Below are 54,549 nucleotides of genomic sequence, written 5' to 3' on the forward strand. Positions count from 1 at the left end.
GTCCGATCAGCTTGAAAAAGGCGACGGTGGCGTCAGGATCGGTGACGCGGATCATGGTGTGGAGATATTTGGCCATGCCGCCGTTCTACGCGCGAAGGCTGCGTCCTTCAAACATTTCGAACAAGTTTGCGAATTCATCGGGCACCGGCGTCGGCGCGCCCTGCGATTCGGCGACATGCACGCTGACTTCCAGCCCGGTTGCGCGCAGATCGTCTTTCCCCGCGCCGTGCAGTTCGAACAGAAAGGTCATCGAGCTTCGCCCCACCCGCGAGCAGCGCACGCAAATATCGACTTCCTCGTCGAGCAGGATCGGCACCTTGTAATCGACCTCGGCGCGCGCGACGTGGAATTCGGGGCTCGTATGGCCTGGCCAGCGGTCATAGACCCCCGCGGCGCGCCAATATTCGGTGATGCCAATGTCGAAATATTCGAGGTACCGGCTGTTGAATACCACGGCCTGGGCGTCGATTTCGGCGTAGCGGACGCGTTTGATGACGTGGAAACGAAAATCGCTGCGGGCCATGATGATCCTTCAGTTTGACGTTGCGAGCCGCGCGACGGTGTCGATCAGCAGCGCGATGTCGGTGTCGCGCGACAGGCGGTGGTCGCCGCCCTTGACCAGCGTGACCTGGACATCGTCGCTGGCGAGCGCGGCCGACAGTCGCAGGCTGATTTCGGGCGGGACGTCGCCATCCTCCTGCCCATGGAGCAGGCGGACGGGGCAGGCGAGGGGGATTTCGGCATCGAGCAGTCGGTTGGCCTCGCCCGACTGGAAAAAGCCGCGCGTCGTTACATAGGGCTGATCACTGTAGGACGTGTCCTCGCGCAGCTCGCCCTCGGCCAGGATGATCGCCTTTTCGGCGTCGCTGAAACCCCAGTCGGTGAAATCGGGCGCTGCGGCGATGCCGACCAGCCCCGTGACCCGGCCCGGCCCGTGGCGCTCGGCGAGTGCCAGTGCGGTGAGCAACATCAGCCAGCCGCCCATCGAAGACCCGACAATGATGACCGGCCCCGCGGCGCGCGCGTCGATCAGGTCGAGGACATCGCCGCGCCAGTCGAGCAAAGTCTGCTCGGCGAAAAGCCCCTCCGACAGTCCGCAACCGGCATAGTCGAGCAGCAGGCAGGCATGGCCCTCGGCGGCTGCCCAGTCGAACAGCGCCGTCGCCTTGCCGCCCGCCATGTCGGACATATAGCCGGGCAGGAAAACGATCGTCGGCCCCGCTCCTGCCACATGGCGATAGGCGAGGCGCGGCCGACCGCAGCGGTCGAGATAGTCGGGGGTGGTGACTTGCATCACCAATTCGCCCCCAAACCCGTTCGTGTCGAGCGAAGTCGAGACACCCATCGGTACGGCCCCACGCTGACGGGCATCTCGGCTTCGCTCGCAGCGAACGGGGAACCGGATGTGCGTGTCGGTTGCACGCGGATCAGATGACCCAGTCGATTGTGCTCATCTGCATCACGGCCTGACCCTTGGCGCGCCGCTTTTCGACCATGATATGGTTGAGCCGCTGGATCGTGTCGCTGCCGGTGGTGATGCACCAGCCGGGGACGACGGCATGGACCAGCGCGCACAGCCCGCCCCAGATCATCGTGACCCCGAATTTCGATGCGACCCCGAAATGTTCGATGTAATTTTCATCGACGGCTTTGGGATGGTCGACGAACAGGCGCTTGAACATGAAATGGCTCCCTTCCGGCTGCCGCTGCCCTAGCGAGCCAGCGTCTGGCTCGCAAGGGCAGGGCGCGGTGGAGCGCTCAATCGGCGAGGAACGCGTCGACCGCTTTGGCAAAGGCTTCCGGCTGGTCGAGCATGATGAAGTGGCGGCTGCCGGTCACCATTTGCGCGGTGAATTTTGCGACGCCGGCATATTGCGGCTCGAACGCCGCCTTTGCGCGCTCGGCGGGCATCAGGCTGTCGTCCTGCGCATAGAGCAGCGTCACCGGGGCGGTCACCGCGGAGAGTTCGGCGCGCATGTCGGTGGTCATCACATCGTGAAAGACCTGCGCCGTCACCCGCGCGTCGGCGGCGCGCATCCAGCCGGCGATCGCGGTGCGCCCCGCTGGCCGGTTCGACATGCTGCCCGCCATGCTGAGCGGACCAGGATCGCTGAGAGGCGCCGTCGGGGCAGGCTGGCCATGCTGCGCGCGCAGCATCGCCGCCATCTGCTCAGCTTGTGGGCGCACGCTGTCCACCGTCGCCGCGGGGTTGAACAGCGTCCCGATGAAGGGCAGCGCATCGACGATCATCAGTTTGCCAACCTCTTGCGGGACGCGCGCCGCGATCATCAATCCGGTGAGCCCGCCCATCGAATGCCCGATGATCGCGGGCGCGGTGCGCCCCTGATCAGTGATGCAATCGTCAATATAGTCGGCAACTTCGCGCATCATCGGCTCGAGCACTGGCCCCTCGGCGTTGACCCCGGCTTCGTCGCCAAAGCCGCGAATCTGGACGCGGTGCAGCCGATATTTGCCTTTAAGCCGGTCGGCCGTCGCATCCCAGACGACGCGCGGGCTCGACAGGCCGGGGATCAGGACGATATCGGGACCGTCGCCTTCGACCAGCACGGTGAAGCGCTTGCCCTCGGCAAACCCGGTGGGACAGGGCTCGGCGGCATCGGCGCGGCCCGCGATCAGGCCGACCGCAAGAATGAAGATCGCGGCAGCAGACGTACGTCGTTTCATAGCGTTCAATCTTTCAGGAAAATGTCTTCGATCGGCAGGCCGAACAGGTCGGCGATGCGAAAGGCGAGGGGAAGCGACGGATCATATTTGCCCGTCTCGATGGCGTTGACCGACTGGCGCGATACGTCCAGCCGCTCGGCCAGGTCGCCTTGGCTCCAGTCACGCTCGGCGCGCAGGACTTTCAGGCGGTTCCTCACGCACAGTTGCCGATCGTGCCCATGGTGATCTTGTTATAGATTGCACCGATTCCGAGGCCGATAAACCAGAAGAAGGCGGCACCGAAGCCACCGTTTCCTGGTGGCAACAGATCGAAATTCTGCAAAAACTCCCAGATCGTCATCACGGTCAGGCAGAAACCCGTCGCCACCAGACATTGACGGACGAGCAGCATGCGGATGAATTCGTCGGGCTCCTCGATCAGAAACCGCATCACCGCCCAGAACACGCCGATGATCGGCAGCGCAGGGGCGATTGCCAGCGCATAGGCAGGGACGCCGGCAATGTCGGTGTGGCGAAAAATCCGCACCGCGGCGAACAAGGCGATCAGATATACGGTCATCAGCACCGCCATGCGGATCATATAGCGACGGGTCGCCGGACTCTTATACATCGCCATGTCAAGGAACCTCCATAAATTGACAAGGATGCTTTACTACTAGGATGTAGGGATGTCAAGGACGCTTTCCATAATGACAACGTCGCTGTTCAGTTCGTTTTTCAAATGCGCCAGCGCCAACGCAAGCGCGCCGATGGACGTCGGCAAACGGTCGGCACTCGCGCGGTCGGCAATCGCGATCGATCCTTCATGGACCCCCTAGGCCGCCGCCGGCAGGCCAAGCCTTGACAATGCGGACGTGGCCGGCGTGATCCAAATGGCGGGGAAGTTTTCGCCGAAGGAGCCGATGGTGCGCGACAGTGATACATTGTATCATTGCAAGTCCGATTGTGAATCCGCCCCTTGCCGCTCCCACCGCATGCTGGCAAAGGAACCCGGCAATTTTGCCCAGAAAGGCTATAGTTTCGATGTCCCAGATGATCCGCGTCACCCTTCCCGATGGCTCTGTCCGGGATGTCGTGCGCGGGACCACCCCGGCACAGATTGCCGCCGACATCGGACCCGGTCTGGCCAAGGCCGCGCTGGCCGCGAAGATCGACGGCGAACTGCGCGACATCATGCGCCCGCTGGAAGAAGACACCAACCTGGCGCTGGTGACGAGCCGCGACGAGGCCGATGCGCTCGAACTGGTGCGCCATGACTATGCGCATGTCTTGGCCGAGGCGGTGCAGAATCTGTTTCCCGGCACGCAGATCACCTTCGGCCCATCGACCGGCGATGGCTTCTATTATGATTTCGCCCCGACCGCCGAGCATGGTCCGTTCCGCGACGATGAGCTGCCGCAGATCGAAGAAGAAATGCGCCGGCTGATCGCCGCCGACTTGCCGCTGACGCGTGAGGTGTGGGCGCGCGACGAGCTGATCGCCAAATGGCAGGCCGATGGCGAGACCTTCAAGGCCGAATGGGCCGCCGAGCTGCCGCCAGGCGAAGAACTCACGGTTTACCGCTCGGGCGACGGGTGGATGGACATGTGCCGTGGCCCGCACCTTGCCTCGACCGGCAAGCTCGACCCCGCGGCGTTCAAGCTGACGCGCGTGTCGGGCGCCTATTGGCGCGGCGACCAGAAGAACGCCCAGCTCAGCCGCATCTACGGCACCGGCTGGCTCAACAAGAAGCAGCTTGCCGAACATCTCGTCCGCCTGGAGGAAGCGGCCAAGCGCGACCACCGCAAGCTGGGGCAGGAGATGGATCTGTTCCACCTCCAGGCCGAAGCCCATGGCTCGGTGTTCTGGCACCCCAAGGGCTATATGATCTGGCGCGAGCTCGAAGCTTATATGCGCCGCGCGATTGACGGCGCGGGCTACCGCGAGGTCAAGACGCCGCAGGTCATGGACGCGCGCCAGTGGGAGCAGTCGGGCCATTGGGGCAAATATCGCGAGAATATGTTCGTCATCCCCGACGAGGTGCCAAACACCGAGGACGAAGGCCCGATCGTTTCGGACGACGCCGAGTGGATGGCTTTGAAGCCGATGAACTGCCCGGCGCATGTGCTGATTTTCCGGCAAGGAATGAAGTCTTACCGCGACCTGCCACTGCGTCTCTATGAAAATGGCTGCTGCCACCGCAACGAGCCGCATGGCGCACTCCACGGGCTGATGCGCGTGCGCCAGTTCACGCAGGACGATGCGCATATCTTCTGCCGCGAGGACCAGATCGTCGGCGAAGTGCAGGCCTTCTGCGCGCTCGCCGACCGCATCTACAAGGATCTGGGGTTCGAGGGCTATGCGATCAAGCTCGCGCTGCGCCCCGACAAACGGTTCGGTACCGAAGCGATGTGGGACATGGCTGAGACCGAGCTGCGCGCCGCGGTCGTCGCTGCCGGCCTCAACACCCCCGAATATGGCTGGGAAGAATTACCGGGCGAGGGCGCCTTCTACGCGCCGAAGCTCGAATGGCATCTGACCGACGCGATCGGCCGGACCTGGCAGGTCGGGACGATCCAGTCCGATCGCGTGCTCCCCGATCGCCTCGACGCATCGTACATCGCCGAGGATGGCGAGCGCCATCGCCCGGTGATGCTGCACCGCGCGATCTTTGGCAGCTACGAGCGCTTCATCGGCATTTTGATCGAGCATTTCGCGGGCAAGCTGCCGGTGTGGCTGGCGCCGGTGCAAGCGGTCGTCGCGACGATCGTCTCCGACGCCGACGATTATGCCAGGGATGCGTTGGCACAGCTGTCGGCCGCCGGCATCCGGGTCGAATCCGATCTGCGTAACGAAAAGATCAACTACAAGGTTCGCGAACACAGCTTGGCCAAGGTCCCGCACCTGCTCGTTGTCGGCAAGCGCGAGGCCGAGGAAGGCACGGTTGCGATCCGCACCCTAGGTCAGGAAGGCCAGCGTATCATGCCGCTCGCCGAAGCGATCGCGATGCTGAAAGGTGAGGCGACTCCGCCCGACTTGCGCCGTTGATCGCGACGAAGAAGCGTCGCCCGCGCCGATGGCGGCGCGGGCTGTTGCTGCTGACGCTGCTCGGCGTTGCTTTGCTCGCCAAGGGTTATTGGAACGCGGCGCGCGATCCGGTGATCCGCGCGGCGACGGTCACGGTCACCGACTGGCCGGCGGGGCAGCCACCTTTAAAACTGTTGCTGTTGTCGGACATCCATGTCGCGGGCCCCGACATGACGCCCGAGCGGCTGGCGAAAATCGTCGCGCAGCTCAATCGGCTGCGCCCCGACCTGGTGCTGATCGCGGGCGATCTGGTCAGCGAAAAGCGCAGCGCCACCCATATCTACACCGCCGCCGAGGTCATCGCGCCGCTCGGCAAGCTGCGCGCGCCGTGGGGGGTGGTGGTGGCGCCGGGCAATCACGATCATTGGTTCAAACCCGATGCGATGCGCGGCGAATTGGAAAAGCGGGGGTTGCGCGTGTTGCAGAATGAAGCGGTGAAACTCGGCCCGCTGATCGTCGGCGGCGTCGATGACGATTATTCGGGGCACGACGATGTTCCCGCGACGCTCGCTGCGATGGATCGTCTCGGCCCCGGCGTCCCGCTGCTCCTGACGCACAGCCCCGACGTCATTCCCGACGTGCAGCGCCCGGTTGCCGCGATCTTCGCCGGCCACACCCATTGCGGCCAGATCCGCTTCCCCTTCATCGGCGCGCTCACCTATGTGTCACGCTACGGTGACCGCTTCGCGTGCGGCGACATGACCGACAACGGTCAGCGCGTGTTCGTCGGGGCCGGGCTGGGGACCAGCCTGCTCCCGCTGCGCTACCTGACGCCGCCCGATGCTTGGTTGGTGACGCTGGGTCCAAGGGCGCGCGGCAAGTGACCGACCCGCAAACCCTTGTCGGCGTCGCGCCGCTGACCCTCGCCGGCGCGGCTGCGATGACCTTTGGCGCGGCCTATGTGCGCGGGCTCACCGGGTTCGGGATGGCGATCATCCTCGTGCCTTTACTAGGGCTGATCATCACCCCGGGTGAGGCGGTGGTGCTCGGCATCCTGCTGCAACTGCTGATCGGGCCGGTCGGACTGAAGGTGATCCTTGCCGATGCCGATCGGTCGACCGCGGTACCGATTGCGCTGGTCGCGATGGCGGCAACTCCGCTCGGGATGATCGCGCTTGAGGCGACGACGCCCGACGTAGCGCGGTTGCTGATCACGCTGGTGGCGGTTGGAGCGTTTGCCGCGGTGCTGCTGCCCAAACAGCCTGAGGGGCACCGTCCGGGTCGGCTCGCGATCGGTGGAACGGGCGTGGTGTCGGGTATCCTGACGGGCTTTGCGGCGATGCCCGGTCCGCCTGTCGTCCCCTTCTATCTGCGCAGCGCGCTGCCGCCCAAGACGTCGCGCGCATCGATGATGCTGATCTTTTTTGCGACCGCGATTGCCGGGACGCTGGCGGCGCTGTGGGTCGGCATTGCCACCTCACGGTTGCTCATCCTGTCGCTGCTGCTCTTTGCGCCGATGTGGGTGGGCAATTATGTCGGCGGACGCCATTTCGGCCGCGTCGCACCGCATATTTGGCAGGCGATGGTCGCGGTTGTTCTCGGCGTCGCAGCGGTAGCGGCGGTGGTGCGGATCCTGAACTGACACGAACCGATTTTGAAGCTGGTTACAGACTTCGTAGCGCCTGCGCCGGTTTGGCCGACAACAACGGCCAGCTGCCCGCGATACCGATCAGGAACGACAATCCCGCGCCACCAATCAGCGTTGCCCCGACGATCAGCGGATCGGGGGCAAAGGTAAAGTCGAACAGGCTGACGACAACATAGCGCGCCGCAATCAGGCCAAGTCCTAATGCCAGCACCGCCAGCACCGCCGCCAGCACTGCATATTCCATCGCCTGCGCGCCCAGAATCTGGCTGCGTGTCGCGCCGAGCAGTTTCAGGATCACGCTGTCGTACACGCGCCGCTCGCGACTGGCGGCGATTGCGCCGATCAGCACCGCGATCCCGGCAAGAATCGCGATGCTGGCGGCAGCGGCAATGGCCTGACTCATCTGGGTGAGCAGCGTCGTTACCTGCGACACGACATCGCGCACCGCGATCAGCGATGCCGAGGGGAAGGTGCGCGGGATGCTGCGCGCCAGTTCGGCCTCGGCGGCCGGCTCGACCGCAACGGTCGCGACCATATTATGCGGCGCCGCGTCGAAGGTGCCGGGCGAGAAGACCAGCACATAGTTGAGCCCGAAATTGTCCCACTGCACGGTGCGCAAGGAGGCGACCTTTGCCTGCACCTCGACCCCCAGCACATTGACGCTGAGCGTATCTCCGATCTTGAGGCCGAGCGAAGTCGCGACTTCCTCCTCGACGCTGACGAGCGGCGGTCCCTTGTAATCGGCCGCCCACCATTGGCCGCCCACCAGTTCGCTACCGCTCGGCGGCGCTGCACTATAGGTCAGCCCGCGGTCGCCGCGCAGCACCCACGCGCCTTCGGGCAGTTCGGCGAGTTCGTCGACGCGCTGGCCGCGAAATTCGGTGACGCTGCCGCGCAGCGCCGGGATCATGTTGATCTGGGCGTCGGGGGCGGCCTTGGTGACGAGATCGCGAAATTGCGCCGCGCCATCGCGCGGCACGTCGAGCACGAAAAAGCTCGGCGCGCGCTGCGGCACGGTGCGTGCGATTTCGTTGGTGATGCTCGTCTGGATCGCGGCGAGGGTGACGAACAGCGTGAGACCCAGCCCGAGCGCCACCACCAGCGCGCCGGTCGACGCGCCGGGGCGATGCAGGTTGGCGAGCGCAAGGCGCAGCAACGGGCGACGGGGGCGCGGCAGGCGGCTGGCGATGCGGCGCACCAGCCAGCCGAGCCCGACAAGGATCAGCAGCAGGCCGAGCGCGGCGCCGATAAAACCGAGTGCGAACAGTGGCTCCCGCGCGGTGCCGACCGCGAGCGCGACGATGGCAAGCAGCGCAACGGCGACGGCGACCAAGGCAGGCCGGTCGATCCGCGCCGCCTTGTCGACAGTCGCGCGGTACAGCCCCGCCGCTGGGATATGCTTCGTGGCGGCGAGCGGCGGCATGGCAAAAGCGATGGCGATCAGCAATCCATAAGCGGCGCTGACGGCAAGTGGCAGCGGATAGAGCGCGAAGCCGGGACGGACGGGCAGCACGTCGCCGGCAATCGCCCCGATCGCGAACGGCGCCAGCGCGCCGACGACCAAGCCGGCAAAAATCGACACCGCGGCAACCGCCAAGATCTGCAAGCCATAGATGCGCAGCACCGTCGCGCTGTCGGCGCCGAGGACTTTCAGCGTCGCCAGCCCCGGACGTTTGCCCGCCAGATAGCTCGCAACGCCATTGCCGACGCCGATCCCGGCAATGACCAGCGCGGCGAGGCCGACCAGCGACAGGAACTGCCCCATGCGCTCGATAAAACGCCGCGTTCCGGGCGCGCCGTTGCTGCGATCGGTGATGTCCCAGCCTGCACCCGGGAATTCGGCGGTGAGCGCCTCGCCGACCGCTTCGGGATTGACGCTGGCGGGCAGGCGGACGCGATATTTGCTTTCGAACAGGCTGCCGGGCTGGATCAGCTGGGTCGCGGGCAGGTCGGCGATACCGATGATCGCGACGGGGCCGAGCGTGAAGCCTTCGCCCAGCCGGTCGGGCTCCTCGGCGACGACGCCGTCGATCAGGAACGCTTTTTCGCCGAACTTCACCCGTTCGCCGATCTTCAGGTCGAGCCGCGAGGCGAGATCCTTGCCGATCCAGATGCTGCCCGCGGGCGGCGGTCCGCGGCGCGCGCCATCTTCCAGCCGCATCGTACCATAGAGCGGATAGGCAGCATCGACCGCCTTCAGTTCGGACAAGAGCGCGTCACCCGCGGGCGCATTGGCCATCGCGCGCATCCGCACGGTGGACGATGTTTCGCCGGCTTTGCGAAACGCAGCCATTTCTTCGGCGCTCGCTTCGCGCTGCGGAATGCCGAATTCGATATCGCCGCCCAGGATCGTTTGGCCGCGGACCTCAAGCTCGGATGTGATGCCGCGCGTCAGACTGCCGATCGCCGCCAGCGTCGCAACCCCGAGAAACAGGCAGACCGCGAGCAAGCGCAGGCCGCGGATGCGCGTCGCTAGGTCGCGGCGGGCGATCCGCCAGAGGGAAGCGAGCGAGAGCACCTAGGCCGCCCGCTCTTCGATTTTTCCATCGTGCATCACGACAACCCGGTCGCAATGCTGCGCCAGCTCGGGATCGTGCGTGATGATCAGCAAGGTTGCGCCCAATGCGGCGCGGCGCGCAAAGATCAGGTCGATGATCGCATGGCCGGTCGCGGTGTCGAGATTGCCCGTCGGCTCGTCGGCAAAGATGATCGCGGGCGAGCTCGCCATCGCGCGCGCAATCGCGACCCGCTGCTGCTCACCGCCCGACAGCTGCGCGGGATAATGGGTCAGGCGATGCCCGAGCCCGACAGCTTCCAGTTCGGCGGCGGCGCGCGCGAACGGCTCGGCGATCCCCGCCAGCTCTAGCGGCACTGCGACATTTTCGAGCGCCGTCATCGTTGGCAGCAGGTGAAAGGCCTGGAGCACGATGCCGATGCGGCCACGCCGCGCGCGCGCCAGTTCATCTTCGTCCATCGTCGTGAAATCGAGCCCCGCGACGCGGATGCTGCCGCCATTGGCGCGCTCCAGCCCTGCGAGCACCGCCATCAGCGAGCTTTTTCCCGAGCCCGACGGACCGAGCAGCGCCACCGAAGCGCCCGCAGGAACCTCCAGGTCGACGCCGCGCAAAATTTCGACGGGGGCCTTGTCGCTGCCGAGTGTCAGCGTCACATTGTGAGCGGCGATCGCCAAGTCAGGCGAAGGTCGAGTGTCGGGCAAGGAGAGAACCCTTTGGAAAAACGAACGGCCGGATGGCGCTCTTACGCTTTATATGGTTGTGCCATCGCGCTTTGCCAACCGCTTGCCGCATGCGGATCGGCGGAAACCCCGGCGGCTTCGACCAACGACAAACTTGCCGCCAACGCGGCGCCCGCCCTTCCAGCCAACGCGCCGCTCGTCATCGCTTTTGGCGACAGCTTGTATGCGGGGTATCAGTTGGGGCCAAAGGAGGGCTTAGCGCCGCAATTGCAGGCCGCGCTGGGGGCCGATGGGGTTGTCGCGCGCGTCCAGAACGCCGGGGTTTCGGGCGACACGACCGCTGCAGGGCTCCAGCGGCTGACCTATGTGCTCGACAATGCGAAGGTGAAGCCCGCGCTGGTCCTGCTCGGGCTGGGCGGCAACGACATGCTGCGCGGCATCGGCCCCGATCAGACGCGCGCCAATCTCGACGCGATGCTTGCTGAACTCCAGAAGCGCGAGATTCCGGTGCTGCTCACCGGCATGATGGCCGCGCCGAACATGGGCAGCGATTATGCGAAGAAATTCAATCCGATCTATTCCGAACTTGCCGCCAAATATGATGTGAGCTTTTATCCGTTCATTCTCGACAATGTCGTCACCGACAAGGCGCTCATGCTCGGCGACAATATGCATCCCAATGCGAAGGGGGTGACGGTGGTGGCCGAGGGGCTGGCGCCGCTGGTCGAGCAGGCGCTGCCGAACGCGGGATAATTGTCCGTCCTGTCGCGCAGCGATGGGGAGGGGGACCGCGCATCGCCGATGCGTTGGCGGCGGGGCAGCGACGTTGCGCTATCGTCCCTCCGCCAGCGCTTCGCGCTGTCACTTTCCCCTGGCTTCGCGACAGGGAGGAGCTAACGCCCCCGCGGCCCACGCAGGATGATTGCCGCCCCGCCCAGACACACCGCGACGCCGATCAGATCCCAGCGGTCGGGCCTGGCGCGCTCGACCACCCACCGCCATAACAAGGCAGTCATTGTCTAACCGTGACCGGATGACGCGCAAATGAAAAGGGGCGACCAACCGGCCGCCCCTTCCGTTACGTTTCGCTGTTCCGAAGGATCAGAAAGCGAAGCCGACGCCCGCGACGAAGGTGTCGAAGTCGCCGAAACTGTCGATGAACTGGTGACGATATTCGGCCTTGGCGTACAGGTTCTGGCCCAGCTTGTGCTGGTAACCCGCGCCGACATAGGGATCGTCGATGTCGCTGAAGGTGTAGCCGCCGGTGACATAGGCCTTGCCGGCCGCGCCAACCTTGGCACCAACGCGGCCGCCGGCCGAGAACTGGACGTCGGCGCCGTCGATCAGCACCTTGTCGGCAGCACCTTCAACGCCAACAAATGCGGTCGAACCAAGGTCGAAGTCATAGCCGGCGGCAGCGCCGAGCGTGGCTTCGTCAGCACCGTTGCCGGTGATCAGGCCGCCGCGCACTTCGACGCGGCCTTCGCCGCCTTCGGCCGCCATGGCGGGGGTTGCAACGATGGCCGTCAGGAGAGCGGCTGCAACTGCGAATTTCTTCATTTTGTTTTCCTTCTGCTTGGTATGGCCACGCCCTTTGGGTCGCGGTCCGCGCCTTAAATGGCGTTCGCAGCTGTCGCTTCAATGAACGGAAGTGTCATCATGTGACAATTTTCTTACCTGTGTTAATTTTACCACACAGTACAGAATAGCTATGCAGTCGCAATGCGCCGAAATTGGCGCTCAACCGGGGATATGAGGTGAGGCGAATGCGATCCGACGCGGCCGGGCCGCACGCGATTTAGCCTAGCGCGACCTGCTTTTCTTCCGCAATGCGGTCGAGTTCGGCGCGCGTCGGCTTGGTCGCCGCGCTTTTCAGCTGCCCGCACGCCGCCATGATATCGCGCCCGCGCGGGGTGCGGACCGGCGCGGAAATCCCGGCCTTGAAAATCAGGTTGCTGAACGCGCGCACCCGCTCGGGCGACGAACATTCATACATCGCTCCCGGCCAGGGGTTGAACGGGATCAGGTTGACCTTGGCGTGCAAGCCATATTCACGGATCAGCCTGACAAGCTCGCGCGCGTCGTCGTCGCTGTCGTTCTTGTCCTTGAGCATCACATATTCGAACGTGATCCGCCGCGAATTGCCCGCGCCCGGATAATCGGCGCACGCCTTGAGCAGCTCGTCGATGCCATATTTGCGGTTGAGCGGCACGATCTCGTCGCGCACCTCCTTCGATACCGCATGGAGCGAGACCGCGAGGTTGACGCCAATCTCTTCGCCCGCGCGCGCCATCATCGGCACGACGCCGCTCGTCGACAGCGTGATCCGGCGCCGCGACAGCGCGAGGCCGTCGCCGTCCATGACGATTTTCAGCGCGCCCTTGACCTCGTCGAAATTATACAGCGGCTCGCCCATGCCCATCATCACGATGTTGGTCAGGATGCGGCCGTCGGAGGTATAATGGCCGCCTTCCTCGTCATCGTCATCCTCAGGGTCGGGGCCAAATCCTGCCATCGTGCCCTTGGGCCATTCACCCAGCTCGTCGCGCGCCAGCATCACCTGCCCGACAATCTCGCCCGCAGCGAGGTTGCGGACGAGGCGCATCGTGCCGGTGTGGCAGAAGCGGCAGTTCAATGTGCAGCCGACCTGGCTCGATACGCACAGGGTTCCCCGATCGGCGTCGGGGATGAAGACCATCTCATATTCCTGTCCGTCGGCGGCGGCGAGCAGCCATTTGCGCGTGCCGTCGCTCGACACCTGCGCCTCGCGCACCGTCGGGCGGCCGATGATGAAGCGGTCGGTCAGCCACGGGCGCATCGTCTTGGCGATGTCGGTCATCGCCTCGAAATCGGTGACCCCGCGGTGGTACATCCAGTGCCAGATCTGCTTGGCGCGCAGTTTCGCGGCTTTAGCGTCGAGACCCGCCTCGACCAGCACGCCGCCGATCGCGTCGCGGGTCAGTCCGACCAGGTCGATGCGGTTGCCGCCGCGCAAGGGGACGGTGCCCGTGGTGACGGGGTCGATATGGCCGGGAATCTGCATGATGGCCGCGCATATAGGGGGGAAGGGGGGAAAGCGCAATTGTGGCGGGAAATCCCCTCCTGCCTGCGCGAGGGGAGGAGCATCAACCGCCGCCAGCATCCCCAGCACCGCGGCTACATTGCCATTCGCCTCGGCGTTGCGCAGCGCCAAGACATTCTTGTCGCCATCGCAGTTCCTCAGGTGGCATCCACCGCGAGCGGCCAGAAAATCTGCGCGCGCCATTCGATCATCCTGCTGGAGCCGGGCGAGACAGCCGCAGTCAATGATGCTGGGTCGAGCGGAACCGAATTGCTGATCTCGGGACCGGCGCCGACAAGGCCGTCTGGAGCCGAGCAGAACGCGGTCAGACAGCAAGCTGCGATCTGGGCGGGATACCGGGACAAGGGCTGGTGAAATAGGCTGTTCGCCTTTCGCCAGCCCTTGCCCCGGCTTTGCCGATCAGTTCCGGATTGAACTGATCTGGATCACCTGACTGCCCGCGGCGTCGGCGATCGCCAGTTCGGCCTGCCTCGACGCAAGCGCGCGCGTGTCGGTGCGGCACTGCCGAACGTCATTCTTGCCTTTGAGGTCGAAATCCGACGCGGTGCCACATACTTCGACAACCGCGCGCCAGATGCGGCGATCGAGGCTTTTGGCACCCGCCTCGGTGCGCAGGTCGAGGTCGCGGTGCTGGACAGCGACGCTCGGGTTCGCGGGCGGCGATTGCGCGAGGACGGGCTGGCCAACCGAGGTGGCGGCCAGCGCGGCGAGGATCAGAAGCTTTTTCATCTCATGTCTCCATCGGCCGGCTGTAGAGGAGGGGAGGAAGCCGGTGGAGAAGCAGATAATCGATCGCACGCGGGCAAAGGAGCAACGAGTTTGCGTTGCCATTCTGCAAAATTGCAGAATGAGCCCCGGCGGATTATGACGCACAAGACGCCATGTATGATTGGAACGACCTCAAAGCCTTTCTGGCCGTTGCCGAGACCGGCAGCACCCTGTCCGCGGCGCAGTCGCTGCGCGTCAGCCAGACGACCGTCGCGCGGCGTATTGCGGCGCTCGAGGAAGCAACCGGCCTCAATCTGTTCGAGCGGCGCCAGGCGGGCTACGCGCTGACCCCGGTCGGCGAGGCGATGCTGGGGAGCGCTGCGGCGGTGCGCGAAGCCGCCGACCGTTTTGGCGAAGCGGCAAGCGCGTCATCGCGCGATGCGGGTGGCACGGTCAGCCTGACGACGATGGAAATCTTCGCGGTGACCATCCTGCCGCCGATCCTGCGCGATCTGCGCGCCGAACATCCGGGCATTCACATCCAGCTCGACACCGCAGACGAGCCGCGCGATCTGGCGAGCGGCGCCGCCGACATCGCGATCCGCAGCAGCAAACAACCGACCGGCGCGGGGTTGGTCGGTCGGCGGATCGCCGACAATCCGTGGACCGTCTACTGCAGCCGCGACTATGCTGACCGCCATGGCATCCCGCACAGCCGCGAACAACTGGCCGCGCACCCGTTTATTGGCGGCGGTGGCGGCGTGTGGGAACCCTATCAGGCGTGGCTGCGGCAATATGGGCTCGAGACATCGGTGGTGATGCAATATGACACCGGTACCGGCCTGCTTGCCGGGGTGCGCTCGGGCATGGGGCTCACCATCTTGCCCGCCTTCATTGCTGACCGCGAACCCGACCTGATCCGCTGCATCCCGCCCAAGAGCGAGGATACCACCGGGCTGTGGCTGCTCGCCCACGAGCGGCTGCGCCATGTGCCGCGAGTGCGGTTGGTGCTCGATTTTCTGGCGGCGGCGTTGACCAAGCTGGCGCGCAGTTAGCGCCCCAGCGCGGCCGCGACCGCAGCATCGACATGCAGCGCCAGCGTGTCGAACAGCGGCACCGCGCTGTCGTCATCGCCGACCAGCAGCATGATTTCGGTACAGCCGAGAATGATCGCCTGCGCGCCGCGATCGACGAGCGCCGCGATCACTTCGCGGTACCGGTCGCGCGATTTGGCGTTGACGACGCCCCGAACCAGTTCGTGGTAAATGATCCGGTGGATCGTCTCGCGCCCCGCATCGTCGGGAACGATCACCTCAATCCCCGCTTGCGCCAACCGCTCCTTCAGAAAATCCTGCTCCATCGTAAAGGCGGTGCCGAGCAGGCCGACGCGGCGGAGGCCCGCCGCCCTGATCGCCGTGGCAACGGGGTCGGCGATATGGATCAGCGGGATCGGCGAGGCGGCCGCGACCGCATTGGCGCAGCGGTGCATCGTGTTCGAGCAGATGAGGAGAATGTCGGCGCCGCCGCGCGCGAGCTTCACCGCCGCCTCGACCATCGCGCGGTCGAGTGCCGGCCAGTCGCCTCGCGCCTGCAATGCTGCGACCGGCGCAAAATCGAGCGAGTGCATCAGGATGTTCGCAGCGTGCAGTCCGCCGAGCTGCTCGCGCACCTGGCGATTGAGCCGCCGGTAATATTCCGCGGAGCTTTCCCAGCTCAAGCCGCCGATCAGGCCGATTGTCTTCATTGCGTCATGTCCGTCGAGAAATCGCTGTCATCCAATATGGCGCCGATTTTGCCTGCAGGGCGATGACGAGCGACACATTTTTCCTGCTGGCAATTACCGACGCCCTTCCGCACTCAACGCCCGCGCGCAAAAGCGATTTGCGCGTGACGTCGCGCAGAAATCGGTCCCTTTTCCCAATAGCCTCACCGCAGCTTCGCGCATCCCAATGCCGCCGCATCGATCGCCGTCGCCGCGCCGCGCAGGCGATAGGTGTCGGCGATCGCGCCGCCGCTGGCGGTGCTGCTTGCGACGCTCATGCTGGGGGCCGATCGCATTGCGGCGACGATCGCGGCATCCATCCGGGGATCGCCGGCCCAGCCATGCGCGCCGTTGCCGGTCAGGATGAAGCGGCGGCTGCCGATCGTCAGGCGCAGGTCGCGCCCCGGCGGGCGCGCTTTCGACAGGCGAACGTAGAATTGGCCGCGGATGCGCGATTTGGGCCAATAACCGACGCTGGCATAGGCTTTCACCTGCGGGGTACCGATCGTCGCCGAGGGCGCGGCGAGCGCGTAGCAGCGCGGGGTGGCGGGGTCGCGGAACGCGCCCCAGCCGTCGAAAATGCCGAGCGCCGTCGGGGCGGCAGCGAGCGCGGCGGCGGGCAGCGCCGCCAGTATCAAGAAAAAGTAGGTCCAGCGCCGCATCGCGCCTTCGTTCGCGCGATTGGCGATGCTTTGCAAGCATGGCTTGCACGTGCCGACGCGTGCGTTAAGGAAGGTGGGCATTTTCAGGGGCCGGGAATCGGGGGAACGAATCGCCTTCGATGGCGGCCCTTTCAGGGACTTCTCCCGCGGAACACAGGGATGGCGGATTAGAATGAAAGCGACGATCGAACGCGCAGTGTTGTTGAAGAGCCTTGGCCACGTCCAGTCGGTGGTCGAGCGGCGCAATACCATTCCCATCCTGTCGAACGTCCTGATCGAAGCCGACGCGTCGGGCCAGCTTAAGCTGATGGCGACCGACCTCGACCTGCAGGTCGTCGAAACGATCGCGGCAAAGGTCGAAACCGCGGGAACGACGACGGTGTCGGCGCATACTTTGTTCGAAATTGCGCGCAAGCTGCCCGAAGGCGCCGAGGTTAGCCTGGCCGCCGCCGAGGGCAAGATGCAGGTCAAGGCAGGCCGCTCGAACTTCAACCTGCCGACGCTGCCGCGCGACGATTTCCCGGTGATCGCCGAGGGCGACCTGCCGACCAATTTCGAACTGCCGGTGGCAGAACTGATCCAGATCATCGACAAGACGCGCTTCGCGATCTCGACCGAAGAGACGCGCTATTATCTGAACGGCATCTTCCTGCACGTCGCCGAAGACGCGTCGGGTCCGGTGCTGAAAGCCGCGGCGACCGACGGCCACCGCCTCGCGCGCTACACCGTGACCCGCCCCGAGGGCGCAAACAGCATGCCCGACGTCATCGTGCCGCGTAAATGCGTCACCGAAATCCGCAAGCTGCTCGACGAGGCCGAGGGAAATGTCGAAATCAGCCTGTCGGCGAGCAAGATCCGGTTCCAGCTCGGCAACGCGATCCTGACCTCGAAGCTGATCGACGGCACCTTCCCCGATTACAGCCGCGTCATCCCGACCGCAAACGACAGGTTGCTCAAGGTCGACCCGAAAAGCCTGTATCAGGGCGTCGACCGCGTTTCGACGATCGCCAGCGAAAAGACCCGGGCGGTCAAGGTCGGCCTCGACAAGGATCGCATCACCCTGTCGGTGACCAGCCCCGAAAACGGCACCGCGGCGGAAGAGGTTGCGGCAGTTTACGACAGCGAAGCGATGGAAATCGGCTTCAACGCGCGTTACCTCAGCGACATCCTCGGTCAGGTCGATGGCGACACGGTCGAACTGCATCTCGCCGACGCCAACGCCCCGACCCTGATCCGCGAAAGTGAGAAAAGCCCGGCGCTTTACGTATTGATGCCGATGCGGGTGTGACAATGCGGCTGCCGGCAAGCGTTTTGCTCGCTATTGCCGTAGCAGCTTCGCTCTCCTTGTCCGCCTTGGCAGCGGAGCCATTTGGCTTCTCCGATCAGGATCGTGCCGACGTCAACTGCCTTGCCGCAAGCAGCATTGCACTGGGCAACGCGGCGGCGAATGGCGCTCCGGATTCGGCCGAGGCTGTCGGGATAACGACCGTTCTCACCTATTTTCTTGGAAAGTTGAAGGGTCGGCACGCCGACTTACGCGTCGCAGACGTCTTGACGCCGGCCGTCTATCAGGCGCTCACCCCAATATTGGTGACCGAGGCGCAGCGATGCGGCGCCGAGGCAATAATGATAGGTGGCGAATTGGAGCGGGCAGGCAAGCTCTTGAGCGCCGCGCAAGATGCTCCTTCCACAAGGCGCAATGGCACCTAGCTGCCGCGCGTCAGGGCTTACCCAGCCTTCGCCACCCGCCAGATCACCCCGCCGGTGTCGTCGGCGACCAGCGCACTGCCATCCTTGGCGACCTTCACATCCGCTGGACGGCCGCGCGTGGTCTTGCCGTCCTTGCCGAGAAACTGATCAAGCAGCGTAACGGGCAGGGCGTCGACGGGTTTGCCGTTGGCCCCAAACTTCACGAACACGATGCTGTAACCCGCCGCCGGTTCGCGGTTCCACGACCCGTGGAGCGCGATCAGCGCTCCGTTCGCCCAGCGCTCGCCCAGATCCAGGCCCTGGGTGAAGGTCATCCCCAGCGGCGCGACATGCGCGCCCAGGCCATAGTCGGGGCGCTTGACATATTGGCGGCGATCCTCCGCCTCGGGCTCGACGCGCGGGTCGACGAAGCCGCCCCAATAATACCAGGGCCAGCCATAAAAATCGCCCTCGGTCACGTCGGTCAGATAGTCGGGGACCAGATCGCTGCCGAGCATGTCGCGCTCGTTGACCACGGTCCACAGTCGGTCGCTGCCGGGATAGAAACCCAAGCCGACGGGATTGCGGATGCCGGCGGCAAAGGTGCGGATATATTTCTGCTCAGGCCGAACTTCGAGCACGCTGGCGCGGCGGAATTCGCGGTTCATGCCCTTTTCGCCGATATTGCTGTCGGCGCCGACCCCGATGTAGAGCCAGCCGTTGGGTGCGGCGGCCAGACTCTTGGTCCAATGACGGTTGGTCCCTTTGGCGGGCAGGTCGACGATCTTGGCCGACTTGCCGCTCATTTTCGTCTCGCCCGCCACATAGGGGAAGGCGAGCAGCGCGTCGGTGTTGGCGACATAAAGCGTGTCACCGACCAGCGCCATGCCATAAGGCGAGTTGAGACCAGTGATATAGGCGGTCTTGACCTCGGCCTTGCCGTCGCCGTCAGCGTCGCGGAGCAGGGTGATGCGGTTCGCCGAAGGGCGACGACCGGTACCGCCCTTGGTCATCAGATTGCTCATGACCTTGCCCTCGATCCCCGAGGTATCGCGCGGCGGACTCTGGGCTTCGGCCACGAGTACGTCGCCATTGGGCAGCACGAGCATGGCACGCGGGTGATCGAGCCCTGCGGCAAAGCGCGCAACGGCAAGTCCCTGCGCCGCTCGCGGCGCTTGCGCCGCGGGCCAGCCGGTTGCTTCAGGGACGTTAATGGTTGGAAAGGTTTCGGTCTTTTGCGACGCCATCACCGGCACCCGGCCGCTCAGTTCGGCGGTCGAGAAGCGCGCTACGTCGGGGCGCGACATGACGTACAGCGTCACGCCGCCGATCACGATGAGCAGCAGCAGGGCGAGGGCGACATATTTCAGGATCTTGCGCATCGCACTTTCCTACACGGACGAAGCGCGGCGGCAAAGAGGCGAAACGCGTTCATCGAGACAAGGCTTAGGGTTAATAAATTTGCGGGTACGATTAACCTTACCCAAATCTTCATCACGGTTGGGAACGGCGCGGTGAGGCGTGCGCTTTAGGAGAACGGTTCCAAGGCAACGGACAGGGACTCCATGCATCTGCCTGCACCATTTCTGACCGATCGCGCAGCGGTCGAAGACGCCCATGCGCTGATCCGCGTGCATGGCGAAGAGGCGGGTTTCGCTGCCGCTGCGCGCGCCGAGCAATATCGCGTGCTGGGCAACCACGTCCATTTCGCGCGCTGGCGCCAGATCGAACGCCTGATCACCTATCTGGCGGTCGAGGACATTCTCGACACGGTGCATTGAGGGTCAGCAACCCAATTTTTTGCGTCATTGCGAGCGAAGCAAAGCAATCTCGAGCGATCGGCCTAGCGCCAAGCCGAAGGCTGGCGATTGCTTCGCTGCGCTTGACTCCTCGCAAGGACGACCAATTCTAGAGCCGCAGGGCCGCGGTTTCGGGCAATCCCGCCATGATGTTGAGATTCTGGACACAGGCGCCGCTCGCGCCTTTCCCCAGATTGTCGAGCTGCGCGATCAGCCGCGCTTGGCTGGCGTCGGCGTTGGCGAAGACAAACAGCTCGATCCGATCATCGCCGGAGTGCGAGGCGCGGAGCAGCATTTCGCTGTCCTTGGGCGCGTCGCCCATAACCACGATCGGGCTAGCGGCATAAAAATCGGCGAGCGCGGCGCGCAGCGCATCCGGCGCTCCCGCCTTTGGCATTGCCGTCAGCGGCAGTTGCACGTCGACCACCATGCCGCGATGCGCCGGGATGACCGATGGCGAAAACAGCGGGGCGATCGACAGGCCGCAGTGCGCCTGCATCTCGGGCACATGCTTGTGGCCGAGCCCCAGCGCATAGCCGCGCCAGGCGATGTCGCGGTCCTGCTCGAAGCGTTCGATCAGCGCCTTGCCGCCGCCCGAATAGCCGCTAACCGCGTTGCAGGCGTAGGGCCAGTCGGCGGGAAGCAGTCCGGCGCGGACGAGCGGCGCGATGAGCGCGATGAAGCCGGTCGAATAGCAGCCGGGGTTGCTGACCCGCGCCGCGCTGGCGACCGCGTCGTGCCCGCTGATCTCGGGAAAGCCATAGACCCAGCCTGGCGCCACACGGTGCGCGGTCGATGCGTCGATGACGCGGGTGCGGCCATTGGCAATCATGGCGACGGCATCGCGCGCGGCGTCGTCGGGCAGGCAAAGGATGACGAAATCGGCGTCGTTCAGCGCCTCGCGCCGCGCCTTTGCGTCCTTGCGCCGCGCGTCGTCGATTGCCAGCAGCGAAAATTCGCTTCGCCCCGCGAGCCGCTCGGCAATTTCCAGGCCCGTCGTTCCCGCCGCGCCGTCGATGAAGACCGTCTGTGCCATGATTTATCGCAGTCGTTTATACCCGCTCACCGGCGGGTCGTGATCCTTGGCGGCCGAACGTGCGATGACGTCGGCCAGCGGTTCCGCTTTCACCGCCATCCATCGTCGGCTGGCGTGGATGATTTGGCGCTCGTCCGCCATGATCCCGACATGGCCGGGAAAGAACACCAGGTCACCGCGCGCGAGCGCCGAGGGATCGATGTCCTTGTCGGCGCCGAGTGCTGCGAGCTGCAAATCGCTATCGCGCGGCAATTGAATTCCGGCCGCCGCCCAGCTCAGCTGGACCAGCCCCGAACAGTCGATGCCCTTCGCCGTGCGGCCGCCCCACAAATAAGGGGTGCCGATCAGTTCCTCGGCGCGGCCGGCGGGGTCCCCATCCTCGTCGCCGACCTCGACCAGCGCGGCGAGCGGCAGATAGCCGTGCGCCGTTGCGAGCCACTCTCCCTCGGCCTCGCCCATCACCAGGGCGCCGCGCGGCAGGACCGCGGGGCCACCGCTGGCGGCGTCGGGCGCGTTATGCAGGATGGCTTCGATCATCTCGACGCGGTGGGTCGGCGCAATCGGCGCGGCGAGCGCATCGGCGGACAAATAACCGACATAATGGTCGGCCAGGCAATAGCCCCATGCCCAGCCGCCGGTCAGGTCGAGTAGGGCAAAGCCTTCGCCAAACAGCAACTCGCTGGTCTGGTCGGCGTCGAGCGACGGCGATCCGCGTAGCACCGCGGCGGGCAGCACGCCGCTGCGCATCATCGGCGCGGCATAATGCGGCGCGAAATGCTGACCGGCGACGGCAATGTCAGCGAGGTCGGGGCGGATCGCGACGATGCGCGGATCATAGGCCTGCGACGTGCCGGTCAGGCCAAAGCGGTCGCGGCCCGCGCCGACGGCGCCGGGGCGTCCCATGCGGACGCGATGTGCCGCTGAATTTTCGCCGCTTTGAGCTGTCACCTGTCGTCCCGTAAATAGCTGTTGCGCGCCCCCGGCGGACAATCGGGCGCCATTAGACCAGCCGGACGCGCTTTATCAAGAATGTTCAGGCCTTGCCGCGCCGGTCGTAACGTGCCTGCAGCATCGCCCACGCGGCGCGCAAGCCCAGCGCGGCGCCGCCTTTAGGGCGACCGGGCTTCGCCGACGGGCGCCAGGCAAAGGTATCGACGTGCGCCCAGGCGACGCCGTCGGGTATGAAGCGCTTGAGGAACAACGCGGCGGTGATCGTCCCGGCAAAGGCCGAGCTGCCTGCGTTGCCAAGGTCGGCGATGTCGGTTTCGAGCAAATCGGCATAGCCGTCCCACAGCGGCATCCTCCAAACCGGGTCGTCGCGTTCGATCCCTGCGGTCAGGATGGCCTCCGCCAGCGTGTCGTCGTTCGCAAATAGCGGCGGCAGGTCGGGGCCAAGCGCAACGCGCGCGGCGCCGGTCAGCGTCGCGAAATCGATGATCAATTCGGGCTTGGACTCGCCCGCCTTCGCCAGCGCATCGCCTAGCACCAGCCGGCCCTCGGCGTCGGTGTTGCCGATTTCGACTGTCAGGCCAAGGCGGCTTTTCAACACATCGCCCGGGCGAAACGCATCGGCGGAAATGGCATTTTCCGCTGCCGCCACCAGGCAGTGCAGCCTCACCGGCAGCCCGCTCGCCATAACCAGTTCGGCAAGCGCCAGCACATGCGCGGCGCCGCCCATGTCCTTTTTCATCAGCCGCATGCCAGACGCCGGCTTGATGTCGAGCCCGCCGCTGTCGAAGCTGATCCCCTTGCCGACCAGAGCGACGCGCGGGTCGCCTTCCTTGCCCCATTCGATCTCGATCAGCCGCGGCGCGTGATGCTTCGCTGCGGCGCGTCCGACGGCATGGATCATCGGATAGCCGTGTTCGAGCGCCTCGCCCTTGGTGACCGTCAGCTTGCCGCCGTGCGCCTTGGCGATGCGTTCGGCCGCCTTTTCAATTGCCGACGGACCCATGTCGGCGGCGGGGGTGTTGACCATGTCGCGCACGAGTGCGGTCGCGCGCATTTCCGCCACCAGCGGCGCAATCGCGCCGACGTCGCTGGTCAGCAGCACCCGCGGCCCCTTGGTCTCGACCTTGGCCCGATAGGCGTCGAAGCGATATTGCGCGCTCATCCACCCGAACATGGCCTTGCCAGGTTGCTGGCCTTCGAGGCGATAGCGTCCGGCGGGCAGGATTTGTCCCAGCTTGGCGAGGCACCAGGCCGACAGGCTGTCGGTCTTGGCCACCGTGGTGACCACGGCCCATTTGTCGGGATCGTCGCCCGGCAGGATCGCGTGAACATAGGCGTCGGGTTTGAAGCCGACCGCAGCAAGGTGCGCGCGTTCGCGGGCGCTGCGGCCCTTGAGCCATTCGTCATAGCTCTTTTTGTCGACAAGATGGATCGGACGGGCGTCCTGCCCCTTGTCGGGCTGGATCAGGTCGGAATAGTCGGTCATGGCAGCGGTGCTAGGCCGCCGTGGATATTTTGTCGATTCCCCGCGTTATCCTGGCATGACAACCGCAACACGCAACGCCGCCATCCTGCTGCTCCTGACCGGCGCCGCGCTCCTTTCCGGCTGTACGGATGATCCGCCCACGCCCGCTGAGCAGGCGGCGGCGGCAGCGGTTCCCGGTGCCCCGCCGGGCGCCGCCGCCGATGCACAAGCCAAAAACGCCGCGGCGTCGAACGTCAAGGAAAGTAACGACCTCGTCGAATTCGCTTATGCCTATCCGCGTGAGGCGGCGGCAATCACGGGGCTGGCGGCGTGGCTCGATAACGACCGCGCGACGAGGCGCGACGCGCTGATCGCGACGGCCCGGCGCGACAAGGCGGCGGCGGAAAAGACGGGCTTCCCCTATCGCCCGCATAGCCATCTTCAGACCTGGCAGCGGGTGTCGGACACGCCGCGCTTCCTCAGCCTTTCGGCGGAAATCCAGACCTACACCGGCGGCGCGCACGGCATGACCAGTTTTGCGACGTTGTTGTGGGACCGCAACCGCGCGAAGCGGCTGCAGCCGCTCGACCTGTTCACGAGCGGCGAAGCGTTTGACGCCGCGATCCGGGAGCGATTCTGCTCGGGGATCAAGCGTGCCAAAGCGTCCAAGGGCATCGTCGCCGAGGAAGCGCCGGACAGCCCGTTCGGCAAATGCCCGCCCGCATCTGCGCAGACAGTTTGGCTCGGCTCGTCCGACGGCCGCTATCTCGACCGCATGACGATCGCCATCGCGCCGTATGAAATCGGCCCGTTTGCCGAGGGCAGCTACAAGATCAATGTGCCAGTCACCGGTGCGCTCGTCGGTGCAGTCAAGGACGACTTCAAGCGCGACTTCCTCCCCATCAATTGAAACCGAAGGACAGCATCATGGCGAAACAGCCCAAGGCCGGCAAAGTCGGCGAAAGCGCGAAAGAGCAAAAGGGAAAGGCGAAGGCCGCAGCGAAGCTGCGACGCGAAGTCGGATCGGGCAAGACGATTGCCCGGCCGCCATCGGATCGCGAAGTCGAGCTCGACCGCCCGCCGAAATGGCAGCCGCGCTATCCCGGTTCGGGCCGGCTTGAGGGCAAAGTGGCGATCGTCACCGGCGGCGACAGCGGCATCGGCCGCGCCGTCTGTGCACTGTTCGCGCGCGAGGGGGCTGATATCGCGATCGTCTATCTCGACAACCGGGCGGACGCGGTCGAGACCGCGGCAATCGTGGAGGCAGAGGGGCGCCGCGCCATCGCGATCAAGGCCGATGTCGGCAAAGCAAAGTCGGGCGAAACGATCGTTGCGCAAACGGTCGCGAAGCTGGGGCGGCTGGACATCCTCATCAACAATGCCGGCGAGCAGCACCCCGCCGAAGACATTCGCTCCATCAGCCCTGATCAGTTGCAACAGACCTTTGCGACGAACATTTTCGGCATGTTCTATCTCGTGCAGGCGGCGCTTCCCCACCTCAAAAAAGGCGCCGCTATCGTCAATTGCACCAGCGTCACCATGTATCAGGGGTCGGGCGGGTTGCTCGATTACAGCGCCACCAAGGGCGCGATCACGGCGTTTACGCGCTCGCTCAGCGAAAATCTCGTCGAGAAAGGCATCCGCGTCAACGGCGTTGCGCCGGGGCCGATCTGGACCCCGCTCAATCCGCGCGGCGGCGCCCCCGCGGACAAGGTCGCGACCTTTGGCGAGGACACGCCGATGAAGCGACCCGGCGAACCGAATGAGGTCGCGCCCTGCTTCCTGTTCCTCGCCTGCGACGACAGCAGCTATATGTCGGGCCAGGTGCTGCATCCCAACGGCGGCACGATCGTTAATGGGTAGGGGTATTAGCCAATAGCGGGGGAAGGCGGGAGACGGATCATGCCAGCCAAATCCAAGGCGCAGCAAAAGGCGGCGGGCGCCGCGCTCAGCGCCAAGCGCGGCGATACGCCGAAATCGAAACTCAAGGGCGCATCGAAGCAGATGGCCGAAAATATGAGCGAGGCCGAACTCGAAGATTTCGCGTCAGGCTCGGCCAAGGGCAAGCCTGACCATATCGACTGATTATTCGGCGGCTTCCAACTCGGCGGGTATCGAAACCAGCGACCGCGCATTGCCGAATGCCAGCACCCCGTCGTCGATAGCGCCGGTCTTCATGTCGATGCGGTCCTGGATGTAATTCTGGTTGAGCCGCCACGGCAGCTTGTCGGCGTTTTTCGGCATGATGTGCAGCGAGCGTTGGATATAACCCGATGAGAAGTCGAAAATATTCTCTTCGGTCAGCGCCGCCGGGTCGGCGAGCGCCGGGGTCGCCACGGTCGTGCCTGTCGCTCGCATATGGTTCAGCACGCGGCAGACATATTCGGCGACGATGTCGGCGCGCAGCGTCCAGCTGGCGTTGAGGTAACCGAACACCGCTGAGAAATTCGGGACGTTCGAGAACATGCACGCCTTGTAATAATAATGCTCGCTCCAGTCGACGAGCGCGCCATCGACGCGCACCGGAATCTTGCCTGCGACGGCGAGTTTGAGCCCGGTTGCGGTGACGATGATGTCGGCGTCGAGATGCTGGCCCGACTTCAACTGGATGCCGGACGCGTCAAAGCGCTCGATATGATCGGTGACGATGGATGCCTTGTCGGCCTTCATCGCGTTGAAAAAATCGGCGTCGGGAACCAGGCACAGGCGCTGGTCCCATGGATTATAAGGCGGGGTGAACGCCTTTTCATCATAGCGCTCGCCGAGCGCGTCCTTGATCTTGCCGGTCAGGAAATCCTGACCTTCTCGGGCTTTTCGCGCGCGGCGAAAACCGATGTCTTGCAGCTTCACATTCTTGAAGCGCGTGATCTTATAGGCGAGCTTTTCAGGCAGGACCTTGCGCAGGAAATTGGCCAGGGCATCCTTCGCCGGCCGGATGAAATACCAGGTCGGGGTGCGCTGGAGCATTGTTACATGCGCGGCCTTGTCGGCCATCGACGGGACGATCGTGACCGCCGTCGCGCCTGACCCGATCACGACGACCCTCTTGCCCGTATAATCGAGATTTTCGGGCCAGAATTGCGGATGGATGATCTGGCCCTGAAAATCTTCGCGCCCCGTGAAGCTGGCGTCGAACGGCTCGTCATAATCATAATAACCAGCCCCGAGGTAGAGCCAGCGCGCGGTGGTCGTCGACGTTCCGCCCGCATTGTCCTCCAGCGTGACCGTCCAGCGCGCCGCCGCACTGTCCCAATCGGCGCCGACCACCTTGCGGTCGAAGCGGATGCGCTCGCGGATATGGCGCTCGTCGACGATGCGATTGAGATATTCGAGAATCGCAGGGCCGTCGGCGATCGTCTTTTCATGCTTCCATGGTTCGAACACGAACCCCAGCGTGTGCATGTCGCTGTCCGATCGGATGCCGGGATAACGGAACAGATCCCAGGTGCCGCCCAGATTGGCGCGGCGTTCGACGAGTGCGAAGCTGCGGTCTGGACTATACTGCTGGAGATGGACCGCCATGCCGATGCCCGAGATGCCGGCGCCGACGATCAGCACATCCTGATCGACCGGTGCAGCTTTCGTCTCTGCGGCGCGTTCCCTCGTCGCGGTACCTGCCATCATCCTGTCTCCCGGCTATGTTTGACGTCAGCTTACGCACCGCGTTGCATTTTGCAATCGAATTGACGTTAACGGAAAGCGGCGCCGCGACGAAGCCCGCTTGTCGCTGTCATATTATTGTCATAGAGGCGTAACGCTTTTGTCACCTTGGCCCCCATGGGCGATAAACTTCCGGAAAAGGTAGAGTCTGTGCGTCAGATCGCTGTCCTCCCTTATCGATTCGGCGGATCGGCTCAGGATGGTCCGACCGAAATTCTGCTGATCACGTCGCGCGAGACGAAGCGCTGGGTGGTGCCGAAAGGCAATCCGCTGTCGGGCATGACGCGCCACGCCGCCGCCGCTGTCGAAGCCGAGGAAGAAGCCGGCGTCACCGGCGCGGTATGTCCGACCCCGATCGGCAGTTATGAATATCGCAAGCGGCGCGCGAACGGTGCGTCGATCATGTACAATGTCGAAGTCTTTCCGCTCGCGGTGACCAACGAGCTCACCGACTGGAAAGAAATGGATGAGCGCGAGCGCAAATGGTTCTCGTTCCGCGATGCCGCTTCGGCGGTAGACGAGCCCGATCTACAGGCACTGATCCGTTCGTTTGGCGATGGCGGCTTTCGTGCCGTCGCCGCGCCGAGAAGCGCCACCCAGAATGTTGCAGAAAAAGCCGGAGTAAGCTGGATGTTCGCATGGTTTCAGCGTTTGCTGCCGCGACAGGGAAATTTCTTTGAATTGTTCGAAAGCCACGCGGCGACGCTGGTGGCGGGCGCGAACGCCTTGTCGCGGATGCTGCAGGGCGGCGAGGGCATGGCTGACCATGTCCAGGAAATCATCGAGCGCGAGCATGACGCCGACGCGATCACTCGTGAAGTGTTGCAGACCGTTCGCCGGACTTTCCTGACCCCGTTCGACCGCAGCGCGATCACCGATCTGATCGCTTCAATGGACGATGCGATCGACGAGATGCAGAAAACCGCGGGCGCGGTCGACCTCTACGATGTCACCGAATTCGAGCCCGAGATGCGCGATATCGGCGGCATCATCGTCGACGCGGCGCGGCTCACCGCCGAAGCCTTGCCGCTGCTGCGTAACATTGGCGCCAACGGGCCGCGGCTCCACGAACTGACCGAACGTCTGGTTCGGATGGAGGGCCATGCCGACGAAATCCATGCGGTCGGACTCAAGCGGCTGTTCCGAGAGCATGGCGAAGCCAACCCGACGCGTTTTCTGATCGCGCGCGAGCTGTTCCGTCACCTCGAGCGCGTCACCGACAGTTTCGAGGATGTCGCGAACGAGATCGACGGCCTGGTCATCGACCACGCATAAGCGGGGGCGCCAACCATGCACGAACTCGCTTTCCCGCTTCTCGTCGGCCTCGTCATCCTGGCGCTGGCGTTCGACTTCCTCAACGGTCTGCACGATGCCGCAAACAGCATTGCGACCGTCGTCGCAACGCGGCTGCTCCGGCCGGTGCAGGCGGTGCTGTTCGCCGCTTTCTTCAATTTTGCCGCCTATTTCCTGTCGATCATCTTTCCCGAACTGCACAAGGTTGCCGAGACGATCGGCAAGGGGATCATCGACAAGGATCTGGTGACCCCCGCGGTCGTGTTCGGCGCGCTGGTGGGCGCAATGTTCTGGAACATTGTCACCTGGCTGAAAGGTATCCCGTCCTCGTCGAGCCACGCGCTGGTCGGCGGCATCGTCGGCGCCGGGGTGGCGCATGCCGGGTTTGAGGGAATCGAGTGGACCGGGCTCAACAAGACCGTGATCGCGATCTTCCTCTCGCCGATGCTCGGCATGCTGCTGGCGATGCTGGTGATGCTGCTCAGCAGCTGGGCGCTGCGCCGCGCTACCGCGAATTTCGCAGAGAAGACGTTTCGCCGTCTCCACCTGCTGTCCTCGGCCGCCTATTCGATCAGCCACGGACTTAACGATGCGCAAAAGACGATGGGGATCATCGCGGTACTGCTCTATTCGACGGGCTATCTGAAGGGCGAGTTTCATGTCCCGCATTGGGTGGCGTTCAGCTGCTATGTCGCCATCGCGCTCGGCACGCTGTCGGGGGGGTGGAAGATCATCGAGACGATGGGCGGGCGGATCACCAAGCTGTCGCATCATCAGGGCTTTGCCGCATCGACCGGCGGGTCGATCATGGTGTTCACCGCCAGCCTGCTCGGCATTCCGGTGTCGACGACGCACACCATCACCGGCAGCATCATCGGTGCCGGCGTCGCCCGCCGGGCGAGCGCGGTGCGCTGGGGCGTCGCCAGCAATGTCGTCGCGGCGTGGTTCATCACCATCCCGGCCAGCGCGATTGTCGCGGCGACCTTCTATGGCATCACCCGCCTGTTCTGATCATTTCGCGGGCCGATAATCGACGCTCGCGCCGCCGAACATCCGCACCGGCAGGTACAGCCCGTTGCCATAGGCCTTGATCTGCCCAATCTCGAAACCATCGACCCGGGTGCGGATGACAAAGGCGCCCTCGCGCCGCTGGTCGACGGCGTGCTTGATCTTGCCCTGCAGTTCGCCAAGGTCGCGCGCGAAATTCTGCGTCAATGCATCGGCGATCAGCGGGGCAAAGCCCGGGCTTTGCCCAAGCGTGATGAGCAGATCGCCGCCGACCCCATTGGTGTCGCCGTTGATTACCAGATCGGCGAAATGCACCTCGGCCGACCCCGGCTTGTTGACGGGAACCGCCGTCATCCAGATGCGGCCGCGGGTCGGCTCGCCGCTGCGGTCGGCCAGTCGCATCGCGACATCGACACCCAAAGCGATGCGTCCGTCGGGCGCGCCATAGATCGTCGATTTGCCGAATTTGACCGTCATCGGTCCGACCTTGGGCAGGTCGAACGGCCGCGCCGACCGCTTGAGCAGCGCGCGATCGACGACGGGCTGAAGCTGGGCATAATCGGCGAGCACCGGCACCCGTACGTCGAGGAGCGGCTTGGGCGCGGCGCGGACCATGTTCGGCAACGGGGTCGGCGTCGGATCGGTCGGGCGACCCGAAACAAAGGTCTCGGTAATCGCCTCAAGCCCGAGGTTGAGCCGCAGCTGCTGCCCCTCCATTCGATATCCGCCGTAAAGGATGCGCTTCGGGGTGACGCGCATCCACACCGGCGGCTTGTCACGGTTGAGTTCGAGCGCGGTGAAGCTTTGCCGCCACACCTCGGCCGCCTGATTGCGAATGTCGATGCGGGCGATCTCGCGGTTCACTTCGCGCTCGACGTCGCGCACGACGGGTTTCAGCTTGGCATCGGCTTCATCGGTAAAGATGATGCGGCGCCCAAGAAAATCGATCCCCGGTGCCTTCGTCCAGCCATAACTGATCCGCGCCGTGCCGCGGGTGCGCCAGTCGGGGGTGATGTCGATCTTGATCCGCGCGTGCGCCATCGCGGCGCCGGTCGCGGTCTCGCCCTTCAGCACCCCGCCAACGTCGCGCGCCGCGATCGTCGCGTTCAGCGGCACATCGACGATCATCTCGTCGCCCACCCCGCGCAGCCGCAAAGGACCGCGCGTGACCCGCCCGACGATCGTGCAGGCGATGGGAGGCGTGACCTTGACCTTCTTGCCAAACAGCTTGACCTGCTGCGGCTTGACGCACGCGCGCTCGCGCCGGTTGATCGTCCACAGCGTCTTTGGCACCGCGCGTTCGAGCGCCTGTTTGAGCGCAGTCGTGTCGGCGTTGATCGGCACTGCAATCAGCGACTTTTGCGTCGGCGAGGGCGCCTTGTCGGTCGCGCGCGGCGGGGCTTCGACGGCGACCTTGCGGTCGCAGGCGGCGAGCGCGGTCGCCGCTACGATCGCCACGGCTATTGAGTTGATCGCCCGCATGTCTCAGCCCCCGAAAGATGGTCCCGTGGTAACACCAATCGGTAAAGGCCGTTCCAACAAATCAAATGTTCAGAGTGAGACAACCCCAAACAGATCATGTTCGTCGGCGTCTTCGATCGCGACATCGACGATATCGCCCGCTTTCAACGTCGCTGCGACATCGCGAAGATAGACATGGCCGTCGATCTCGGGGGCATCGGCCTGTGAGCGGCCGGTCGCGCCGATGCTGCCCTCGTCATCCGCCTCGCCGACTTCGTCGATGATCACCGGCAGCGTGCGGCCGATTTTGGCTGCGAGTTTCGCGGCGCTGATCGCCGCGGTCTTCTCCATGATGCGCTGGTAGCGCTCTTCCTTGAGCGCTTCAGGCACCTGATCGTCGAGCGCATTGGCCTGCGCGCCCGCGACGGGTTCGAAGCGGAAGGCGCCGACGCGGTCGAGCTGCGCTTCGTCGAGCCAGTCGAGGAGATATTGGAAATCGGCTTCGGTCTCGCCGGGAAAGCCGACGACAAAGCTCGAGCGGATCGCGATGTCGGGCGCAATCGCGCGCCAGTTCTTGAGGCGCTCGAGCACCTTCGCTTCGTTCGCGGGGCGCTTCATGCGCTTGAGCACGCTCGGGCTCGCGTGCTGGAAGGGAATGTCGAGATAGGGCGTCAGCAGCCCCTCGGCCATCAGCGGGATGACCGCGTCGACGTGCGGATAGGGATAGACATAGTGCAGGCGAACCCAAGGGGCATTGCCTTCGGGGGTCCGAAGATGACCAAGGTGGCGCGCCAGGTCGGTCATGTGGGCGCGCACCTGCTCGCCGTGCCACATGCGACTTTCATGTTTCGTATCAACGCCATAGGCCGAAGTGTCCTGGCTGATCACCAGCAACTCCTTCGTTCCCGCGGCGACGAGCTTTTCGGCCTCGCGGAGCACCGCATCGATGCGGCGGCTAACGAGTTTGCCGCGCAAATCGGGGATGATGCAGAACGAGCAGCTGTGGTTGCAGCCCTCGGAGATCTTCAGATAGCTGTAGTGGCGCGGCGTCAGTTTCAGTCCGCCCTCGGGAACCAGATCGACGAACGGACCCTGGGTCGGCGGCGCGGCGTCATGGACCGCATCGACGACCTGTTCGTACTGATGCGCGCCGGTGACTGCGAGCACGTTCGGGAAGCGCGCGCGGATGACATCGGCTTCATTGCCCATGCAGCCGGTGACGATGACGCGGCCATTCTCGGCCATCGCTTCACCGATCGCCTCGAGGCTTTCTTCCTTCGCCGAGTCGAGGAAGCCGCAGGTGTTGACGAGCACGACGTCGGCGCCGGCATAGTCGGGCGACAGGCCATAGCCGTCGGCGCGCAGCTTGGTGAGAATCCGTTCGCTGTCGACGAGCGCCTTGGGGCAGCCGAGCGAAACCATGCCGACTTTCGGCTGGGAGGGGAGGGTTTTGACTGTCATGATTGCCGGCGCGCATAGGGGATTTTTTGGGGTTTGTCACCTCCGTGCTGCGTTCCCTCCGGAAAAGCGAGAGGTCCGGGCTGGGCGGCCGCCGCAGGCGGCTGGCGTTCGTTCGGCGCGCTGCGCTCGCTGCCACCCCTGACCTCTCCCTTTCAGGGCGAGGGACTTTGATGCAACGTATCCGCGACAATCCGCCACACCTTGGGATTGATCCCCAACCCCAGATGCGTGCCGTCGACTTTGATGTTGCGCGCCTGGTCATTGTAGATGTCGACTGCAATGTCCGGCCCGACGATGCCGTCGCGCTCGGAGTAGATCACGGTCAGCGGCTGGGGCAGGCCCTGGAGGTTGCGCGCGTGGATCTCGCGCTCGATCGCATCGAAGTCGCGACCCGCAAAGCGCTGCGCGAGCGCGGTATATTTGGGGCCGCCGATGATCGGGGTACCCATCGTGATGATCTCGCGGACGAGTTTCGGGTGCGCGCGCGCAGTTTCTCGCGCGATGACGCCGCCAAGGCTCCAGCCGACCAGGGTGAGCGGCGCGCCGTCGGCCTTGACCCAATCTCTCGCCTGCGCTGCAAAGCGTTCGACGTCGGCGGCGACGCGACCTTGGTTGCGGCCCATGCCCCAGTCGCGGACATGATAGCCGAGATGGCGCAGATAGGCTTCGAGTGGCCGCATCGAGAGTTCGGACGCGCCATAGCCGGGGAGCAACACGACGGGTCGCCCGTCGCCGCGCGGGGCGCCGATGAGGTGATAGCCCGACAGGCCAAAGCGCAGCATATCGAGCGGCAGCATGAGTTCGCCGAGCTGCGCCAACCGGCTCGGGTGCTTCAACCCTTGGGGAAGCGGAACGTCGCGGGGCATCGCCTTCTCCCTGTCATCGGCCGACAGCTTGGCGTATTGTTGCGGCATTGCAAGCGGATAGGAAGACGAATGATGATAGGCGTTTTCGCCGCGATTTCAGCGGCAATTGCGGTGGCGGCCGGCGCGTTCGGCGCGCATGGCGCGGCGGGGCAGCAGGAAGCCGAGTGGCTGCGCACCGGCGGGCTTTACCAGTTGATCCATGCCGTTGCTGCGCTGGCGATCATGGGCGTAGCGCGGGGTCCGGCGATCATGCTGCTGAGCGGCGCGGCGCTGTTTGCCGCGACGCTCTATGCGATGGCGCTCGGGGCGCCGCGGTGGCTGGGCGCGGTGACACCGATCGGCGGCAGTTTGCTGATCATTGGCTGGCTGTGGGCGGGCTGGATATACTGGCGAAGCTAGGATCCGGACCCTAATCGTCGTCGACGCTCGCTTCGCTTTCTTCGCAGCGGATGACCTCGACGATCATGTCATCCGGGGCGAGGCGCCGGGCCTCGGGCTCCCAAAAGCCGTAAGGCTTGCCGCCGCGATAAATGCGCAGCCCACGGCCTTCGCTGGCAAGCTCGTCGATGCTGCGGCCGATTTCTGCGGCAGTGACGGGTCGTTCGCGCAGCTGGACGCGCCCGCCGATGCTGGCAAGGTCGGCCATATAGTCGGCAACATGCGCGCCCTGCGCCGATCCGGCGAGCAGCAGGCCGGTGAAGCTGACCGGGTTGATGACATTGCTTGCGCCCGCCTGACGCGCCAGAATTTCATTGTCCTGGGCGCGGATCACCACGCTGATCGGCACTTTGGGCGATAGGTGGCGAACGGTCAGCACCATGAGGATCGAGCTGTCGTCGCGCCCCGCCGACACCAGCACCGCCTGCGCCCGCCCGATATGGACGTCGATCAACGTGTCGTCGTTCGATGCGTCGGCCTGGAGCACGTTGCAGCCGATCGCCTCGGCCTCTTCGATCCGCGAGGCCGACTGGTCGATCACCACGATGCACGCCGGGTCGGTGCCGCGCGCGATCAGTTCCTTGACGGCTTCGCTGCCGCTGACGCCGAAGCCAAGGACGACGATATGGTCGGTGAGCTGTGCCTGGATGCGGGCCATGCGCCATTTTTCCCATGTGCGTTTGAGGACGAAATTATAGGCGGTGCCGACAAAGATAAAGAGCACCGCGATGCGGATCGGGGTGACGATCACCGCCTCGATCAATCGCGATCGGTTCGAAATCGGCGCGATGTCGCCGAACCCCGTCGTTGTCACCGAAATCATCGTAAAATAGACGACGTCGAGAAAGCTGATGTGGCCGTCGTGATGGTCGATCAAGCCCTCGCGGTCGATCCAGTGCACCAGCACGACAATGCCGATCAGGAAAAAGGCGAGGCTGAGCCGCGCCCCGACATCGGCCCACACCGGCCATTTGCTCGCGCGCTTCAGGGGCTGGGAGCGATGTTGGAGCTTGAGCTTTTGCGTGGGGCGTTTGCTCATCGGGGCGGCAGTTGCTTCATCGGATCAACGGGTAAGCGATTTTTTCGCAGCTGGAAATGGAGTTGCGACGTCTGGACCTGACCGGTCGCTCCGGCGCGCCCGATAACGTCGCCCGTCCGAACCGCCTGACCGCGTTGCACGTCGATGCGCGCCGCATGGCCATAGGCACTGACCCAGCCGCCGCCATGGTTGATCAAGATCAGCCCGCCATAAACCCCAATCTGGTCGCCGGCATAAGCGACCACGCCAGCGGCGGTGGCGCGGATCGGGGTGCCCGCGGCGGCGGCGATGTTGATGCCGTCGCTGACCTTGCCCGGCGCGAGCGCGCCGAAGCGCGCGAGGATCGGACCCTTGAGGGGCCAGGCGAAGCGGCCGGTGAACGCGGCCGGGGCGGCGAGCGCGGTGGTCACCGGCTGGCGCGGCGCGGTGCTGCCCGTGGCGGGGCGCGCGGTCTCGGCGAGCGCGGGTTGGCTGCCGGTGACGATGTCGTCAATGTCGAGGGTGAAGGCGGCGGCGCGGGCGCCGACATTGACGGGGCCACCCGGTGCCGACCGCGCATTGGCGGGCAGACGAAGCCGCTGGCCGATGCGCAGGATATACGGGTCGGCTAGTGCGTTGATCGTGATGATCTCGCCCCATTCGGCGCCATAGGCGCGCGCGATGCTGATCCCGGTCTCGCCCGCGCCGACGCGGTGGTAAAGGCCGGCGGGGATGCGGATCTGCTGGCCGGGGTGCAAGATGAAGGGCGGGGCGAGGTCGTTCTCGAGCGCAAGCGCTTCGGATCCGGCGCCGTTCCTCTCGCCGATCGTGCGCAGCGTGTCGCCGGGGCGGACGGTGTAGAGGTCCGCGCTGACGCGCACGGCGTTGGTCGCGGCGGTTTTGAGCGTCCAGGTCGGCCGGGCATCGCCGCCGACGACATCGCTGGCCGCCTGGCGTTCGAAGTCGAAGCTGTCGGAGATCGGCGGCGCTACTTGCGCTGCGGCGACCAGGCGTGGCGGCGGGGCCGGGGCTGCGGGGATGCAACCGGCAAGCAGCACCGCGCCCAGCAACACCCCGACATGATGTCTGATTTCCCCCACGCGTTTTCTTTGCCAAAGCCGCGATGCGGTGGCTAGCCGATTTCCTGGCTGAATCCTCTCTGTGGCGTAGCGATGAGGAGAATCTTGTCAGACCGCGTAAGCACCCCGCAACGCCGCCAGCGACGCATCATGCGTCAGGTCGAGCTGGAGCGGAGTGACCGAGATGTAGCGGTCGTCGATCGCCTCAAGGTCGCTGTCGTGCCCCGGCGAATGTTCGATGCCGTGCAGGCCGAACCAATAATAGCGATAACCGCGCGGGTCGGTGCCTTCGACGATCGAGCCGCGGCCATAATCGTGGAAACCCTGGCGGGTGACGCGGATGCCCTGCACCTCGGCGGCGGGGATCGCCGGGAAGTTGATGTTGATCAGCGTGCGCGGCGGCATATCCATCGCCAGCAGCGGGCGCAGCACCTGCACCCCCCATGTCTCGGCAGGCGCGAATGGCACGGTGTCACCCATGCCTTCCTTGGCATAGACCTGGCTGAGCGCGATCGAAGGAATCCCCGCTAGCGCGCCCTCGATCGCCGCCGACACGGTCCCCGAATAGGTGATATCGTCGCCGAGGTTGGCGCCGCGATTGACACCCGACAGGATCAGGTCGGGCTTGTCGGGCATCAGCTTGCCGATCGCCATCATCACCGAGTCGGTGGGCGTGCCGCTGCACGAGAAGCGCCGCTCGTCATGCTGGCGGATGCGGACGGGACGCGAGAGGGTGAGCGAGTGACCCGCGCCCGACTGTTCCTCGGCGGGGGCGCACACCCAGATGTCGTCGGAAAGCTGGCGCGCGAGCGTTTCGAGAATAGCAAGGCCGGGGGCGTGGTAGCCGTCGTCGTTGGTGAGGAGGATGCGCAAGTTTCGGTCTTTCTCTCTTCGTCATGTCGGACTTGATTTGGCATCCCTCCAGCGATGGCGTCGTGGACCCCGGATCACGTCCGGGGCGACGATGGTTTAGCTGGCGGGCGTGAGCTTGGTGATCCCGCCCATATACGGGAGCAGCGCCGCCGGAATATCGACACTCCCATCCGCCTGCTGATAATTCTCCAGCACCGCCACCAGCGTCCGCCCGACCGCCAGCCCCGACCCGTTGAGCGTGTGGGCGAATTCATTGCTCTTGCCGCCCTCGCGCCGGAAGCGGCTGTTCATGCGCCGCGCCTGGAAATCGCCGCAGTTCGAGCAGCTCGAAATCTCGCGATAGGCGTTCTGGCCGGGCAGCCACACTTCGAGGTCATAGGTCTTGCGCGCCGCAAAACCCATGTCGCCGGCGCACAGCAGCATCTTGCGATAGGGCAGCTCAAGCGCTTCTAGGATCGTTTCGGCGGCGCGGGTCTTGCGTTCCAGCTCGGCATCGCTGTCTTCGGGGCGAGTAATCGAGACCAGCTCGACCTTCCAGAACTGGTGCTGGCGGATATAGCCGCGCGTGTCGCGCCCCGCCGACCCGGCTTCGGAGCGGAAGCAGGGGGTGAGTGCGGTCATGCGGATCGGCAGGTCGGCCTCGGGCAATATCTCTTCGCGCACCGCGTTGGTCAGGCTCATCTCCGACGTCGAGATCAGCCAGCGGCCATCGGTGGTCTGGAACAGATCTTCGCGGAATTTGGGCAGCTGGGTGGTGCCGAACGCGGCGTCATCGCGCACCATCAGTGGCGTCGCGCATTCGGTGTAGCCCGCGTCAATGGTCTGCCGATCGATCATGAACTGGCCAAGCGCGCGTTCGAGCCGCGCCATCTGGCCGCGAAGAAATGCAAAGCGCGCGCCCGACATCTTGGCCGCGGTTTCGAAATCGAGCCCGAGTGCCGGGGCGAAGTCGGCATGTTCTTGCGGCGCGAAGTCGAAGCTGCGCGGGGTGCCCCAGCGCGAAACTTCGATATTGCCGTCTTCGTCCATTCCCTCGGGAACATCAGCGGCGGGCAGGTTGGGCAGCGCGGCGAGAATATCCTGCAGGGCGGCGAGCTGCTCACGCTCGGCATTTTCCTTCTCGGGCAGCGACGTCTTGAGCGTCGCAACCTCGGCTTTGAGCGCTTCGGCCTTGTCCTTGTCGCCCTGCGCCATTGCCTGGCCGATCAGCTTCGATACTTCGTTGCGGCGCGCCAGCGAGGCCTGAATCTCGGTCTGCAGCGCGCGCACCGACGCGTCGGCGGTCAGGATGGCGGCGGACAGGGGTTCGAGACCGCGGCGGACGAGGCCGGCGTCGAAAGCTTGCGGGTCATCCCGGATCAGGCGGATATCGTGCATGGGCGCGCTATGGCGTTGCTGGGCAAGGGGTGCAAGCCTGTCCTTGCCCGACCCTCCCTGCGGCGCAGCGATGCGCAGGATTGTCAGCCGGGAAGGCGGCGCAAGCCCGACGCGTCCATAAAAAGGGGCCGCCCCGAAAGGCGGCCCTGCAGTATGGTGGTCCGGGTTAGCCCCCCCCGACCTCCAGTGGATCGTTTACGCCGCGTCGACGTCTTTGTCGTTTTGGTTCGCCGCGCGACGGCGCGCGACCAGCGCCACGGCGGCGGCGCCGAACAACAGCATCATCGGCGGCGCCGGAACCGGGGTCGGGGTGCCCGACGAGCTGCTGGTGCTGCCGCCCGAACTGGACGATGAAGAAGAGGACGACGAGCTGCTGCTGGACGATGAGGACCCGGTGCTGCCCGTGCTGGTGCTGCCGGTTGAACCCCAGCTGCTGCTGCCACCGGTCGCGCCCGAAGAGGTTGCGCCGCTCGATGTGCTGCTGCTCGACGACGAAGAGCTGGACGACGAGCTGCTGGAACCACCCGAACTGCTGCTGGAGCCGCCCGAGCTGCCGCTGGAGCCGCCCGAGCTGCCGCTGGAACCATTCGAACCGCCCGAGCTGCCATGCGACGAGCTGCCCCAGCCCGAGCTGCCATGCGACGAGCCGCCCTTTGATGAGCTGCCGCCGCCCGATGAGGACGAGCTGGAAGAGGATGACGAGGACGACGAGCTCGACGACGAACTGCTGCTCGACGATGAGGTGCTGACATTGCCCGACGACGTCGAGACATTACCCGACGAGGTCGAAACGCCGCCGGTCGAGGTGCTGACGCCGCCGGTCGACGTGCTGACGCCGCCGGTTGACGTCGAAACGCCCCCCGTTGATGTCGAGACCCCGCCGGTCGAGGTCGAGACGCCGCTCGAGGTGCTCACGCCGCCGGTGGACGTTGAAACGCCGCCGGTCGAGGTCGAGGTGCTGACGCCGCCGGTCGAGGTCGAGACGCCGCCCGACGTGCTGCTGCTGGTCGTGCTGAGGCCGCCGGTCGTCGTTGAGGTGACCACGACGCTGCCGCCGCCGCCGCTGCTGCTGCCGCCAAAGAAACCGCCGAAGAAGCCACCGCCGATGCCGCCGCCAAAACCGCCGCCGATCACCGTTACGCCACTGCCGCCGCTGCCGCCGCCTTCAAAGCCGCCGCGCGGGAAGGGCGCGTAAGGGATCGGTGGCAAGGGAATCGTCTGGGTTACCACCTGCGTCTGCGGGGTCGCGGTGCGGATGATGCGCTTGGTCGTTACGACGCGGCGGATCCGCTTGACCGGCTTGCGCGCGGCATGGCGCTTGCGCACCACCTTTTTGCCGACGCAGGGTGAGCAGGACTTGACCGTCTGGGCACGCGCCTTGGGAACGTCGGTGATCTGCATCGCGCCGGTCCCGATCAGCGCACCACCGCAGGTGCAGGCGCAAAGCTTGGCGAGGGCCATTCGGACAGACATAGGTTTCTCTTTCTTTCCCGTTGCAGGTGCAAAGCGCCATCCACCGACACCCGTTTCACCTTCGCTATACCCCAAAAGGTCAAAGCTTTGCGAACACGGCAATTGCGTTAACCGCGTTTGCCTGTCCGACAGCGGGAAAAGGGCGCCGGAATCAACCCTAATGGCGCTTATTGTCCCAAAATAGTACGGAAACCGCAATGATTCTATGCGATTGGTTAATCTTCGGCCCTAAATCGGGCTCGCCCGTGGGGCACCGCGGCTCGCGATCGGCGGGCGGGAATCACCCGGAACACGCTCTTCGTTCAGCCGCGCTTCACGCCCCGTCGCTATCGGCTGCTTAGGCGCTTGTATCGAAACCAGCGGCTGGTTATAGGCGCGCCACTCCCTGCACCGCTTGGCGGGCCGCAGGGTGACAGGAAAGGACGCGAGAGCCCCTCATGCCGACCAAGATTGCCGATGTTGGCGCTGACGCGCTTCGCGCAGCCAAATCAAATCTCGATTCGGATTATGTTCCTCGCGACGACGAAGAGTTTATGAACGAGCGGCAGCAGGAATATTTCCGCGGCCTGCTGCTCGCCTGGAAAAAGTCGATCCTGTCCGAATCCGAATCGACCCTCGCGCACTTGCAGGACGGTCCCCTGCGCGAACCCGACCTTGCCGATCGCGCCTCGAGCGAGACCGACTGGGCGATCGAGCTGCGTACCCGCGACCGCCAGCGCAAGCTGATCGCCAAGATCGATTCGGCGATCCGCCGCATCGACGAGGGTGAATATGGCTATTGCGCGGTGACCGGTGAGCCGATCTCGCTCGCCCGCCTGCAAGCCCGCCCGATCGCAACGATGACGCTCGAAGCGCAAGAGCGCCACGAGCGTAACGAGCGGATTTCGCGCGAGGATTGATCTGCGCCGGCACGTGCCACAGCTTTGGCATGCCGGCAGTTTACGTTTCCGCAATGGCTCGGCGCTAGATACGCATCCCTGACAATCAACGCGGGGAATGGGTCGCAATGGATTCGCGTGGGCCGGTATCGGTAGATGAAGAAGTGGCGGCGCTATCGCGCGGCGCTGATCGGGACAGCCTGTTCATGCAGGCCGGGCTGATCCTGCCGGGTCGCGCCGATCCGGTGGTCGTGCGGGTGCGCAACCTGTCGCCGGGCGGCATGCTCGCCGAGGGCAAGATCCGCGTCGAACAGGGCGCGGCCGTCGAGATCGACCTCAAAAATATCGGGCCGGTGCCGGGCCGCATCATTTGGGCGGGCGAGGGCAAGTTCGGCATCGCGTTCGATCATCAGATCGATCCGCAGGCGGTGCGTCGTCAGGTGGTATCGCAGTCCGATCTGCCGCCGCATCTGCGGCGCTCGGGGCTGGAGCGGGGGCCGCTGTACCGCCGACGCTGATGCGTCCTGCATAGGGCGGCACCAGCGGGCGGTATCGGCCGGCGATCGTCAGGCGATCGCGAGCATCTCTTCCTTGAGTTTCAGTTTCTGCTTTTTCAGTTGCGCCAGCGCCGCCATGTCGGGCGCGGGACGCCGCTCTTCATTCGCAATTTTCTCGTCAAGGTTCGCGTGACGCGACTTCAGGGCGGAAAGATGCGACGTGCTCATGGGCCATTCTCCTTTTCGACTCGATTGGCAGGGCCGATTAAATCACGAAACGGGGCGAATGTCGTGACGATTCGCCGAGCCGGTCCCCGTTGCGGACCAGTGGTGAACGTGGCAGGGAAGCGGTCGTGAGCCACGACGAAATTACCCAGCGCCTGGAACTGTTACGGATCGAGCATCGCGACCTCGACGCGGCGATCATTGCGCTCGGCACGGCAGCGGTCCCCGACCAGTTGCAGCTCGCGCGGCTCAAGAAACGCAAGCTGCGGCTGCGCGACGAGATTGCGTGGTGCGAGGACCAGCTGGTTCCCGATATTATCGCCTGAATCAAAACGGGACGGTCGCGGGCCGCAATTTCATGGTTACCGCCATTGCATTGCCGCGCAGCCATGGCATCCATCGGTTCATGGTCGCGCGGCATTCAGACATCATGGCAATCGCAGTGCCGGTGCAGCGCGCGCAGGTCGAAAATCTTTATGTCGAGGCGATGGTCCTCGCCGACGAGGCGCACGCCGCCTTTGCAGCGCAGCGCGACCTGGGCGATATCGGGCGCGACGGGCTAATGCAGATCAGCCTGGCGTGCGAATCGCTCAAGACCACGACGCGGCTGATGCATGTCATCGCCTGGCTGCTCCACCGCCGCGCGATGATGGCCGGCGATCCGGGAGCGGGGCCGAACGACAGCGCGGCGCGGATCGGTGCGCCCGTTGAGGCCGACTGGGACGTCTGCGCGGGGTTCGAGGCGTCGGTGCGGCGGATCATCGCGGCGAGCGAGCGCTTGTTCGAGCGCATCGCGGGGCTGGAGGCGGGCTGGGATGCACCGCGGGCAGCAACGCCGGTGCAGCGCTTGCTGGCGCAGCTGGAAGCGCGGCTCTAGCAGAGCGCCAGGTCCGCTTTGGCGTGACGAGGCTGAGGGTGGACACAATTCGTCGCAGCTTGCCGACTACCCCAACCACTCCACCCACGCGCCATGGGCGTGGGCATGCGCCAGCTTCACCGCGTCGCCGCCCCGCGGCCAATATCGTACCACCAGCTCATGATGATGCACCGTCCGATTGGCTTCGAGTGCGATCCAAGCCAATGGGCGATCGGCACTCGCGCGTGCCCCCGCGGCTTCCATCGCCGCAGTGATCCGAACTTGTTGGTCAGCGGGGACATATTGCCAGACGATCGAATGCATCAGGACGCGCGTCGTCCCGTCTGCCTGTGGGCGCGCGAGTTCGGCCTCGACAAAGTCGGCGGCATTGGCATGGACCAGCTGCGGCGGCGCTGCGGTCGCCGCGGCAATCGCCGCCGCCATGCGCTCAAACCGGACATGATGTTCGGGCCAGATATAGGCTTTCAGGCGCAGCGCCTGCGCCGGATCGGTGAGGTCGACCGGCGCAACGTCGCAACCTTTCAAGCCCGCAAATTCGATCGCGTATTGCGGCGGATGGTTGCCGCGCCAGTCGGGGGTAAACGCCATCGCGCCGGGGCGCTGTCCGACATGCACGCCGCCCAGATCATAATGATAGCGGTCAATCATCAGATTGATCCCGGCGCTCGAGCCGATTTCGAGGCAGTCGAAACGCGGCGGCAACCCCTGATCAGCCAGCCACAGCATCGCGGCGATGAAGTTCGACGAGCGCCCCGCTTCGTTGGTCTGCGGCGGCCCATCCAGCCAGGGCAGCAGCGCCGCTTCGTGCCGCGCGACAACCCCGGCGACGATGGCGGCGTCGTTGAAATCCTCGGCATCGGCGTAGATCGGCGCCAGCTCATGCGCGCTGCCCGCCAGATGCAGCGCGTGGATGCCGCCCGCAGCGCGCAGCGGCAGCGCGTCGGCGAGCGGGGCGCCGCTCCAGTGGGCCATCCGGCGCGCAAATTCGCTGGCGGGCTTATCGAGCAAAGTTCCCAGCGCGGCGACGATGCGCGCGGTGATCGGCGCGTCATTGGCGCGGCAATAGAGCATCTGGTTGGCAAAGGCGGTGCGCACCGCCGCGGGCCCGCTCTGGGCCATGTCAACGAAGTCGTAGCGCTCGCTCATTGCCCTTTTTCCCTCCGCCGCCTATGTGCGCGACGCTTATGCCCGAACCGATCATCTTTGCCATCCCCAAGGGACGCATCCTCGACGAGGCGCTGCCGCTGCTTGCGCGCGTCGGCATCGAGCCGGCGGCCGATTTCTTTGACAAGAATAGCCGCGCGCTGGTGTTCGCGACCAACCAGCCGCACATCTCGCTGATCCGGGTGCGCGCGTTCGACGTTGCCACTTTCGTGGCGCATGGCGCAGCGCAGCTAGGCATCGTCGGATCGGACGTCGTCGACGAATTCGATTATAGCGAGCTGTACGCGCCGGTCGATCTGGGCATCGGCCACTGCCGCCTGTCGCTGGCGGGTCCGGCCGATGCGCCGCCGCCGGGGATGGGTGAAAGCCACATCCGCGTCGCGACCAAATATCCCGCGACAACGCGCCGCTGGTTCGCGGCGCAGGGTATCCAGGCGGAATGTATCAAGCTGAACGGCGCGATGGAGATTGCGCCGAAGCTGGGGCTCGCTTCGCACATCGTCGACCTTGTCTCGACGGGGCGGACGCTGGTCGAAAATGCGCTTGCCGAGCAGAAAATCATCAGCGACGTGTCGGCGCGGCTGATCGTCAATCGCGCCGCGTTCAAGCTGCGCTCGGCCGAAGTGCCGGCGCTGGTCGAGCGGTTCCGTCAGGCGGTCGGCGATGCGGCGGCTTGATGCTTCCGCGCCCGGCTTTGCGGCCGAATTCGACGCGCTGGTCAACGATCGACGCGAGAGCGATCCGGATGTGTCGGCCGATGTCGCGGCGATTATTGCGCGGGTGAAGGCCGAGGGCGACGCCGCGCTCGCCGATTTTACCGCGAAATTCGACGGCTTCGATCTGGATGCGAGCGAGTGGAGCATTTCGAAGGCTGAGTGCGCTGCGGCTTATGCGGCGCTCGTGCCCGAACTTCGCGATGCGTTGAACCTCGCGGCGGACCGCATCCGTGCCTATCACGCCGCGCAGCTGCCCGAGGATCGCGACTATCGCGACGCGACGGGTGCACGGCTGGGCGCGCGCTGGAACGCGGTCGACGCGGCCGGGGTCTACGTCCCCGGCGGACGCGCCGCCTATCCCTCATCGGTGCTGATGAACATCCTGCCCGCGAAGGTCGCAGGCGTCGGGCGCATCGTGATGATGACCCCGACACCGGGCGGCGAAATCAATCCGGTGGTGATGGCTGCGGCGCATATCGGCGGGGTGGACGAAATCTGGCGGATCGGCGGGGCGCAGGCGGTTGCGGCGCTGGCCTATGGCACCGACAGAATCGCCCCGGTCGATGTCGTCACCGGCCCCGGCAACGCGTGGGTCGCCGAGGCGAAGCGCCAGGTCTATGGCGTCGTCGGGATCGACATGGTCGCGGGGCCGAGCGAGATCGTTGTCATTGCCGACGCGCAGAACGACGCGCAGATCATCGCCGCCGACCTGCTGAGCCAGGCCGAGCATGACCCCACAAGCCAGTCGATCCTGTTCACCGACGATGCTGCCTTTGCCGACGCAGTTGCCGCCGCGGTCGACGCGACCATCCCGACGCTTGGCACCGCTGCAACGATGCGCGAAAGCTGGGACGCCAATGGCGCGATCATTCTCGTCCCGGCGCTCGCCGACGCCGTCCCGCTGTCCGATCGGCTCGCTCCCGAACATCTCGAACTCGCGGTCGATGCGGCCGACGCCGATGCCCTGTTCGCCAAGGTGCGTCATGCCGGCTCGGTCTTTCTTGGCCGCCAAACCCCCGAAGCGATCGGCGATTATGTCGCCGGTCCCAACCATGTGCTGCCGACCGGTCGCCGCGCGCGTTTTTCGAGCGGGCTGTCGGTCAGCGATTTCATGAAGCGCACCAGTTTCCTCGCGCTCGATGATGCCAGCCTTGCCGCGATCGGCCCCGCTGCGGTAGCGCTTGCCGGAGCCGAGGGGCTTCCCGCGCATGCGCTGTCGGTCAGCCAGCGTCTCAAGTAGAAAAGAACCATGAACAAACGCTCCCAGTCCCGCTCCGCCGCCCGGCTCGCCGCCGTCCAGGCGCTCTATCAGCACGAGATGGAGGCGACCCCGGTCGCCAAGCTGATCCACGAATTCCATCAGCACCGCATCGGCGCGACGATCGAAGACGCCGAATATGCCGGCGCCGACACCGAGTTTTTCGACGATATCGTAAAAGGCACGCTGGCGCGGTCCGAAGAGATTGATGCGGCGATCATCACGCGACTGGCCAGCGGCTGGTCGATGGAGCGGCTCGACCGCACGATGAAGGCGATCCTGCGCGCCGGCGCCTATGAACTGATGGCGCGCGGCGACGTGCCGGTCGGCGCGGTGGTCAGCGAATATGTCGATGTTGCGAAGGCGTTTTTCGACGCGCGCGAAGCCGGGTTTGCCAATGGCCTGCTCGACGCAATCGGTAAGGATGTGCGCAAATAGTTAAATACTTCCGGTGGCGAAGCCATGGGGAGGGGGACCACTCGCCAAGCGAGGGGTGGAGGAGCGGCAACGCTGCGCCGATGCCCCTCCGTCAGCGCTTCGCGCTGTCACCTTCCCATCGCTGCGCGGCAGCGAGGACTGCACGCTATCTTTTATACCGCATCACTATCTCCTAAGCTGGGCACCATGTCCGAAGCCGATTTCATCGCCCGCCTGCGCGCCATCGCCAGCGACCCCGCCGCGCGCGGGCTCGCGGACGATGCGGCGGAGTGGGAAGGATTGGTCCTCACCCACGACATGATCGTCGAGGGCATCCACTTCTTGCCCGACGACACCGCGCAGGACGTTGCGTGGAAACTCGTTGCAGTGAACCTGTCGGACTTGGCCGCCAAGGGCGCGGCGCCGGTCGGGGTGCTTGTCGGGTACAGTCTCGGCGACGATGATTGGGACGCCGCCTTTGTCGAGGGGCTCGACCTGGTGCTGCGCCGTTTTGGAATCATCCTGCTTGGCGGCGACACCGTGCGCGTTCCCGCGGGCGCCCCACGCAGCTTTGGGCTGACCGCGATCGGCCGCGCGCCGCCTGGCGGGGCGCCGTCGCGATCGGGGGCGCGACCGGGCGACCAGCTGTGGGTCACGGGGTCGATCGGCAACGCCGGACTGGGACTTGCGATGCGGCTGGGGCAGGAGGATGCGAACGAGACCTGTCTTGCCGCCTATCGCCGCCCGCAGCCGCAACTGACCTTTGGGCAAGCAGTGGCGCCGCATGTCCATGCGATGATGGATGTGTCCGATGGACTTCTGATCGACGCGCAGCGGATGGCCGAAGCGAGCGCGTGCGAGTTCGTGCTGATGCTGGAGGCGGTGCCGCTGTCGGCGGCCTTGCTCGCGGTGCGCCCCGATGTGGTCGATACGCGGCTCGCGGCGGCGACCGCAGGTGACGATTATCAGCTGTTGTTTGCTGCCGATCCGGGGGCGACGGGAGCGATCCGTGACATCGCGGCGGGACTGAATGTCATGGCGACGCCGATCGGCCATGCCGGAGTGGGCGCGGGAATCGTGCTGACCCACCGCGCCAAGCGTATCACACTGCCCGAGCGTCTCGGTTTCACGCACTGACGCGAAACCGTTACAAAAGTGCCGAAAAACCGGACTTGCCCTTGGCTTTCTTTCTTCCCATAACGCGGCGTCCAAATTTAGGGGCGGTCGCATCAGGGGAGAGGGCGAACCGGCAATCATGGTCGGACGTGCTCGACTGTTCACCTGGGTCCGCCCCGTTCTAGGGGAAGGAAATTCATGATTGATCCGGTTATGATCGCGATAGCGTGCGGCCTTATCGCCGTGCTCTATGGCTTCATTACCTCCCGCCAGGTGCTCAGCGCCTCGCCGGGTAATGAAAAGATGCAGGAAATTGCTGCCGCTATCCAGGAAGGCGCCAAGGCCTATCTGGGCCGTCAATATCGCACCATCGCCATCGTCGGCGTCGTTGTCGCCATTCTTGTCGGGATATTCCTCGGCGCGATTTCGGCGACGGGCTTTGTCATCGGTGCCGTGCTTTCCGGTGTCGCCGGCTTCGTCGGCATGAATATCTCGGTGAAAGCCAATGTCCGCACCGCCGCCGCGGCGCAGACCGGGCTGCAGGCCGGTCTGACCATGGCGTTCCGCGCCGGCGCGATCACCGGTATGCTGGTGGCGGGCCTTGCGCTCCTCGCGATCTCGGTCTTTTTCTGGTATCTGATCGGTCCCGGTGGCTACACCGTCGGCGGTGACGACCGTACCGTGGTCGATGCTCTCGTCGCGCTCGCATTTGGCGCTTCGCTGATCTCGATCTTCGCGCGTCTGGGCGGCGGTATCTTCACCAAGGCCGCCGACGTCGGCGCCGATCTGGTCGGCAAGGTCGAGGCGGGCATTCCCGAGGATGATCCACGTAACCCCGCCGTCATCGCCGATAACGTCGGCGACAACGTCGGCGATTGCGCCGGTATGGCCGCCGATCTGTTCGAAACCTATGTCGTGACCGTCGGCGCCACCATGGTGCTGATGGCGCTGTTGCTGAAGGGCGCGGGCGATCAGCTCCTGCCGCTGATGAGCCTGCCGCTGCTGATCGGCGGCGTCTGCATCATCACCTCGATCATCGGCACCTATTTCGTCAAGCTCGGCGGCGGCAACAACATCATGGGCGCGATGTACAAGGGCTTCCTGGTTACCGCGGTCCTCTCGGTCCCGGCGATCTGGTTCTCGACCAACTATGTGCTGCAAGGTGACATGGCGACCGACATCACGGGTCAGACGTTCAATGGCAGCGACCTGTTCTATTGCTCGCTGCTCGGCCTGGTCATCACCGGCCTGATCATCTGGATCACCGAATATTACACCGGCACCAACTATCGCCCGGTGCGCTCGATCGCCAAGGCTTCGGAAACCGGCCACGGCACCAACGTGATCCAGGGCCTCGCGATCAGCCTTGAATCGACCGCGCGCCGACGCTGGTGATCTGCGCCGGCATCATCATCGCCTTCCAGATCGCGGGTATCGTGGGCATCGCCTTTGCGGCCACCGCGATGCTGGCGCTGGCCGGCATGGTCGTCGCGCTCGACGCTTATGGTCCGGTCACCGACAACGCCGGCGGCATTGCCGAAATGGCGGGCCTCGACGATTCGGTTCGTGAAAAGACCGACCTGCTCGACGCCGTGGGCAACACGACCAAGGCCGTGACCAAGGGCTATGCCATCGGTTCGGCGGGTCTTGCCGCGCTGGTGCTGTTCGCCGCCTATACCAACGACCTTCGGCGAAGTTCTTCCGACCGAGCCGCTGACCTTCTCGCTGTCGTCGCCCTATGTCATCGTCGGGCTGCTGCTCGGCGCGCTGCTGCCGTATCTGTTCGGTGCGTTTGGCATGACCGCGGTCGGCCGGGCGGCGGGCGAAGTGGTCAAGGATGTTCGCGACCAGTTCAAGAACAACCCGGGCATCATGACCTATGAGAGCAAGCCCGACTATGCGCGCACGGTCGATCTGGTGACCAAGGCGGCGATCAAGGAAATGATCATTCCTTCGTTGCTGCCGGTTCTGGCGCCGATCGTCGTGTTCTTCGTGATCCGCGCGGTTGCGGGTCCGGCCGCGGCGCTCGAAGCGCTCGGCGCGCTCCTGCTCGGCGTCATCGTCAGCGGCTTGTTCGTCGCCATCTCGATGACCTCGGGCGGCGGCGCATGGGACAATGCGAAGAAATATATCGAAGACGGCAACCACGGCGGCAAAGGCAGCGAGGCCCATAAGGCCGCGGTGACCGGTGACACCGTTGGCGATCCGTACAAGGATACCGCGGGCCCCGCGGTCAACCCGATGATCAAGATCACCAACATCGTGGCGATCCTGCTCCTCGCGGCGCTGGCCAACGGCGCGGTTTAATCCGCGCTGCCTGCGGGCAAAGAAAAGCCCCGCCGGAGCGATCCGGCGGGGCTTTTTCTTGGCAATCTTGGCGACGGCGGATCTCGACGGTGCGTCAAAACGCGAGGTTGAGATCCCGGCCTTCGCCGGGATGACGATAAAGGCGGGGAATTAACGGTTCGCCTTCATCTGCGCCGCATACCCCGCCTGCACCATCGCGCTCATCCGGTCGAACAATGCGTCGGGGTCGCTGCGGCGCAGCGCCGCGATGGCGGCCTCGGCGCCTTCTGCGATCACCAGTTCGCGCGTCCCGGCCTCGACCGCGGCCAATATTTGCGCGGCGGCGAAATCGGGCGACAGGCCGTTGTCGATCGCGGCGTCGCTTTCACCCCGCACCGAACCATCGGCGTTGAGCGCGTTGCGGCTGACGTTGGTCTGGACCGATCCTGGCGCCACGACGAGCACCTTCAATCCCAGATGGCCATTTTCTGCGCGCACGCTGTCATGATAGCCGATCAGGCCGTGTTTGGCGGCGCAATAGGCGCTGCGCAGCGGGATCCCCGCGATGCCCGCGACGCTGGAGATCGCGACGATCTGGCCGCCGCCCGCGCCGACCATGCGCGGCAGCAGTTGCTGGGTCAGCGCGATCGGGGCGAGCAGGTCGACCGCGACAATCTGTTGATAGACAGCAAAGTCGGTGTCGATCGCCAGGCTGCGCTGCGAGATGCCGGCATTGTTGACCAGCCCGTCGATGCGGCCGTGCCAGCGCCATGCCTGATCGGTGATCGCAGGAAGGGCATCATAGTCGGTCGCCTCGAACGGCAGCACCAGCGTCGCGGTATCGCAATCGGCGGCAACCGCCTCCAGCGCGCCGACATTGCGCCCCGACAGGATCAGCTTTGCGCCCCGCGCCGCCAGCGCCCGCGCCAGTGCCGCGCCGATTCCCGACGAGGCGCCTGTAATCCACCAGATCTGATCGTTCATACCCGCTCCCACTCTTTGCTTTCGTTTCAACCTGAAACGGGTTTACGCGGCCGTCAAGGCGCGGCGCTCGCGCAATTCTCGGCGGGGGGTGGCAATTTTGTTGCGAATCTGTTATAATAAATATCAACGCGCTGACATTCTGCCTCCTGCCGTCACGGGCTGGGGCGTTTCGCGGCGTTCCGATGGAGCCATATCTCTTGTCACTCTGACTGGCTAGCGCCGAGCGACCGTAAATCCCCCTTGGCTAGAGGGCGGGATGCGCCGCTGTTGTCGCACTTTCAGATCGGGGTCAAGGCACAACAAAAGGAATTTGCATGTCCGTAAGCACGCTCTTGTTCGAAGTCGGTGATTATGTCGTTTATCCCAAACATGGCGTGGGGCGCGTCATCGAGTTGCAGAAATCGGAAATCGCCGGGATGCAGCTCGAACTTTATGTCCTGCGCTTCGAAAAGGAAAAAATGACGCTTCGTGTGCCGACGAACAAGGCCGAAGGCGTGGGCATGCGCAAGCTTTCGTCGGACAAGACGCTGAAGGAAGCGCTGCAGGTGCTGACCACCAAGCCGAAGGTCAAGCGCACCATGTGGTCGCGCCGTGCGCAGGAATATGAAGCGAAGATCAATTCGGGCGACCTGGTGTCGATCGCCGAAGTAACCCGCGACCTGTTCCGCGCCGACGACCAGCCCGAGCAGAGCTATTCGGAGCGCCAGATCTTCGAAGCGGCCTCGAGCCGCCTTGCGCGCGAACTGGGCGCGATGGAAGAAAGCGACGAAAAGACCGCGCAGGCGAAGATCCTCCAGATCCTCAACGAGCATGCGCCGCTGTATTACGTCGAAAAGGTGTAAGCACCCAAGGTAGTGACAAGGGAAAGGGCGGTCCGCGCGGGCCGCCCTTTTTCGTTGCCATGTTTGCGAGCAGAGCGAAGCACTATCCGGCTATCATGGTGTTTGGACGCCGGCTGGAGATTGCCGCGTCGCTACGCGCCTCGCAATGACAGGCTAAGGATAGCTCGCGCTAACGAAATACAGGCCATCCGGCGGCGCATTCAGCCCCAGCGCATTGCGATCCGCCGCCGCCAGCGCGTCCTTCAGATCGTCCGCCGACCAGCGGCCATGCCCGACCATCGACAGGCACCCGACGATCGAGCGAACCTGGTGGTGCAGGAAACTGCGCGCCGCCGCCTCGATGATCAGCTCGTCGCCGTGACGGCTGACGGCCAGCCTGTCGAGCGTCTTCACGGGGCTTTGCGACTGGCAATGCGCCGAGCGAAAGGTGGTAAAATCATGGAGGCCAATCAGCGCCTGCGCCGCAGCATGCATCGCATCGGCGTCCAAGGGCCGCGCGACCTGCCACGACAGCCCCTTGTCCCACGTCAGCGGCGCGCGGCGGTTGACGATGCGATATTCGTAACTGCGCCCGATGCAGGCAAAGCGCGCGTGCCAGTCGTCGGGGACGATCTCGGCCGCGAGCACCGCGACCGGCGCGGGGCGCAGCTGGGCATTGAGCGCCTCGGTCAGCTTGAACGGGGTCAGCGGCTTTTCGATATCGACATGCGCGCGCATCGCTATGGCATGGACCCCGGCGTCGGTGCGCCCGGCGCTGAAGACCTGCACGGGTTCGCCGGTGAAGCGGTGGATCGCTTCCTCGATCGTCTGCTGCACGCTGGGGCCATGCGCCTGCCGCTGCCAGCCCATATAGGGGCGGCCGTCATATTCGATGGTGAGGGCAAAGCGGGTCATGGGCGCCCGTCTGCGCGCTTATCGTCACCCTGGACTCGATCCGGGGTCCATTCCAGCGCCGTCGTCATGGACCCCGGTTCAAGTCCGGGGTGACCAATGATCGGTGGCTTTTTCATACGAGCCGCGTGCCCTTTGCGATTCCTCGCCCGCGCAGCAATTCGCCCGCCTCCATTGCAGGCTTGCCCGCCCGCTGCACCCGCGTTGCGCGGATCGCGCCCGGGTTGCAGGCGATGGTCAGCGCATCGTCGAGCGTCGTGCCGGGGAGGGCGCCCGCAACCGTCTCGCCCGGATGGACGACTTCGGCGGCCAAGATCTTGTACCGCTCGCCCTCCAGCTCGAAAAACGCCCCCGGCATCGGATTGAATGCACGTATCTGCCGCTCGACCTGTACCGCGCTGACCAGAAAATCGAGCCGCGCCTCGCTCTTGTCGATCTTGGCGGCATAGGTGACGCCTTCGTCGGGTTGCGGCACCGGGGGGAAGGCGTGGAGGTCGCTCAGCACCCGCCGCGTCATCAACGCGCCCATCTCGGCGAGTTCGTGGGTGAGCACGCCCGCAGTCTTGCGGCCGATCGGGGTCGGCTCGACAAGTCGCATCGCGCCGGTGTCGAGCCCGACGTCCATCTGCATGATCGTCACCCCGGTCTCGGCATCGCCAGCAAGAATAGCACGCTGCACCGGCGCCGCACCGCGCCAGCGCGGCAGGATCGAGCCATGGACGTTCAGGCATCCCTCGCGCGGCGCATCAAGGATCGCGGGCGGCAGGATCAGGCCGTAGGCGGCGACGACCGCGATATCGAGGTCGAGCGCGGCGAACTCGGCCTGTTCGTCGGCGCCCTTCAGACTTTTCGGAGTGCGGACGGGCAGGGCGTGCGTCTCGGCCCAATCGTTTACCGCGCTTTGTTGGATTTTCTTGCCGCGCTGCGCCGGCCGCGCAGGCTGAGTATAGACCGCCGCGATGTCGTGCCCCGCAGCGTGCAGCGCAGCGAGCGTCGGCACCGCAAAGGGCGGCGTTCCCATGAAAGCGATACGCATGGGTGCGGGCTTTGGCGGAGCGCGGCGCGACATTCAACCCCTCTCCCCTCGTGGGAGAGGGTAGCGAGACTCGCGACCTTGGTAACTCGTCGCAGCGGGAGAGGATTGTTGTGCGCCCGCGCGGGCCGCGATAGGTGCTGTGCATGGCCTCCACCGAAATCGAAGCCCTTGTCCAGCAACTCGCCCGCCTGCCGGGGCTCGGCCCGCGGTCGGCGCGGCGCGCGGTGCTGCATTTGATGAAGAAACGCGAGTCCGCTTTTGTGCCGCTGCTCGCGGCGCTGCAGACGGTGTCCGAACGGCTCGTCACCTGCACCATTTGCGGCAATGTCGACACCCGCGACCCCTGCGCGATCTGTGCCGACCCGCGCCGCGATACGCGCGCGCTGTGCGTGGTCGAGGAGGTGTCGGACCTGTGGGCGCTCGACAAGTCGCGGCTGTTTCCCGGCAAATATCATGTTCTGGGCGGGCGATTGTCGGCGCTGGAGGGCGTCCGCCCGCAGGATCTGGCCATCGACGCGCTGGTCGCGCGCGTCGCGGCGGGCGGTATCGACGAGGTCGTGCTGGCGATGAACGCGACGATGGAGGGGCAAACGACCGCGCACTATCTCGCCGAGCGGCTGGAGGGGTATCCGGTGCGACTGACGCAGCTGGCGCATGGTTTGCCGGTGGGGGGCGAGCTCGATTATCTCGATGAGGGGACGCTGGCGCAGGCGCTGCGGGCTAGAAGGCCGGTGGGTTGACGGCGGGCGTTCGAATTCATACCTGAGCCCCCATGGCCTTACTTCCCATCATAGAGACCCCGGATCCCCGGCTGCGCGTCATTTCGAAGCCCGTCGAAACCTTCGATGCCGAGCTGAAGCAGCTGGTCGCCGACATGTTCGAGACGATGTACGACGCGCCCGGCATCGGGCTGGCGGCGATTCAGGTCGGGGTGGCGAAACGCATCCTGGTGATCGACCTGCAGGAACCCGATCCCGAGGATGAGGAGGGCAAAAAGGTGATCCGCGAGCCGCGCGTGTTCATCAACCCCATGTTCTCCGACGAGAGCGAGGAGCACAGCGTCTATTCGGAAGGCTGCCTGTCGGTTCCCGAACAATATGCCGATGTGACGCGCCCCGCCGAGGTTACCGTCGATTGGCAGGACGAGGACGGCAAGCATCATCAGCAGCGCATGACCGGCCTGATGGCGACGTGTATCCAGCACGAGCACGACCATCTGGAAGGCATTCTCTTCATCGACCATCTGTCGCGGCTGAAGCGCGAGATGGTGCTGAAGAAGCTGATTAAGATGCGCAAAGCGGCGTGACCGGCTGAAGCCCCTCCCCGCAAGGGGGAGGGGAGAGCGGCTTTACCCCGCCTTTGCCACCGCGACCATCGCGGGACGCAGCAACCGGTCTTTCATCATATAACCTGCCTGCATTTCCTGCACGATCGTGCCGGGTGCGGCGTCGCTGCTCGGAATTTCCAGCATCGCCTGGTGCTGGTTGGGGTCGAGCGGCAGGCCGATCGCGGCGATGCGGGTGATGCCATTGCGTTCGAAGACACTGAGCAATTCGCGCTCGGTGGCTTCGAGGCCGGTGATCAGCGGCTTGATCGCGTCCGATGCGCGCTGTTCGTCGCTGAGCGCCGCGAGCGCGCGGCCGAGATTGTCGGCGACCGACAGGAT

At 65.0% G+C, this 54,549-nt stretch carries 59 protein-coding genes and 2 pseudogenes (2 of these 61 cut by a window edge); 28 read left to right on the forward strand and 33 right to left on the reverse strand.

Annotation, left to right across the window (positions count from 1 at the left end):
* From IPF76_RS20165 to IPF76_RS20195, 7 genes are all read right to left on the reverse strand, one after another.
* Positions 1 to 76 carry the beginning of a VOC family protein gene (locus tag IPF76_RS20165; RefSeq protein ID WP_293847466.1) on the reverse strand. It extends 362 nt beyond the left edge of the window, so only the first 76 of its 438 coding nucleotides appear in the window; its start codon is at positions 74 to 76; its stop codon lies beyond the left edge, outside the window.
* A 9-nt stretch (positions 77 to 85) separates the two neighbouring features.
* Positions 86 to 523 (reverse strand): thioesterase family protein, encoded by a 438-nt coding sequence (locus IPF76_RS20170; protein ID WP_293847467.1) that lies wholly within the window; start codon positions 521 to 523, stop codon positions 86 to 88.
* Positions 524 to 532: 9 nt separating this feature from the next.
* Positions 533 to 1,294 carry an alpha/beta hydrolase gene (locus IPF76_RS20175; protein WP_293847551.1) on the reverse strand — a complete coding sequence of 254 codons (762 nt, stop codon included), beginning with the start codon at positions 1,292 to 1,294 and terminating at the stop codon, positions 533 to 535.
* Between the two features lie 133 nt (positions 1,295 to 1,427).
* On the reverse strand, positions 1,428 to 1,682 hold the full coding sequence (locus IPF76_RS20180; protein WP_293847468.1) for a DUF6356 family protein: 255 nt from the start codon (positions 1,680 to 1,682) through the stop codon (positions 1,428 to 1,430).
* Positions 1,683 to 1,758: 76 nt separating this feature from the next.
* Positions 1,759 to 2,685, reverse strand: a complete 927-nt coding sequence (locus IPF76_RS20185) for an alpha/beta hydrolase (RefSeq protein ID WP_293847469.1) — start codon at positions 2,683 to 2,685, stop codon at positions 1,759 to 1,761.
* Positions 2,686 to 2,690: 5 nt separating this feature from the next.
* On the reverse strand, positions 2,691 to 2,882 hold the full coding sequence (locus IPF76_RS20190) for a helix-turn-helix transcriptional regulator (RefSeq protein WP_293847470.1): 192 nt from the start codon (positions 2,880 to 2,882) through the stop codon (positions 2,691 to 2,693).
* A complete protein-coding gene (locus IPF76_RS20195) occupies positions 2,879 to 3,301 on the reverse strand; it encodes a hypothetical protein (protein ID WP_293847471.1) in 423 nt (140 codons plus the stop codon). The genes IPF76_RS20190 and IPF76_RS20195 overlap by 4 nt, the downstream gene beginning before the upstream one ends.
* Before the next feature lie 407 nt (positions 3,302 to 3,708).
* Here IPF76_RS20195 and thrS point away from each other — a divergent pair, with 407 nt between their 5' ends.
* Genes thrS through IPF76_RS20210 form a run of 3 tightly spaced genes read left to right on the forward strand, consistent with a single transcriptional unit; the run spans position 3,709 to position 7,333 of the window.
* Positions 3,709 to 5,712: a threonine--tRNA ligase gene (thrS, locus tag IPF76_RS20200; protein WP_293847472.1), complete on the forward strand. Its 2,004-nt coding sequence runs from the start codon at positions 3,709 to 3,711 to the stop codon at positions 5,710 to 5,712.
* A gap of 44 nt (positions 5,713 to 5,756) precedes the next feature.
* The gene (locus tag IPF76_RS20205; RefSeq protein ID WP_293847473.1) at positions 5,757 to 6,575 is read left to right on the forward strand and encodes a metallophosphoesterase; all 819 of its coding nucleotides are present in this window, start codon (positions 5,757 to 5,759) and stop codon (positions 6,573 to 6,575) included.
* The gene (locus IPF76_RS20210; RefSeq protein ID WP_293847474.1) at positions 6,572 to 7,333 is read left to right on the forward strand and encodes a sulfite exporter TauE/SafE family protein; all 762 of its coding nucleotides are present in this window, start codon (positions 6,572 to 6,574) and stop codon (positions 7,331 to 7,333) included. Before IPF76_RS20205 ends, IPF76_RS20210 begins: the two co-directional genes overlap by 4 nt.
* 22 nt (positions 7,334 to 7,355) lie before the next feature.
* On the opposite strand, the gene IPF76_RS20215 is transcribed toward IPF76_RS20210, so the two are convergent.
* Positions 7,356 to 9,857, reverse strand: a complete 2,502-nt coding sequence (locus IPF76_RS20215) for an FtsX-like permease family protein (protein ID WP_293847475.1) — start codon at positions 9,855 to 9,857, stop codon at positions 7,356 to 7,358.
* Positions 9,858 to 10,556 carry an ATP-binding cassette domain-containing protein gene (locus IPF76_RS20220; RefSeq protein WP_293847476.1) on the reverse strand — a complete coding sequence of 233 codons (699 nt, stop codon included), beginning with the start codon at positions 10,554 to 10,556 and terminating at the stop codon, positions 9,858 to 9,860.
* Positions 10,557 to 10,568: 12 nt separating this feature from the next.
* Here IPF76_RS20220 and IPF76_RS20225 point away from each other — a divergent pair, with 12 nt between their 5' ends.
* On the forward strand, positions 10,569 to 11,288 hold the full coding sequence (locus IPF76_RS20225; protein ID WP_293847477.1) for an arylesterase: 720 nt from the start codon (positions 10,569 to 10,571) through the stop codon (positions 11,286 to 11,288).
* Positions 11,289 to 11,428: 140 nt separating this feature from the next.
* Here the strand turns inward: IPF76_RS20225 and IPF76_RS20230 are convergent.
* The 3 genes and pseudogenes from IPF76_RS20230 to rlmN form a co-directional block, all read right to left on the reverse strand.
* A pseudogene (locus IPF76_RS20230) lies at positions 11,429 to 11,542 on the reverse strand (hypothetical protein); the annotation flags it as partial.
* A gap of 94 nt (positions 11,543 to 11,636) precedes the next feature.
* Positions 11,637 to 12,095: a hypothetical protein gene (locus tag IPF76_RS20235; RefSeq protein WP_293847478.1), complete on the reverse strand. Its 459-nt coding sequence runs from the start codon at positions 12,093 to 12,095 to the stop codon at positions 11,637 to 11,639.
* A 238-nt stretch (positions 12,096 to 12,333) separates the two neighbouring features.
* Positions 12,334 to 13,578, reverse strand: a complete 1,245-nt coding sequence (gene rlmN, locus IPF76_RS20240; RefSeq protein WP_293847479.1) for a 23S rRNA (adenine(2503)-C(2))-methyltransferase RlmN — start codon at positions 13,576 to 13,578, stop codon at positions 12,334 to 12,336.
* On the opposite strand from rlmN, the gene IPF76_RS20245 reads away from it, so the two are divergent.
* Positions 13,561 to 13,971, forward strand: coding sequence for a hypothetical protein (locus tag IPF76_RS20245; RefSeq protein ID WP_293847480.1), 411 nt, complete (start codon positions 13,561 to 13,563; stop codon positions 13,969 to 13,971). The two genes, rlmN and IPF76_RS20245, sit on opposite strands and share 18 nt — an antisense overlap.
* 45 nt (positions 13,972 to 14,016) lie before the next feature.
* On the opposite strand, the gene IPF76_RS20250 is transcribed toward IPF76_RS20245, so the two are convergent.
* Positions 14,017 to 14,346, reverse strand: a complete 330-nt coding sequence (locus IPF76_RS20250) for a UrcA family protein (RefSeq protein WP_293847481.1) — start codon at positions 14,344 to 14,346, stop codon at positions 14,017 to 14,019.
* 152 nt (positions 14,347 to 14,498) lie between these two features.
* Here IPF76_RS20250 and IPF76_RS20255 point away from each other — a divergent pair, with 152 nt between their 5' ends.
* On the forward strand, positions 14,499 to 15,380 hold the full coding sequence (locus tag IPF76_RS20255) for a LysR family transcriptional regulator (protein WP_293847482.1): 882 nt from the start codon (positions 14,499 to 14,501) through the stop codon (positions 15,378 to 15,380).
* Here IPF76_RS20255 and IPF76_RS20260 read toward each other — a convergent pair.
* Both IPF76_RS20260 and IPF76_RS20265 read right to left on the reverse strand, forming a co-directional pair.
* Positions 15,377 to 16,069 carry an aspartate/glutamate racemase family protein gene (locus IPF76_RS20260; RefSeq protein WP_293847483.1) on the reverse strand — a complete coding sequence of 231 codons (693 nt, stop codon included), beginning with the start codon at positions 16,067 to 16,069 and terminating at the stop codon, positions 15,377 to 15,379. The genes IPF76_RS20255 and IPF76_RS20260 overlap by 4 nt on opposite strands.
* 182 nt (positions 16,070 to 16,251) lie before the next feature.
* On the reverse strand, positions 16,252 to 16,749 hold the full coding sequence (locus IPF76_RS20265; RefSeq protein WP_293847484.1) for a hypothetical protein: 498 nt from the start codon (positions 16,747 to 16,749) through the stop codon (positions 16,252 to 16,254).
* A gap of 172 nt (positions 16,750 to 16,921) precedes the next feature.
* On the opposite strand from IPF76_RS20265, the gene dnaN reads away from it, so the two are divergent.
* Both dnaN and IPF76_RS20275 read left to right on the forward strand, forming a co-directional pair.
* The gene (dnaN, locus tag IPF76_RS20270) at positions 16,922 to 18,037 is read left to right on the forward strand and encodes a DNA polymerase III subunit beta (protein ID WP_293847485.1); all 1,116 of its coding nucleotides are present in this window, start codon (positions 16,922 to 16,924) and stop codon (positions 18,035 to 18,037) included.
* Between the two features lie 2 nt (positions 18,038 to 18,039).
* Positions 18,040 to 18,459, forward strand: coding sequence for a hypothetical protein (locus IPF76_RS20275; RefSeq protein WP_293847486.1), 420 nt, complete (start codon positions 18,040 to 18,042; stop codon positions 18,457 to 18,459).
* A 17-nt stretch (positions 18,460 to 18,476) separates the two neighbouring features.
* On the opposite strand, the gene IPF76_RS20280 is transcribed toward IPF76_RS20275, so the two are convergent.
* Complete coding sequence (locus IPF76_RS20280; RefSeq protein ID WP_293847487.1) at positions 18,477 to 19,820, reverse strand: sorbosone dehydrogenase family protein; 1,344 nt, start codon at positions 19,818 to 19,820, stop codon at positions 18,477 to 18,479.
* A gap of 183 nt (positions 19,821 to 20,003) precedes the next feature.
* Here IPF76_RS20280 and IPF76_RS20285 point away from each other — a divergent pair, with 183 nt between their 5' ends.
* Complete coding sequence (locus IPF76_RS20285) at positions 20,004 to 20,219, forward strand: hypothetical protein (RefSeq protein ID WP_293847488.1); 216 nt, start codon at positions 20,004 to 20,006, stop codon at positions 20,217 to 20,219.
* A gap of 127 nt (positions 20,220 to 20,346) precedes the next feature.
* Here the strand turns inward: IPF76_RS20285 and argC are convergent, their stop codons facing one another.
* From argC to IPF76_RS20300, 3 genes are all read right to left on the reverse strand, one after another.
* A complete protein-coding gene (argC, locus tag IPF76_RS20290) occupies positions 20,347 to 21,273 on the reverse strand; it encodes an N-acetyl-gamma-glutamyl-phosphate reductase (RefSeq protein ID WP_293847489.1) in 927 nt (308 codons plus the stop codon).
* A 3-nt stretch (positions 21,274 to 21,276) separates the two neighbouring features.
* A complete protein-coding gene (locus IPF76_RS20295; protein ID WP_293847490.1) occupies positions 21,277 to 22,221 on the reverse strand; it encodes a C40 family peptidase in 945 nt (314 codons plus the stop codon).
* 85 nt (positions 22,222 to 22,306) lie between these two features.
* On the reverse strand, positions 22,307 to 23,710 hold the full coding sequence (locus IPF76_RS20300) for a leucyl aminopeptidase family protein (RefSeq protein WP_293847491.1): 1,404 nt from the start codon (positions 23,708 to 23,710) through the stop codon (positions 22,307 to 22,309).
* A 55-nt stretch (positions 23,711 to 23,765) separates the two neighbouring features.
* Here IPF76_RS20300 and IPF76_RS20305 point away from each other — a divergent pair, with 55 nt between their 5' ends.
* From IPF76_RS20305 to IPF76_RS20315, 3 genes are read left to right on the forward strand one after another with little or no spacing between them, the layout of a single operon-like run.
* Entirely contained in the window at positions 23,766 to 24,599 is an 834-nt protein-coding gene (locus IPF76_RS20305) for a DUF4163 domain-containing protein (protein WP_293847492.1), read from the forward strand.
* Between the two features lie 17 nt (positions 24,600 to 24,616).
* Positions 24,617 to 25,552, forward strand: coding sequence for an SDR family oxidoreductase (locus IPF76_RS20310; protein ID WP_293847493.1), 936 nt, complete (start codon positions 24,617 to 24,619; stop codon positions 25,550 to 25,552).
* 39 nt (positions 25,553 to 25,591) lie between these two features.
* Entirely contained in the window at positions 25,592 to 25,774 is a 183-nt protein-coding gene (locus IPF76_RS20315) for a DUF3008 family protein (protein WP_293847494.1), read from the forward strand.
* On the opposite strand, the gene IPF76_RS20320 is transcribed toward IPF76_RS20315, so the two are convergent.
* Complete coding sequence (locus tag IPF76_RS20320; RefSeq protein ID WP_293847552.1) at positions 25,775 to 27,310, reverse strand: NAD(P)/FAD-dependent oxidoreductase; 1,536 nt, start codon at positions 27,308 to 27,310, stop codon at positions 25,775 to 25,777.
* Between the two features lie 189 nt (positions 27,311 to 27,499).
* On the opposite strand from IPF76_RS20320, the gene IPF76_RS20325 reads away from it, so the two are divergent.
* The gene (locus tag IPF76_RS20325) at positions 27,500 to 28,624 is read left to right on the forward strand and encodes a DUF47 family protein (protein ID WP_293847495.1); all 1,125 of its coding nucleotides are present in this window, start codon (positions 27,500 to 27,502) and stop codon (positions 28,622 to 28,624) included.
* A 15-nt stretch (positions 28,625 to 28,639) separates the two neighbouring features.
* Positions 28,640 to 29,653 carry an inorganic phosphate transporter gene (locus IPF76_RS20330; RefSeq protein ID WP_293847496.1) on the forward strand — a complete coding sequence of 338 codons (1,014 nt, stop codon included), beginning with the start codon at positions 28,640 to 28,642 and terminating at the stop codon, positions 29,651 to 29,653.
* On the opposite strand, the gene IPF76_RS20335 is transcribed toward IPF76_RS20330, so the two are convergent.
* The 3 genes from IPF76_RS20335 to IPF76_RS20345 all read right to left on the reverse strand — a co-directional run bounded on the left by IPF76_RS20335 (position 29,654) and on the right by IPF76_RS20345 (position 33,438).
* Positions 29,654 to 31,132, reverse strand: coding sequence for a DUF4403 family protein (locus tag IPF76_RS20335; RefSeq protein ID WP_293847497.1), 1,479 nt, complete (start codon positions 31,130 to 31,132; stop codon positions 29,654 to 29,656).
* 69 nt (positions 31,133 to 31,201) lie between these two features.
* On the reverse strand, positions 31,202 to 32,572 hold the full coding sequence (rimO, locus tag IPF76_RS20340; protein WP_293847498.1) for a 30S ribosomal protein S12 methylthiotransferase RimO: 1,371 nt from the start codon (positions 32,570 to 32,572) through the stop codon (positions 31,202 to 31,204).
* 152 nt (positions 32,573 to 32,724) lie between these two features.
* Positions 32,725 to 33,438, reverse strand: a complete 714-nt coding sequence (locus IPF76_RS20345; protein WP_293847499.1) for an alpha/beta hydrolase — start codon at positions 33,436 to 33,438, stop codon at positions 32,725 to 32,727.
* Positions 33,439 to 33,510: 72 nt separating this feature from the next.
* Between IPF76_RS20345 and IPF76_RS20350 the strand changes: the two genes are divergently transcribed.
* On the forward strand, positions 33,511 to 33,837 hold the full coding sequence (locus tag IPF76_RS20350) for a DUF423 domain-containing protein (RefSeq protein ID WP_293847553.1): 327 nt from the start codon (positions 33,511 to 33,513) through the stop codon (positions 33,835 to 33,837).
* A 10-nt stretch (positions 33,838 to 33,847) separates the two neighbouring features.
* On the opposite strand, the gene IPF76_RS20355 is transcribed toward IPF76_RS20350, so the two are convergent.
* The 4 genes from IPF76_RS20355 to serS all read right to left on the reverse strand — a co-directional run bounded on the left by IPF76_RS20355 (position 33,848) and on the right by serS (position 38,223).
* Positions 33,848 to 34,915, reverse strand: a complete 1,068-nt coding sequence (locus IPF76_RS20355; RefSeq protein ID WP_293847500.1) for a potassium channel family protein — start codon at positions 34,913 to 34,915, stop codon at positions 33,848 to 33,850.
* A complete protein-coding gene (locus tag IPF76_RS20360; protein ID WP_293847501.1) occupies positions 34,912 to 35,994 on the reverse strand; it encodes a M23 family metallopeptidase in 1,083 nt (360 codons plus the stop codon). The genes IPF76_RS20355 and IPF76_RS20360 overlap by 4 nt, the downstream gene beginning before the upstream one ends.
* Positions 35,995 to 36,081: 87 nt before the next feature.
* Positions 36,082 to 36,846, reverse strand: coding sequence for a 5'/3'-nucleotidase SurE (gene surE, locus IPF76_RS20365; protein WP_293847502.1), 765 nt, complete (start codon positions 36,844 to 36,846; stop codon positions 36,082 to 36,084).
* Positions 36,847 to 36,942: 96 nt separating this feature from the next.
* Positions 36,943 to 38,223, reverse strand: a complete 1,281-nt coding sequence (gene serS / locus IPF76_RS20370) for a serine--tRNA ligase (protein ID WP_293847503.1) — start codon at positions 38,221 to 38,223, stop codon at positions 36,943 to 36,945.
* A gap of 310 nt (positions 38,224 to 38,533) precedes the next feature.
* Here serS and IPF76_RS20375 point away from each other — a divergent pair, with 310 nt between their 5' ends.
* The 3 genes from IPF76_RS20375 to IPF76_RS20385 all read left to right on the forward strand — a co-directional run bounded on the left by IPF76_RS20375 (position 38,534) and on the right by IPF76_RS20385 (position 41,092).
* Positions 38,534 to 39,418: a hypothetical protein gene (locus IPF76_RS20375; RefSeq protein WP_293847504.1), complete on the forward strand. Its 885-nt coding sequence runs from the start codon at positions 38,534 to 38,536 to the stop codon at positions 39,416 to 39,418.
* Positions 39,419 to 40,133: 715 nt separating this feature from the next.
* Positions 40,134 to 40,595 (forward strand): RNA polymerase-binding protein DksA, encoded by a 462-nt coding sequence (gene dksA, locus IPF76_RS20380; RefSeq protein WP_293847505.1) that lies wholly within the window; start codon positions 40,134 to 40,136, stop codon positions 40,593 to 40,595.
* Positions 40,596 to 40,702: 107 nt separating this feature from the next.
* A complete protein-coding gene (locus tag IPF76_RS20385; protein WP_293847506.1) occupies positions 40,703 to 41,092 on the forward strand; it encodes a PilZ domain-containing protein in 390 nt (129 codons plus the stop codon).
* 48 nt (positions 41,093 to 41,140) lie between these two features.
* Here the strand turns inward: IPF76_RS20385 and IPF76_RS20390 are convergent, their stop codons facing one another.
* Complete coding sequence (locus IPF76_RS20390; RefSeq protein ID WP_137752415.1) at positions 41,141 to 41,299, reverse strand: DUF465 domain-containing protein; 159 nt, start codon at positions 41,297 to 41,299, stop codon at positions 41,141 to 41,143.
* Between the two features lie 125 nt (positions 41,300 to 41,424).
* Here IPF76_RS20390 and IPF76_RS20395 point away from each other — a divergent pair, with 125 nt between their 5' ends.
* Positions 41,425 to 41,622 (forward strand): DUF465 domain-containing protein, encoded by a 198-nt coding sequence (locus tag IPF76_RS20395; RefSeq protein WP_293847507.1) that lies wholly within the window; start codon positions 41,425 to 41,427, stop codon positions 41,620 to 41,622.
* Positions 41,623 to 41,654: 32 nt separating this feature from the next.
* A complete protein-coding gene (locus IPF76_RS20400) occupies positions 41,655 to 42,173 on the forward strand; it encodes a DUF1465 family protein (protein ID WP_293847508.1) in 519 nt (172 codons plus the stop codon).
* 66 nt (positions 42,174 to 42,239) lie between these two features.
* Here the strand turns inward: IPF76_RS20400 and IPF76_RS20405 are convergent, their stop codons facing one another.
* Positions 42,240 to 43,319 carry a DUF2332 domain-containing protein gene (locus IPF76_RS20405; protein WP_293847509.1) on the reverse strand — a complete coding sequence of 360 codons (1,080 nt, stop codon included), beginning with the start codon at positions 43,317 to 43,319 and terminating at the stop codon, positions 42,240 to 42,242.
* A gap of 38 nt (positions 43,320 to 43,357) precedes the next feature.
* Between IPF76_RS20405 and hisG the strand changes: the two genes are divergently transcribed.
* The 5 genes and pseudogenes from hisG (at position 43,358) to IPF76_RS20430 (ending at position 49,151) form a co-directional block, all read left to right on the forward strand.
* Positions 43,358 to 44,014 carry an ATP phosphoribosyltransferase gene (gene hisG, locus IPF76_RS20410; RefSeq protein ID WP_293847510.1) on the forward strand — a complete coding sequence of 219 codons (657 nt, stop codon included), beginning with the start codon at positions 43,358 to 43,360 and terminating at the stop codon, positions 44,012 to 44,014.
* A complete protein-coding gene (hisD, locus tag IPF76_RS20415; protein WP_293847511.1) occupies positions 44,001 to 45,293 on the forward strand; it encodes a histidinol dehydrogenase in 1,293 nt (430 codons plus the stop codon). The genes hisG and hisD overlap by 14 nt, the downstream gene beginning before the upstream one ends.
* A 9-nt stretch (positions 45,294 to 45,302) precedes the next feature.
* Positions 45,303 to 45,749: a transcription antitermination factor NusB gene (nusB, locus tag IPF76_RS20420; RefSeq protein ID WP_293847512.1), complete on the forward strand. Its 447-nt coding sequence runs from the start codon at positions 45,303 to 45,305 to the stop codon at positions 45,747 to 45,749.
* Positions 45,750 to 45,935: 186 nt separating this feature from the next.
* Complete coding sequence (gene thiL, locus IPF76_RS20425; RefSeq protein ID WP_293847513.1) at positions 45,936 to 46,865, forward strand: thiamine-phosphate kinase; 930 nt, start codon at positions 45,936 to 45,938, stop codon at positions 46,863 to 46,865.
* A gap of 180 nt (positions 46,866 to 47,045) precedes the next feature.
* Positions 47,046 to 49,151 (forward strand): annotated as a pseudogene (locus IPF76_RS20430) (sodium-translocating pyrophosphatase).
* Between the two features lie 150 nt (positions 49,152 to 49,301).
* Here the strand turns inward: IPF76_RS20430 and IPF76_RS20435 are convergent.
* Positions 49,302 to 50,114: an SDR family NAD(P)-dependent oxidoreductase gene (locus IPF76_RS20435; protein ID WP_293847514.1), complete on the reverse strand. Its 813-nt coding sequence runs from the start codon at positions 50,112 to 50,114 to the stop codon at positions 49,302 to 49,304.
* Positions 50,115 to 50,428: 314 nt separating this feature from the next.
* Between IPF76_RS20435 and IPF76_RS20440 the strand changes: the two genes are divergently transcribed.
* Entirely contained in the window at positions 50,429 to 50,956 is a 528-nt protein-coding gene (locus tag IPF76_RS20440; RefSeq protein WP_293847515.1) for a CarD family transcriptional regulator, read from the forward strand.
* Between the two features lie 153 nt (positions 50,957 to 51,109).
* Here IPF76_RS20440 and truA read toward each other — a convergent pair whose 3' ends face one another.
* A complete protein-coding gene (gene truA / locus IPF76_RS20445; protein ID WP_293847516.1) occupies positions 51,110 to 51,850 on the reverse strand; it encodes a tRNA pseudouridine(38-40) synthase TruA in 741 nt (246 codons plus the stop codon).
* A gap of 112 nt (positions 51,851 to 51,962) precedes the next feature.
* Positions 51,963 to 52,883 (reverse strand): methionyl-tRNA formyltransferase, encoded by a 921-nt coding sequence (fmt, locus tag IPF76_RS20450; protein ID WP_293847517.1) that lies wholly within the window; start codon positions 52,881 to 52,883, stop codon positions 51,963 to 51,965.
* 143 nt (positions 52,884 to 53,026) lie between these two features.
* Here fmt and recR point away from each other — a divergent pair, with 143 nt between their 5' ends.
* Positions 53,027 to 53,623, forward strand: coding sequence for a recombination mediator RecR (gene recR / locus IPF76_RS20455; protein ID WP_293847518.1), 597 nt, complete (start codon positions 53,027 to 53,029; stop codon positions 53,621 to 53,623).
* 32 nt (positions 53,624 to 53,655) lie between these two features.
* Positions 53,656 to 54,189: a peptide deformylase gene (gene def, locus IPF76_RS20460; protein WP_293847519.1), complete on the forward strand. Its 534-nt coding sequence runs from the start codon at positions 53,656 to 53,658 to the stop codon at positions 54,187 to 54,189.
* A gap of 42 nt (positions 54,190 to 54,231) precedes the next feature.
* On the opposite strand, the gene grpE is transcribed toward def, so the two are convergent.
* Positions 54,232 to 54,549: the 3' portion of a nucleotide exchange factor GrpE gene (gene grpE, locus IPF76_RS20465; protein ID WP_293847520.1), read on the reverse strand. 240 nt of this gene lie beyond the right edge of the window; 318 of the gene's 558 nt are visible here — the last part of the coding sequence; its start codon lies beyond the right edge, outside the window — the gene reads right to left on this strand; it ends in the stop codon at positions 54,232 to 54,234.

Origin of the sequence: Sphingopyxis sp., from assembly GCF_016704835.1 — a bacterium.
Taxonomy (GTDB): domain Bacteria; phylum Pseudomonadota; class Alphaproteobacteria; order Sphingomonadales; family Sphingomonadaceae; genus Sphingopyxis.

Excerpts from the sequence above, each read along its gene's own strand:
- rimO (WP_293847498.1), bottom strand. The coding sequence starts at position 32,572 with ATGACAGTCAAAACCCTCCCCTCCCAGCCGAAAGTCGGCATGGTTTCG.
- dksA (WP_293847505.1), top strand. The coding sequence starts at position 40,134 with ATGCCGACCAAGATTGCCGATGTTGGCGCTGACGCGCTTCGCGCAGCC.
- IPF76_RS20250 (WP_293847481.1), bottom strand. The coding sequence starts at position 14,346 with ATGAAAAAGCTTCTGATCCTCGCCGCGCTGGCCGCCACCTCGGTTGGC.
- hisG (WP_293847510.1), top strand. The coding sequence starts at position 43,358 with ATGCCCGAACCGATCATCTTTGCCATCCCCAAGGGACGCATCCTCGAC.
- IPF76_RS20435 (WP_293847514.1), bottom strand. The coding sequence starts at position 50,114 with ATGAACGATCAGATCTGGTGGATTACAGGCGCCTCGTCGGGAATCGGC.
- dnaN (WP_293847485.1), top strand. The coding sequence starts at position 16,922 with ATGAAAGCGACGATCGAACGCGCAGTGTTGTTGAAGAGCCTTGGCCAC.
- IPF76_RS20300 (WP_293847491.1), bottom strand. The coding sequence starts at position 23,710 with ATGACCGACTATTCCGACCTGATCCAGCCCGACAAGGGGCAGGACGCC.
- thiL (WP_293847513.1), top strand. The coding sequence starts at position 45,936 with ATGTCCGAAGCCGATTTCATCGCCCGCCTGCGCGCCATCGCCAGCGAC.
- IPF76_RS20390 (WP_137752415.1), bottom strand. The coding sequence starts at position 41,299 with ATGAGCACGTCGCATCTTTCCGCCCTGAAGTCGCGTCACGCGAACCTT.
- nusB (WP_293847512.1), top strand. The coding sequence starts at position 45,303 with ATGAACAAACGCTCCCAGTCCCGCTCCGCCGCCCGGCTCGCCGCCGTC.
- IPF76_RS20285 (WP_293847488.1), top strand. The coding sequence starts at position 20,004 with ATGCATCTGCCTGCACCATTTCTGACCGATCGCGCAGCGGTCGAAGAC.
- def (WP_293847519.1), top strand. The coding sequence starts at position 53,656 with ATGGCCTTACTTCCCATCATAGAGACCCCGGATCCCCGGCTGCGCGTC.
- thrS (WP_293847472.1), top strand. The coding sequence starts at position 3,709 with ATGTCCCAGATGATCCGCGTCACCCTTCCCGATGGCTCTGTCCGGGAT.
- recR (WP_293847518.1), top strand. The coding sequence starts at position 53,027 with ATGGCCTCCACCGAAATCGAAGCCCTTGTCCAGCAACTCGCCCGCCTG.
- hisD (WP_293847511.1), top strand. The coding sequence starts at position 44,001 with ATGCGGCGGCTTGATGCTTCCGCGCCCGGCTTTGCGGCCGAATTCGAC.
- IPF76_RS20195 (WP_293847471.1), bottom strand. The coding sequence starts at position 3,301 with ATGGCGATGTATAAGAGTCCGGCGACCCGTCGCTATATGATCCGCATG.
- truA (WP_293847516.1), bottom strand. The coding sequence starts at position 51,850 with ATGACCCGCTTTGCCCTCACCATCGAATATGACGGCCGCCCCTATATG.
- IPF76_RS20275 (WP_293847486.1), top strand. The coding sequence starts at position 18,040 with ATGCGGCTGCCGGCAAGCGTTTTGCTCGCTATTGCCGTAGCAGCTTCG.
- rlmN (WP_293847479.1), bottom strand. The coding sequence starts at position 13,578 with ATGCAGATTCCCGGCCATATCGACCCCGTCACCACGGGCACCGTCCCC.
- IPF76_RS20350 (WP_293847553.1), top strand. The coding sequence starts at position 33,511 with ATGATAGGCGTTTTCGCCGCGATTTCAGCGGCAATTGCGGTGGCGGCC.
- argC (WP_293847489.1), bottom strand. The coding sequence starts at position 21,273 with ATGGCACAGACGGTCTTCATCGACGGCGCGGCGGGAACGACGGGCCTG.
- IPF76_RS20280 (WP_293847487.1), bottom strand. The coding sequence starts at position 19,820 with ATGCGCAAGATCCTGAAATATGTCGCCCTCGCCCTGCTGCTGCTCATC.
- IPF76_RS20400 (WP_293847508.1), top strand. The coding sequence starts at position 41,655 with ATGGTTACCGCCATTGCATTGCCGCGCAGCCATGGCATCCATCGGTTC.
- IPF76_RS20170 (WP_293847467.1), bottom strand. The coding sequence starts at position 523 with ATGGCCCGCAGCGATTTTCGTTTCCACGTCATCAAACGCGTCCGCTAC.
- IPF76_RS20255 (WP_293847482.1), top strand. The coding sequence starts at position 14,499 with ATGTATGATTGGAACGACCTCAAAGCCTTTCTGGCCGTTGCCGAGACC.
- fmt (WP_293847517.1), bottom strand. The coding sequence starts at position 52,883 with ATGCGTATCGCTTTCATGGGAACGCCGCCCTTTGCGGTGCCGACGCTC.
- IPF76_RS20335 (WP_293847497.1), bottom strand. The coding sequence starts at position 31,132 with ATGCGGGCGATCAACTCAATAGCCGTGGCGATCGTAGCGGCGACCGCG.
- IPF76_RS20320 (WP_293847552.1), bottom strand. The coding sequence starts at position 27,310 with ATGGCAGGTACCGCGACGAGGGAACGCGCCGCAGAGACGAAAGCTGCA.
- IPF76_RS20180 (WP_293847468.1), bottom strand. The coding sequence starts at position 1,682 with ATGTTCAAGCGCCTGTTCGTCGACCATCCCAAAGCCGTCGATGAAAAT.
- IPF76_RS20405 (WP_293847509.1), bottom strand. The coding sequence starts at position 43,319 with ATGAGCGAGCGCTACGACTTCGTTGACATGGCCCAGAGCGGGCCCGCG.
- IPF76_RS20345 (WP_293847499.1), bottom strand. The coding sequence starts at position 33,438 with ATGCCCCGCGACGTTCCGCTTCCCCAAGGGTTGAAGCACCCGAGCCGG.
- IPF76_RS20245 (WP_293847480.1), top strand. The coding sequence starts at position 13,561 with ATGGCCGGGAATCTGCATGATGGCCGCGCATATAGGGGGGAAGGGGGG.
- IPF76_RS20330 (WP_293847496.1), top strand. The coding sequence starts at position 28,640 with ATGCACGAACTCGCTTTCCCGCTTCTCGTCGGCCTCGTCATCCTGGCG.
- IPF76_RS20440 (WP_293847515.1), top strand. The coding sequence starts at position 50,429 with ATGTCCGTAAGCACGCTCTTGTTCGAAGTCGGTGATTATGTCGTTTAT.
- IPF76_RS20310 (WP_293847493.1), top strand. The coding sequence starts at position 24,617 with ATGGCGAAACAGCCCAAGGCCGGCAAAGTCGGCGAAAGCGCGAAAGAG.
- IPF76_RS20355 (WP_293847500.1), bottom strand. The coding sequence starts at position 34,915 with ATGAGCAAACGCCCCACGCAAAAGCTCAAGCTCCAACATCGCTCCCAG.
- serS (WP_293847503.1), bottom strand. The coding sequence starts at position 38,223 with ATGCACGATATCCGCCTGATCCGGGATGACCCGCAAGCTTTCGACGCC.
- IPF76_RS20385 (WP_293847506.1), top strand. The coding sequence starts at position 40,703 with ATGGATTCGCGTGGGCCGGTATCGGTAGATGAAGAAGTGGCGGCGCTA.
- IPF76_RS20315 (WP_293847494.1), top strand. The coding sequence starts at position 25,592 with ATGCCAGCCAAATCCAAGGCGCAGCAAAAGGCGGCGGGCGCCGCGCTC.
- IPF76_RS20260 (WP_293847483.1), bottom strand. The coding sequence starts at position 16,069 with ATGAAGACAATCGGCCTGATCGGCGGCTTGAGCTGGGAAAGCTCCGCG.
- IPF76_RS20185 (WP_293847469.1), bottom strand. The coding sequence starts at position 2,685 with ATGAAACGACGTACGTCTGCTGCCGCGATCTTCATTCTTGCGGTCGGC.
- IPF76_RS20235 (WP_293847478.1), bottom strand. The coding sequence starts at position 12,095 with ATGAAGAAATTCGCAGTTGCAGCCGCTCTCCTGACGGCCATCGTTGCA.
- IPF76_RS20305 (WP_293847492.1), top strand. The coding sequence starts at position 23,766 with ATGACAACCGCAACACGCAACGCCGCCATCCTGCTGCTCCTGACCGGC.
- IPF76_RS20175 (WP_293847551.1), bottom strand. The coding sequence starts at position 1,294 with ATGCAAGTCACCACCCCCGACTATCTCGACCGCTGCGGTCGGCCGCGC.
- IPF76_RS20265 (WP_293847484.1), bottom strand. The coding sequence starts at position 16,749 with ATGCGGCGCTGGACCTACTTTTTCTTGATACTGGCGGCGCTGCCCGCC.